The sequence below is a fragment of the Yeguia hominis genome, assembly GCF_014384705.1.
GTDB classification, from domain to species: domain Bacteria; phylum Bacillota; class Clostridia; order Oscillospirales; family Acutalibacteraceae; genus Yeguia; species Yeguia hominis.
Window position 1 is genome coordinate 1 of record NZ_JACRSN010000008.1, and the last position, 57,671, is coordinate 57,671.

The window sequence follows — 57,671 nt, forward strand, 5'->3', positions numbered from 1 at the left end:
AAATGCCCCTGTGCGCCCTTCTGCGCCGGTTTCTGTTCCATAGGGGTTGTTTCCCCGCTGTGCCGAAACGCCGCCGGTTTGCCCGTCCTGGACGGCAAAATTGCCTATTTCTCCGTAGCTTTGCGCTTCTCCTTCTGCTTCTGCTCCATAAACTTCGCGAATTCCAGACAAGATGTTTTGAGGCGCTTCTCTTCCTCCGGCGTCAATTCCGGTTCGTTGGTTGCCCCGTAATACGCCCGAATCTCCCGGTCTATCTTCTGCCGTATTTCCTCTGACAAGGGCCTGTTGGTTTTCTCCGCCATTTAAGTGCGCCGCCTTTCCATCTTCTAAAAATAAATTATGTAACGTGTTCCACGAATTGTTAATGGCGTCGGGCTCAAAAAACATGGCCGCAAAACTTTCGTCTAAGGTGCCGCCGTTTTCTTTAAGATTTCCGCTGACATAGCCGGCAAACTCTTCATAGAATTTCGCGTAATCAGTAGCAAAGTCAAAATTATCTTTAAAATAAAACTTTACAATTCTAGCATAAATATCCTGAAACGCTTCACTCTGAAAATTGATGTTTCCGCTCTCCGCAATGCTGTCATAGAACGCCTGGGACTCTGCTGCGTGGCGCTCTTTGCCGACATGGTACATTTCATGCCCGACAATCTGACCGGTCGAAAGCGTGCTGTCTGCGTCGTTCCGGACAAGGATGCTGCCGTCCTTCAGCGTCGAGGCCTGTCCTCTCTGCGTCACAACGCGTCCGTTCCGCTCGCTCTCTGCCGCGCCGTCCGTGATCGTGCTTGCAATCCCCAACTCGTCAAAGCCCGACTTGATCTCCTGCGACCGCGGCGTATATGCTTCCGGCGCCGTTTCCGTATACCGGTATGTAACGTCCCCGACCGTCCGCTCCTTCGGACCGGCCGCAGCGCGCCCTTCTGTCTCTATCATATTCCCGTTTCCGGGATTTGTAAAGGCCGTGTTTTCTGCCGGCGGAACGCTCGTGTCCGGCGTCACCTGTTCCATTATCTGTCTGGCACATCTTGACTTTAACCGCATTGAGAAACTGGTATCCTCCGGCGTATTCTCCTCCAAGGCGTATACGAACCGCAGCCTGATGCATTCATCGATGGCAGTCTACTGGCAGAAATACCTGTTATTCCGCAGTGCTTCGCCGCACAGACCGTTGTATGGCTCTTCTTTTGTATCGATCTTCACCTTTTCTCCCGGCACAAGGAGCTCCGGATATCTGTGGTCATTCTTCCTTGACGGCTTTTTTAATGTCTTTACGCTCTGTCTGCCCAGTCTTTTGACGGCATCCGTCATCCTCAAATCGCTGCGTTCGTATTCCTTTCGTTACAGATCGCGAAAAACACCATCCCTTCCATAGTGGGCGTCATGCTTCTTGAATGCGTTTTATTCTGCCGTTCCTCTTTCGCCGTATGCCCTGTGCTGTGCGGGCGGCAGAATCTTTCGAGCAACAACCTCCAGACATTCCCGTCCTCCTGCGCACACAATCGTTTTACGCTGAACAGGTCCCCCCTACCGCCTGCTTACCATACTTTTCCATGTCGCATTGCGTATGAAACGATTTTCCGCGCCTCTCGTGCACCATATTCATGGATAAGTTCCTTTTGTGGCATTTGTTTTATAGCAAAACGCTGTCGCGCTTTCGTTTGGAATTTTTTCTTTTTTAGAGTAAATTAAAATAATACATATTTTTTCAAATTTCTATTGAAATTTTGTGATATATTTGTTATTGTTATGATATAAAATCGGAGGGCAAAAATTGTTCTTTTTGCCCGTGAAAAATCAGAAGAAGGACTTGACAAAAGCCATACACGGACAGGTGACCTGCCAGTTGTCGGCAAAAATCGGGAGGTGGTAAAAAAACAGCATGGGAATCCATGTACAACAAAACATATAGAAGAATTGTTGAACTCGAAGATGACTAGGAAAGAAGTTGCAAAAGAGGCAAAGGCGTCTGTATTCGTCGTTTCAAGCGCGCGAAACAACGGCGAGGTTATTGATTGAAAAAATAGCAAATTTTAGAAATTGCTAAGAACCGCAGAAATGTACCGAATTGAGTGGCGACGTCACAACAGCGAAAAGTAGACCATTATTTACTGCATGAAGCTGACAAACATTTTCAACTTCAATACGGACTTCGAAATGTTGAAGTAGCGAAAGGCCGATTGAGCTTGGCGGCATCCGAAACCTTTTTGAAGCCACAGAACTTATTGTATCTTATCACTATGCCGCAGGGTCAAAAGGCAGCTGTCTGCCCTCTGTATAGCAAGAGTATGCTGTAAAAAATAAGCGCCTTCAGAAAGGCATCCTGCTCATATTTACGGGGCGTCTTGTTCTGTTGTAAAAGGTACAATAAAAGTCCGGCGAAGACAGATGTTCCCATTGAATCTGCATATCAAACTGACGGAATTGGCGGGACTTGTTTTCTTCAAGGTTCGCTGCCACGCTTTCGTAATCGTCAAACAGCGATGCCTGAGTATATTTATTTTGCATGACAACTTCCTCTCTTTCGGTAGTTTTTTGGATTTTCCGCCACAATTATACCGTGAAAATGGAGGAATGTCAGATTGTTTTATTGACAGAAAACCGCCTGATTGCAACATTTTGCGTTTTGCAATCGGCACCTCAACCAATAGTAAAGGAGGAAAAAGATGAAACCGAAACGAGTATGGGCTTTGGTAACGGCATTCCTAATGGTACTGTCTTTGTTTGCAGGCTGTAGTGGAGACTCTGGAATCATGAACACTTCTTCTATGGCTGAGAGCAGCAGTTCGTCTGAGAGCAGCAGTTCAGGAGCAGAAAGTTCTATGCAGGAATCATCTGGACTTGTAGAAATCGATTCCAGCCTTTCTGCGAATATCGTTGTCGGCGGCTGGCCGTCTGGTGATGATGCATTCGAAGCTGCTATGGCAGGCTTTAATGAAAAATATCCGAACATTAAGGTTGAACTTCAGTTTACAGATACGGCTGCCCATCATCAGAATCTGCAGACATCACTTGCGGCGGGCTCAGGCGCACAGGATGTACCAATGGTGGAGGGTGCATATGTTGCGCAGTATCGGAATTCTGCAGCGCTTTCAGATCTCAATCCATATGGCGCGCAATCGCTAGCCGATGATTTTGTAGCCTTCAAGTGGGATCAGTGCATTTCGGATGATGGGAAAGCCATGAGATTGCTCCCGTGGGATGTTGGTCCGACGACGCTTTTCTACCGGACGGATATTTTTGAACAGGCAGGACTTCCGACAGAGCCAAGTGAGGTGGATAAGCTGCTGAGCACATGGGACGGCGTGCTGGAGGCAGCAGAGGCAGTGCATGCGCTTGGAGCCAACAATTGGTTTATCGCAGATGGATCGTATCTGTACCAGCTCTTATTCCAGAACAGAGATTATTATAATGAAAAGCTGGAGCTTCAGATCGAGAGGGCGGGCGACATTGCGTGTCTAAACACGATTATCAAAATGCGCGAAAAAGGCCTCGACATGAATGTGGATATGTGGTCCACAGAAGCTTATGCAGCCTATGCGGATGGCGCGATTGCCTGTGTACCGGTCGGATGCTGGTTCGGCGGATTTCTGAAGAAGGACATCGATCCGGATGGCGCTGGACACTGGGGTGTTGCAAATCTTCCGGCAGGAACCATCGGAAAGAACTGGGGCGGATCGTTCCTAGTAATCCCAGAGCAGAGCCAGAATAAGGAGGCGGCCTGGGCATTCGTGTCTTATATGCTTGCAACGGTACAGGGACAGAACGCAATGTTTGAAGCAGTGGATTACTTCCCAGCATATCTTCCTGCATATGACGATCCATTATATGCCTATGAAGATCCTTATTTTGGAGGACAGAAAACACGTGAACTTTGGGCATCTCTTGCAGAAAATCTTGAGCCGGTATATACCACGCAGATGGATGTTACTGCGGAGGGGCAGATATTCACTTCTGTAAATCAGGGGCTTCAGGAAGGCAAGAGTGCAGAAGAAATCCGTGACCTGTTTGCACAGAACGTTGAAACTGCAACGAAGGAGTTGAAGGAACAACAGATTCAAACGCTGAAGGATGCAGGCGTCTGGGATGGGAATTAAAGCGTCCTACAGATTATTTTATGAAGAAGCAACGGTAGTCCTCTTGGAGGCTGGGCATACAGCCCGGCCTCCGTTTTAAATTAAGGGGGAAGAAATGATGCGCATAAAAAAAATCTGGAAAGAATATAAGGTGGCGTATGTATATATTGCACCTTTTTTTATTCTTTTTGCAATTTTTGGGCTGTTCCCAATTGTATACGGCTTCTATCTTAGCTTTTTTAGGTGGGATGGACTGTCTTCCATGCATTTTATTGGATTAGAGAATTATATCAATACATTTAAAGATGTCTTGTTCTGGAAAGCACTGAAAAACACGCTAGTGATCGGCATCATCGCACATATTCCAATCCTGCTTGGCGGATTGACACTCGCTTTTATCTTAAATTCCAAGCTGGTAAAAGGCGAGAATATTTTTAAAACCATCTATTTTATGCCTATGGTTACAAGTTCAGTCGCAATATCGATTGTATTCCAACAAATGTTTGGCAATAACTACGGCATCATTAACTGGCTCGTAACCTTGATCGGAGGAGAAAAAATAAATTGGTTGGGCGGAGACGGATCTTTCATTAAAGTGGCGGTTATTGTCATGTTTGCGTGGAAGTGGATTGGATGGAATATGGTGATTTATTTGGCTGGCATGCAGGGAATCAACAAGGACATCTATGAAGCTGCAGAAATTGATGGCGCGAATCAAAGACAAGTCTTATTTCGGATTTGCATTCCGCTTTTAAAACCGATCATTATTTTTACCATCATTCAATCTACGATCGGGATGTTTAATTTGTTTACAGAACCATTTATTTTAACCGGGCAGAACTGGCAAGGCGGCGTGAATAATGGCGGATTGACATTGATGACATATTTGCTGTCAAAAGCTCCGCAGGGAGGAAATCTTTATGGTTATGCATCTGCCGTGGCTTATTTGATCACAATTATGATTATCATCGTCTCTGTTTGCGTGACCAAGGGAACCGAAGACAAGAAAGATCCAGATCGGATTGCAGATAAGGCCGTACAACAGCAGAGAAAAGAAATGCGCAAGGCAGACCGGATGGCGAAGAAAGGAGAACGATTATGATGAACTTGCTCCTGATAATTGCTGCAATCACGATGGTACTGATCGTAATCGCAAAATTAGGTCTTAAGGGGAAAATGATCGTTCTTTATACCGTGTTGGTAATGGTTGCAATCATTATGCTCTTTCCGTTTTATGATATGTTTGTGATGTCAACGAGAACGACGCAGGAAATATTCTCCTTCCCTCCGTTCTTAATTTTTGGCAGTAATTTAAAAACAAATTTTATAAAAATGAATGATACTGTGAATTTCCTTTTGGCCTTCAGAAACAGTTGCATCATAACATTTTCATATGTGGCGCTTGTGCTGTTTTTCTGTTCCATTGCAGGATATGCATTTGCAGTGTACAACTTTCCTGGACGGTCCGTGCTGTTTGCAATTCTTCTTGGAACCATGATGATCCCGCCTACGGCAGGCATCATCCCCTGGTACATTATGATGAGCAGGTTTCGCTGGGTGGATACTATGCGGGCACTGATTATTCCAAATTGCGCCAATGCGTTTGGAATTTATTGGATGCGCCAGTATTGTAAAAATAATGTACCGACATCCCTGGTTGAGGCAGCAAGGATAGACGGATGCTCGGAATGGACCGTATTTTTTAGAATTGTGGCACCCATCCTTCTGCCTGCATATGCGTCGTTAGGGATCATGAACTTTGTAAATATTTGGAATGATTTTATGCAGCCCTTGATGATTCTAAAAAGCCCGAAGCTTCAGACCTTACCGTTGATGCTGCGGTCAATGGTAAGCGATCGAGGGACTGACTATGGCGCGATGATGCTGGCAAGCACGTGTGCCGTGCTGCCGCTGTTGGTGGCCTTTTTGTGTGCATCCAAGTATTTTATGTCGGGATTGACTGCGGGTGCGGTGAAAGAATAACAGGAGGCCGGAATAAGGAAGAAAGAGAACGTAAAGGAGGAATAACCGATGAGTTATCTGTTAAATGGCGATCGAATCCTGATGGGAACGGATTATTATCCGGAGCATTGGGACAAGATCATGTGGGCGGAGGATTTGGAACGCATGATAAAAATCGGGATCGAGGTCATTCGTGTTGCAGAATTTTCCTGGAACAAGTTTGAACCCAAAGAAGGAGAATATACATGGGGTTTCTTCGATGAGTTCTTGACGCTGTGCCAGGCGAAAGGCATGAAGGTTATTTTCTGCACTCCCACGGCAACCCCACCGGCATGGATGACGGATAAATATCCGGAAGTCTTGAACGCAAGGCAGGATGGCGTACTGTATCGGCATGGCGCGAGAAGGCATTATAATTATAATTCGCTTATCTATCAGCGATTCACAACAGAGCTTGTGGAGCGAATGGGGGCACACTATGCGGGACATCCTGCGATTATCGGTTGGCAGTTGGATAATGAGATTAACTGTGAGATCAATGAGTTCTATTCGGAGAGCGATGTCCTTGCCTTCCGTGAATTTCTGAAGAAGAAATACGGAAAAATTGAAAATCTTAATACGGCATGGGGAACTGCGTTTTGGAATCAGACTTATACGGCATGGGGGGAGGTTTATCTGCCGCGAACTACACTGAGCAATAGCACGAACCCGCACGAGGTGCTTGATTACAAACGGTTTGTTTCGGATAGTGCGTGCCGTTGGGCAAAGCTGCAGAGCGACATCCTGCGCAAATATTTGAAACCTGGCGATTTCATTACGACAAATGGATTGTTTGGGGACCTGGACAATCATCGCATGACGGAAGAGAGTTTGGATTTTATAACATATGATTCTTATCCGAATATGGCCTACGGCTTAAATTCGCATTTTGTGGAAATAAACGAACTCAAGGACCGTATGTGGAGTATGAATCTGGATGAAGTCCGCTCTTTACATGGAATCTATGGCATTATGGAACAACAGTCAGGGGCGAATGGCTGGAATACAGGGATGGAGTCCCCAACCCCAAGGCCGGGACAGATCACCCTGTGGACCATGCAGAGCATCGCACATGGCGCAGACTTTATCTGCTACTTCCGCTGGAGAACATGCACGATGGGGACGGAGATATATTGGCACGGAATTCTGGATTACAGCGGCCGTGACAATCGCCGAATCCGAGAAATTTCAGATATTCATAAGAAAATTAAGAAAATTTCAGAAGTTGCCGGTTCCCAATATGAGGCAAAGGTCGGTATTCTTGAGACGTACGACAACAAATTTGATGCAGAGCTTGATGTATGGCATGGAGCAGTAGAGAATGCTAGCAAAATAGGCTTGTACACGGCGTCTCAAATGACGCATACGCCGATTGCTTATGTGTATTTGCGAGAGAACACTACGGCGGAGGAACTGAGAAAGTATCAGGTTTTGTTCTATCCGCATGCTGTAATTCTGGATGACGAACAAGTGACCATTCTAAAAAGCTATGTTGAACAGGGCGGGACACTTGTGTTTGGATGCCGTGCAGGACTTAAAAATTTGAATGGCCGAGTGGTTCAGGACGCGCTTCCCGGAGCTGCTGCAAAGCTGGCAGGTGTAGAAGTTGCAGAATTCACAATGGTAGCGAATGAGGAGAGTCCGGTCTATGTGGATTGGGACGAAGACCGGATCGAAGCGGCAGTGTTCAACGATGAGCTGGTGCCTTTGGAAGGAACAAAAACACTCGGAACATATGCCAACAGCTATTACAAGGGCGTCCCTGCGCTGACAGCACATGCAGTCGGAAGCGGGCGCGTGCTGTATTTTGGAGGCGCCTTTACCAAAGAAACAGCCGAGATGTTTTTCCGAAAGCTGAAGGTCCTTTCACCATATTCAGATCAAGTGGAACTGCCGAAGGCGTGTGAGCTGTCAGTACGTACAAAGGGCGATGCACAGTATATGTTCATCTTGAATTACAGTAAGGAAGAGCAGAAGATTCAGCTCAAGAAGCCAATGAAGAATCTATATACCGGGGAAATGCTTCAGGGAGAAGTGCAATTGGCAAAATATGAAACAATGGTAGTAAAAGCATAAGACGCATCATTTATGCAGAGATAGGCAGTCTTCTTTGAGGACTACCTATTTCTGCTTGGTGCCTTTAGATAGTTATGGAAATAAGCCCTCGGTTCTATCGAGGGAAGAAAAAAGAGCGGAGCGAAAAACAGGGGGTCAATCCCAAATTCTGTGTAAACGCTGAATTGTGGTGAAAATAGAGCAAAATAATGTTAAGGCGGGAGCGGCGCAAGCTGCTGCCGCCTTGTCTATAAAATAACAGCGCTTCGAGGGTATGTCAAGGGCGGAGGCGTCAGCCTCCGTTCATCGGAGCGAGACCGTCCCCGAAGAACCCCTCTTCCTACCGCGATTTACAAATTCCGGCTCCGCTGCTGGCCGTTTTGGCCGAACACAAGAAGCGGCAACAAACCGATAAGCATTTTACAGATGATTATCGTGTGTGCGGCGGGATTGAATGCTTAATCGATACCATCATTGAAAACAAAAATACGCAGTTTGCACAGGCTGCAGGGCTTCCGCATATTCGCATCCACGATTTCAGGCATTCGCACGTTTCCCTGCTTGTAAACGAAGGGATCAATATTCAGGAAATTGCGCGCCGACCAGGCCACTCCGACATCAAAATAACGTGGAACACCTATTCCCACCTTTACCCGCGCGAAGAAGAACATGCGGTTGCCGTACTTGATAAAATCACAATTCCATAAAATTCGTGTAAAAATCGTGTAAGCATGAAAAAAAGCCGGTAAAAACCGGCTCTTTTTGCTATTTGGTGGAGATGAGGGGAGTCGAACCCCTGTCCGAAAATCACTTGCCAGGGCTTTCTACGAGCGTATCCGATGATTTATATTGTCCCGCACGCGCAGCGCCCATCGGCAGGCTCTGCGCATTGGCAGCCTTTACGTCATGACCGGGTCAAAGGCGTCGCCCGGTTCACGTTCACCGCTAATCTACGCCTTTATCCGAGCCGCGGTACTCCCGGTAAAGACGGCAGTCTAATTGTTAGGCTGCAACCGCCATTCTATAAGAATTTTGGTTGTAAGAAACATTTTTGTCGTTTAATTTTAAACGTGCGGGTGTTAAAGCGGTCCGCACCGCTGCTCGCTTACCAAGGCTCACAATCCCCGTCGAAACCATTACATCCCCTTATTTATCGGTTGTTTTTCATGGCGCGCTCAATGTCCCGTTTCGCAGCCCGCGCCGCCAGATCCTGCCGCTTGTCATAAAGCTTTTTGCCCTTGCACAGGCCGACCTGCACCTTGACCATCGAACCCTTGAAATACAGAGAAAGCGGAATCAGCGAATATCCGGCCTGTTTGACAAGGCCATACAGCCGAAGAATTTCCCGCCGGTGCATCAGCAGCCGCCGAACCCGCATAGGATCCCGGTTAAACACATTCCCGTGCTCATAGGGGCTGATGTGCATCCCGTTGATCAAAAGTTCTCCCTGCACAACCGAACACCAGGCATCCTTGAGGTTCACCTTTCCTGCGCGGAGCGATTTGACCTCTGTTCCGCAAAGTTCGATTCCGGCCTCCATGCTTTCCTCTACGAAATAGTCGTGGTAGGCTTTCTTATTTTGCGCAATCGTACGCATAGCCTGTTTTTCCAAAATAAAAAAGCCTCCTTCCGCATGATAGTTTCAGTATAGCATTCCCCACGCACGGCGTCAAGATTCCAGGGGCAGCCTATAATTCGCGCCGGCCTTCCATCGCGCGGGAAAGTGTGACTTCATCCGCATATTCCAGATCTCCGCCGACCGGAATTCCGTACGCCAGGCGCGTCACCTTGACGCCCATCGGCTTAATCAGGCGGGAAAGATACATCGCGGTAGCCTCCCCCTCAACTGTCGGGTTGGTCGCCATGATGATCTCCTTGACCGTATCGTCTTTCAGGCGCGCGAGCAGTTCATTCACGCAAAGCTGCTCCGGTCCGACTCCGCTTAAGGGAGAAATCACACCGTGCAGCACATGATAGGTTCCGTGATATTCATTGGTTCGTTCCAAAGCAAACACATCGCGCGGATCCTCCACCACACAAATCGTAGCGGCGTCGCGGGAAGGATTGCCGCATACCGGACAGAGCTCTTTATCGGTCAGGTTGCAGCAAACCGTACAGTAATGGATTTTTTCGTGTGCTTCCGTGATCGTCTGCGCAAAGGCTTCTGTCTCCTCTTTGGAAAGTCCCAGAATATAGTATGCCAGGCGCTGCGCACTTTTGTGTCCAACGCCGGGCATCCGTTCAAACTGTTCAATCAGACGCTCCAGAGGCGCCACATGATAAGCTCCCATCGCTTAGAACATCCCAGGAATATTCAGACCGCCCGAAAGCTTGCCCATCGTCTCGTCCCGGTCAGCCGCCGCCGCACGCAGCGCTTCGTTCACAGCCGCTGTTACCAGATCAGAGAGCATCTCAACATCCTCCGGATCGACAACCTCCGGCTCGATTTCGATGGATTTTACCTCCATCTTGCCGGTTACTGTCACGCGGACTGCGTTCCCGCCGGAAGCCGCAGTATATTCCTTTTGCTCCAGCTCCTCTTTTGCAGCATCCATGTTTTCCTGCAATTTCTGCGCCTGGCGCGCCAACTGCTGCAGATTGGAGGCGCCGCCTCCGCCGTATCCCTGCGGTAATCTTGCTTTCATAATTCTATTCCTCCTGCTTCTTGATGACCTCCACGCCGACTGCCTCCGCTTTCTTCAGCAACTCGTCGAGCGGGTCTTCCTCATTTTTTTCTTTGGATTCTCTTTTATACGGTCCGAGTTTATACACTCTGCCCGTTACCTGCCGGATTGCATCCCGCATTTTATCGCGCTGGGATGACTTCCGAAGCAATTCAAACGCAATGGACTGCGGTGCGTCAATCAAGACGTAATCGCCGCTGATATAGGCGGACGATCCATGAAACGCAGAAGCAATCGATTGCGAATATCCCTTTAGAATCTGCAAAATTTCCGGCCATTGTCCCAGCCGTTCCGCGCTGGCAATCAAATCGCCGGGCACTTTGGCAGGCGCCGGACGTGCCGGGCTCTTTTTCGGCGGCTCTATCGGAAACGGCTGCTCTTCCCGTACCGGCAGGCGCTCCGCGCCCGGTGTAGGCTGCACCGGTTCCGGCAGTGGATTTTGCGCCGGATTTTCCGCTTGCGGCGGTTTTGTTTTCGAAATCGGCGGGGCAACCGGTATTCCGCATTCCAACGCTTCAATTCGCCGGAGCAGCGCCTCGTTGGAGGTGTCGAGTTCCTTCGCACACAGCCGAATGAGCGACATTTCCAGTTCTACCCGCTTGTTTCCGCCGCGGTTCATCCGATCTACGGTCTCTTGCAAAACGTCCAGAGCATGCAAAATTCCAGCAAGCGTCGTCTGCGCCGCCTGCTCACGCAGTTTTTCCAGTTCGTCTTCGGTGACTGTCAGAATTTCTCCCGGCTTTTTCACCGTTTTCATGAGCATCAGCGCCCGAAAATGCGCACTGAGCTCTTCGCACAGCCGCGCCATATCCTTGGACGCATTGTGCAAATGATCCACGACCTCCATTGCAGCAGAGGCATCCTTCCGGAAAACACTATCCGCCAGCGCAAACAGGTGATCCCGGCCAACCAGCCCGACCGTTTTTCGTACGGTCTCTTCGGTCACGCAATCCGAAACACCGATGCACTGATCCAAAATGGAAAGCGCATCGCGCAGCGCGCCGTCCGCGAGCCGCGCAATCAGCATCGCCGCCGGCAGTTCCAGTTTCACGTGTTCCTGCTCAGCAATATACGTCAGACGATCCGCAATCTCTTTGGGCGGAATCCGCCGAAAGTCAAACCGCTGACAGCGCGAAAGAATGGTTGCCGGAAGTTTATGCACCTCGGTCGTCGCCAAAATAAAGATCACATGCGCAGGCGGTTCTTCGAGCGTCTTTAAAAGCGCATTGAATGCAGAGATCGAGAGCATATGCACTTCGTCAATGATATATACCCGGTATTTGGCATTTGCGGGTGTAAAATTCGCCTCTTCGCGCAGCATCCGGATATTATCCACGCCGTTGTTGCTCGCGGCATCGATCTCGACAATATCCAGAATGGATCCGCTGTCAATTCCGCGGCAAATTTCACACGCGCCGCACGGATCTCCATCCTGCGGAGAAAGGCAGTTGACTGCTTTGGAAAGAATTTTGGCGCAGGTTGTCTTGCCCGTTCCCCGCGATCCGGTGAACAGATAGGCATGAGAAATCCGGCCGGCTTTGAGTTCATTGCGGAGCGTCACTGTTACCTGCGGCTGTCCGACAACATCCTCAAATACGGTCGGTCTCCATTTTCTGTAAAGAACCTGATACACTTACGCCACCGCCCGATAAAAAAGCAAGGCCTACGCGCACCCTCGAATATACGGGCGGACAGGCGACCTGCATCGCGAAAAGCACTCCGCTTAATGCTGCTCGGTTCCCCGCCTGACATGGTTCACGGCGCTCTACCGTGCAGACCTGCCCGCCCGCATATCCCAAGGCACGCATCGGTGCCTTGCACGTCTGTCTTGCTAACGTTTTTTATTATAAACGATTTCCGAAAAAAAAACAAGCCAAAATTCACAGGAAGTCCATTCCTGCCGTTTTCGTTACACGCCGTCCGGATTTCGTTCCGGCGTTACATAAAGGGTCTTATAATGGACATAAATCACCATACCCGGCTTTGCACCGGAAGGCTTCGACACATTCCGCACCTGCGTATAGTCGACAGGCACCTGCGAAGAATCTTTCCCCCGGCTGTGCTGCGCGGCAATTTGCGCCGCCTCGCGGATTGCTGCATCAGAAGGCGTTTTTCCGCCGGTAACCAGAATGGTATGCGATCCCGGAATATTTTTGGTATGGAACCATATATCACAGCCGCGCGCAGTGCGCAGAGTCAGCTCATCATTTTCACGGTTGTTCCGTCCCACCAGAATCGGGAAGCCATCCGAAGAAGCATACTGGATCGGCTTTGCCTTTGCCGGTTTCTTTTCGCCGCCTCGTTTTTTCTCTTTCGGCGTGCGCAGATATCCTTCCCCGCGCAGCTCGTTTCGGATTTCATTCAAGTCTTCCTCTGTCGCCGCGCGGCTGAGTTCTTCAAAAACCGTGTCGATATACCGCAGCTCCTGTTCCGCCTGGGCGATCTGTTCCGTCAGCTTTTCTTCCGCTGTGCGCGCCTTGCGGTAATCCTTATAATACTTTTGCGCGTTCTGCGAAGCGGACAACGCCGGATTGAGCGGAATCCGCAAAATCGGCATACCCTCTTCGTAATAATTTTCCACCTCGGCAAATTGCGCACCTTTTTCAATCCGGTGCTGATTTGCGGTCAAAAGCTCTCCAAAAACGCGGGATTCTTCCCGATTGGCGCACTGCGCCAGTTCTGTCCGCTGATTCTGGATTTTCCGGTTGATCCGGTCGGAGGTATTGGACAGCAGCCGCAAAAGGTCCTGCGACCGCGCACGCATCCGGTCTATCCGGTCGCGTTCGCCAAAGAAGCGCTCCAAAAGCGCCGAAAAAGAGGGTTGCCGGCTCACGACCGCCGAAAGGCCGTATTGCTCTACATTGAGAAATGTAAAATCAAGCGGTTTCTGACCCGGAATTTCGATCAGATACGGAACGCCTTTTGTTTCCCGCACCGTTTCCGCAAGCCGACGCAAAAAGAAAAGCAGACGCCCCTGTTCTGTTTCTGTCATCTCCTGTGCCGTAAGAGATTTTCCGCGCCCTGCAAATTGCTCTGCCTCGCGGCAAACCACCGGAGACACGCCCTGCACAACCGAGAGCACCGCTTTGGAAACCGCCATATCCCGCGGAAGTGCACGCATCCGCTCGACCATCGCTTCCGGCTCTGTTTCCAGCAGACAAAGCTTTTCCTGTGCCGGCGGATACCGGTAAAGCAACCCCGGAAACACCAGGCGCTCCGAGGACATTTCCGCATCGACCCGCTTGAGCGCATCGATAATTTTTCCGTCCTCTCCGATTAAAATCAAATTGCTGTACCGGCCCATAATTTCTACGGCCATGGTCAGCTTCACGCGGTCTCCCAGCTCGTTGACCGCATCAAAATCGAGCAGCAGCACCCGCTCGAGTCCCGGCTGGCGAATGCCGCACAGCTTGGCGCCGCCGAGCCGTTTGCGCAGCAGCATACAGAGCATCGGCGGCTGTTTGGGGTTTTCAGGCGCCTGCTCAATCAAATTGATCCGCGGACTGTTCGCCCGAGTGGAAAGCAGCAGCTTCAAGCTGTCGCGAAAAGTGCGCATCACCAAAACCAGTTCTTCCCGGTTCGGCTGCTGCACTTTTTCCACCCGCGCGCCCAGCACGGTTTCTTCCAATTCTTTTTTTAAATGATGGAGAAACGCTCCGTCTAATGCCATAACTCCTCCAAGGTAAGCCGAAACACACATGCTGCCCGGCTTCTTCTATGAACATCCAATATTTATATCTTTCTTGCTATGAATAGGGATCTCGTTTTTAGCCAGTATACGCACCGTCTGTTCTGCAAAAGCGGAACAGCCCTCGATTTTTCCCGCACCAAACGATTTTGTTCGAATCAAAAGCACAAAAGCCAGCTTGAAACCCTTCTCTGCATATTTTCTGCCGTGCCGCACACACAGAACCACGCAAAAAATCGCCAGTTGGATCCGCACTTTCAATGCCAAAGTCAAAACAGCAAATAGCTTGCCGGATCCCGGTGTACTGTCGACTTTTGGAATGCGACCGAGGGAAATGCCGCCGCAAGCTTCTCGCAAAGCGGTTCTATCACGACATCCTCCGTCGCAAAATGTCCGGCATCCACAAGCGTGATTCCGGCCGCCTGTGCTTCCAGAAGCTGGTGGTGCCGGGTGTCCGCTGTCACAAACGCGTCGGCCCCGGCCGCCTGTGCGGCCGAAAGGAATTCCGCACCGCTGCCGCTGCACAATCCCACCGTACGAACCGGACGATGCCCCGGCACATAGCGCAGTCCGCCACAGCCAAGGCGCGTGCCAACCTGTTTGGCAAAATCCTGCGGCATGAGCGGTTCCGGCAATTCTCCCAAAAACCAGGGAGATGCGCCGCTTGCAGGATCCGAATCCATACCGTGAACATCCTGCAGTCCGATCCGGCCGGCAAGACAGGTGTTGACGCCCCACGCAGCCATATCCAGATTGGTGTGCGCACAAATGGCCGCAATTCCCGCGCCTGCAAGCCGATACACCGGAGATTCTGCCGAAAGCGTCCGCAGCGGCGTAAAAATCACCGGGTGGTGACTGACGACTAACTGCGCCCCGTCACGTGCAGCCTCTTCTGCTACTTCTGCTGTAATATCCAGTGCAAGCAGCACGCGCCGGACCGGAGCAGATCGGTCGCCGACCAGAAATCCGGCGTTGTCAAACCCCATCGCCGTCGAAAACGGTGCGATTTTGTCGATCCAGTCATAAATTGCACCTGCTGTCGTCATCCGTTTCTTCCCCTTTCATCCGCGCAGCAATCTGCGCTGCAAGTTTCTTTTGTTCTTCGGCCTCTGCATTTCGTCCGGCATGGGAAAGCCCTGCAATCCGTGCTTCCAATCGATGGAGACAGGTTTTCAGATATCCCCGATTCTCTGCAGCAGCGCCATCCAGCGCGCCGATATATGGATAAAGATCGCTCGTATCCACTGCAGCCGGATCATATTCCGCGCACAGTACCGTATAGTATTTCCCGCCTGCAGCAACCGCCTCTTCCCGGCGGACTGCAAACCCGTTCTCCCGCAGAAATCTGCGCAGCGCCTCCGGCGTGGTCATGGGCTGCAAAACCAGCCGTTTTCCGCCGGCTTTCAACCAAGGCGCTTTGGAAAGGATCTGCGCAATCAATTCGCCGCCCATTCCCGCAATGACAATATCTTCCGCTTCCTGCGGCTGTATGGCGGCAAGCCCGTCGGAAAGACGCGCTGTTACGATCGATTCCACGTGAAAGCGTGCAATCGTTCTTTTGGCCGATTCAAGCGGTCCTTCCCGCAGATCAGCGGCAATCGCGGCGGGAATTTCTCCCCGCACCGCCAAATAGACCGGAAGATATGCGTGATCCGTTCCGATATCTGCAAGCGGAACGCCACGCAGCATCGCCGCGCACTTTGCAAGCCGGCCATCCAGCTGAAACAGCCGCTTTTCGCTCGTGTTTTCCATACAAACTCCATCCAATCAGAAAAATCCCCCGCAACGCCTGCTGCGGGGGAACTTGTTTGCGCGCTTGCTTATTTATCCGCGATGTGGGCGTTGATCTTTTGAAGAAGTTCTTCTACATCAACCCCGTGTACCGCGCACGCCTGCTCCAGCGTTTCACCGCGCGACGCAGGGCATCCGAGGCAATGCATTCCCATATCCAGGAAAAACGGAGCCGTCGTCTCATCAATATTGAGAATCTCTCCAATGATGGTATCTTTGGTAATCTGTGCCACTTCGACATCCTCCTACATAATTTGAATTCTTGTCTCTATTATAATACCCCGTTTTCTGATTTGCAATACATTTTGCCAATACATTCACCGGCAGCAGCATGTTTTTTTCTCTTCAGCAACCGCCACTAGCTGCTGATTTTGCAGAGCGGCCGGGCTGATCAAAATTCGAAGCTTTCAAAATTGCCGCGCATGCACGTAAAGTTTACACCCTTTACGGTTTAATGCTGTATCCGGTAAACAATTCCTGCACCGGATCGTAATACAGCACGACCATGCCATTCGACCCGCTGACATTTTCTGAAACAGAAAACACCATCAGAATTTCTCCATCATAGGAAAAGCTGTAATAATCCTGGTAAATCAGGAATTCCGCAAGATAGTAGATCTCTATACCGTTTAGATCCGATATATCTGCTAAATATTGTGTCAGCAGATTCTCATTTGAGGTCTTTTCCAGATACAGTTTCCACGCAGTATTCGAGCCGCTGTAGCCGTCTTCATTTTCCATAGCCGCATCTTCTCCATCCGCATACTCCCAGGTGCTAAAGGTCTTGATGAACTCATCGTAAAGGGAAAGAGCTTCACGGTGCATGGCTTCCAATTTTTCACTGGCTTTCTGCATCTGCTCTTTGGAAACCGGGTCTCGGTTGACCGGAACCAGGTGAAGATAGCAAATCGGCAGATTTTCATTTCCCAAAAATATGGACGATGCGACATCGAGCCGGTATTCCGTACGGTTCCAAACTGCATTGCAGGTTTTGTCCTTCAAAAACACAAAATCGCCCGCCTGCGTCACTTCCATGGATTCAAACAGATCCTGCACACTTTCAAAAAAATGGAAACCCTCGATATTGGTTACAATCTGACCCGGCGATTCCGTTTCATTTCCGTCAGAAAAAATCTGGTACAAAAAGGTATCGAGTCTATAAGCATACTCCGTAAATCCCGGGCTGTCCGCTTCTATTCCGTATTCGATCCCATATTGCTTAAGTGTAAGCAAAGCATCCGGATCATAGTGATCCCACGGATAAATCGTCAGGGTTTCTCCTTCTTCCACATACAGAAGCTGGTTCGCCGCGCGTTTATCGCTGCGCACAATTTTGTCCTTTTCATTCGGAATCAGCATTTCCATTCCGTAGATACCGAAAAATCCGCCCGCAATAATAATAGCAGCCAGCAAAAACGGCAGTATCTGTTTCAAAAGTTTCATGCACAGTCCCCCAATCGAGCAGACGGCATCACAACTGCCACCGTTGTTCCCTTTCCCAGTTCACTGCGGATCATGAGTTCGGAATCGTGACGCTTTGTAATCTCTGCGCAAAGCGCAAGCCCCAGTCCGGCGCCGCCTGCCTTTCTGGAGCGCGATTTGTCTGCCATATAAAACGGTTCTGCCGCCTTTTTGACATCTTCCCCGCTCATACCGATTCCATCATCAGAAACCGTAATCCAAAGATGCTCCTGATACATGGCCGCTGCAAGCCGCACTTCCTGTCCGGGCGCAGAAGCCTTCGCCGCATTGTCAATTAAATTGTAAAGGAGAGATTTAAAAAGCTCCTTATCCACGAAGACCGTTTTCCGGCATGAATATACGGAGAAGCGGACCTGACGCCGCTCAAGCATCAGCGTCACAGAAGAACGGATTTCCGCGAACAGCTCTTCTATCGGAACCTTCTCAAATTCCAAATTGACACTGTCCGTTGTCGCAAGCTCCAATAGCTTCCCGGAAAGTCCGCGCAGACGTTTGGTTTCCTCCACGATAATCCCCGCATATTCCCGGCGTTCTTCGTCGCTGACCGTCCGCTTGACCCGCAAAAGGTCGGAAAAGCCCAGAATGGAAGTCAAAGGCGTCTTCATTTCGTGCGCAAGATTGTCAATAAACCGTTTGCGGCTGTCCGCAATTCCCTGGATACGAACCATATTTTCTTCGACGGCACAGGCCATCCGGTTGATATTGCCCGAAAGCTCCCGGAATTCCTGCCCGCCCTTTTCCGGCAGACGCAGACTGTAATCACCGCGTGCGATCTCGCGGATACCGCGGTTGATCCGGTTTAGCGGCGCAAGCAGCCGGAACACCACCAGAATCAGAATAAACCCGATCAGCGCGCCGAACAGGATTCCCGCGCGCTGCACAAATAGGAACTGATTGTCGCGCAGCGCAAAAATTTCCGTAATGTCTGAAATGGTGAACATATAGTACATCAGGCCCTCCATTTTCATCGAGGAACCTACCATAATGTATGAGCGGTCGTTTGCATCCGAAATCATCGAATAGCAACCGTCCCCATTTTTGACGGCTTCGATATAGTCTGTTTTTTCGGACAAAACCTGCGCGCGGTCGGACTGAATTTCCCCGCTGTCATCGTAAAATGCAAATCCCATTCGGGAATCAAGCGATTCTTCCACTGCGGCCGAGACAATTTTTCGCACCTCTTCCTCGTCCATCAAAAGCCGTCCCTGCCGCATACGTTCATATAAAACATTGTTGGCAATGCCCGCTGTCAGATATTCGTGCTCGGAAATCGCCTTATCCCGTTCCCGCTCTACCATCGTGCGGTAGCTCTGCGAAAGCACCGTAATCGCAGTGACATCGACCGCAATGATAATCAGCGCCAGAGAACACAAAAAGATTTTATGCCAAAGCTTCATAGCGGCCTCCCTGCCCGATTTCGTCAGACGCTTTCCAGACGGTATCCCAGTTTCGGAATCGTGATGAGCTTATTCTGAAGTCCCATTTTCCGGCGTACCTGCTGCACATGAATGTCTACCGTGCGGCTTTCGCCCTCAAACTCATATCCCCAGACCGATGCCAACAGGCGTTCCCGCGTCAGGGCAATGTCGACGTTCTGCATGAAGAACACCAAAACATCAAATTCCTTCGGCGTCAGTGAAATCTCCTGATTGCCTTTGCGCACGGTGTGCTGGTCAATATTAACGGTAATATCATTATAGGTCAGAACAGATCTGCCGCGGTTGGATCGCCGGAGCACAACTTCAATTCGCGCCAAAAGTTCTACCGCCTCAAACGGTTTTACGATATAATCCTCCGCACCGAGGCGCAATCCCTTGACCTTATCGGCAACATCCTGCAATGCCGTAAGAAAGATCACCGGGATTTCCCGATTGCGGATGTGCTGAATTACTTTAAACCCGTCCATTCCCGGCAGCATAACATCCAGAAGGATCAGGTCGTAATTCCGATCCCGCACCCGCTCGACCGCTTCCTTTCCGTCATCGCAAACTTCACAGGTATATCCGCCAATTGAAAGCGTCGCCTCAATCATTTTGGCAATGTTCGGATCGTCTTCCACAATCAAAATATTCGCCATGGTTCTCCCTCTCGCTTTTCCAAATTTATAAAAATTCCCGGTCGTTTGTCAGATCTCCGTTTCCGCTGATCGGAATCGTTTCACCCAAATAAGTCGGCTTCGGACGGAACAGGGCTTTTAAAAAATCTTTTGACTGTGCCAAAATCTCCCGCGCACTGTAGTAAGGCTGTCCGGAATACGCGCGCAAGTCAGAGGCCACGCCATACGCTTCCAGACCCATTCTCCGCGCAAGATACAGCGCCCGGTACAGATGATAGCGCTGCGTTACGATCACCACGCGCTTTGCGCCAAAAATCGCCTGCGCGCGGTAAATAGACTCATACGTAGAAAATCCGGCGTGATCCATAAATACGTCTTCTGAGCGGACGCCATGGTCCAGTGCAAATTGTTTCATCGCGTTTACTTCGTCATATTCCGCCGTCCCGTGATCACCGCTCATCAACAGCTTCGGCGCGGCGCCGTTTTGATAAAGTTCCACACCGCGGGAAAGACGGTCTTTCAGCATCGGGCTTAAAGAGCCGTCGGCATACACACCGGCTCCCAGGACCAGAATGCAGTCCGCGTCCAAGCCGGCCGCTTCTTCAGCGGATCGTATACGTCCGGACTCCACCGCATGCATGAAACCGCTGACTGCAAATGGAATTCCCGCCGAAAACAGCAACACACAACAGACCGCAAGCCAGCGTTTTTTTCGCCGGCATCTTCTGTTTGAGGATTTTTCTTGCATAAAAGACACCTGCCCTTTTTCTTTCCGCGGTGGCTGTCTCCATGATAGACAGAAATATTATAGCATATCCGGGCGCGTCTGTCTCATACCGGATTCTTAAAAATTCATGAATATGCAAGAAATTTCTCCTCCTCCCGTATAAATTCAAATTTTTTCTTGCAATTTTCAAGAATCCAGTATATAATAATACCATTCCACTTTTGCCGGTGTGATGGAATTGGCAGACGTAGTGGACTCAAAATCCACAACGCCGTTTCATACCACCTTGGCGTAAACCCTTGATTTTACAAGGCTTTTTGAAAACTGAAAATGGTTCTTGTTTTTAATGTCCCTCCACGATGTCCCTCCGATTTCTCGGGCAGGGCAACGGGAGATGACTTAAAATATGAGATGCCGGTGTGTTGGAATTGGCAGACGAGGCGGACTCAAAATCCGTTGGGCTAATAACCCGTGCGGGTTCGACCCCCGCCACCGGCACCACACCGAATGGCTCGCAAACCCTTGATATAGCTGGGTTTGCGGGCTTTTCTTTATGCTCTATATTCTTATGTATGTCCCTCGCTCATCAGCAAATTTGCCGTTTTCGGGCTGATTTTCGGAGGGACATTGGAGGGACATTGGAGGGGCATAGCACATTAAGCGGAGGGATATACGCCCAAAATCGCATTGGCAGACGCAACCTTTGAAGTGAAATTCAAGTGCGTGTAAATGTTTGAGGTGGTCGAAATGTCGCTGTGACCCAACCACTCCTGAATTTCTTTCAGGCTTACACCGTTTGCGTACAACAGGCTTGCACAGCTATGCCGCAGATCATGAAAGCGAATCTTCCGCATACCGTTCTTTTGCAGAATCAGCGGAAAATGCTGTGTGAGATATCCGGGCTTCACAAGTTCACCGATCTCGTTGACATAGATATAACCGGTGTATTTTTTGCAATAGGAACGCCCGCATAGTTTTTGATTCAACTCCTGCTGTGCTTTCAGACGGTGCAGCAATTCTTCAAACGGTGGGACAAGCGGCAGACTGCGGTAGCTGGATTTCGTCTTTGTCCGATCCTTTTGGATGATCTTGCTTTTGCCGTCTATGGTTGCCTGTGTAACCGTGTGACGAATGGTGATTGTTTTCTTTTTGAAATCAATCGCATCCCACTTTAAGCCGACTGCTTCACTTCGGCGCAGTCCGTAAAATGCACCGAGGATAACGCCAAGCTCTATGGGGTCGCCTTTGACGATTTCAAAAAGACGATTTAGCTCATCTTCTTCGTAAACGCTCCCGACGAACTTTTCTTTTTTCGGCCGTTCAATGCGATCCGCTGGGTTCGTATCAATCAAACCGAGTTTGAAAGCGTGCTGTAAGGCTTTACGGATATTGGCGTGGCGGTGTATGACCGTGTTTGCGGAAACCCCCCGCACCGTCAATTCGTAGGTGTAGTAATCTTGTATATGCTTTGGCGTGACCTCGCACAGAGCCAGACCGGGGTGGTGTTCCTCAAAGTACGGAATGATTTTGCTTTTTATCGTCATAGAATACGCTCCGTAAGTTGTTTCCTCCACATTCTTTTTTGTCATATCCAGCCAGTCGAGCAGAAATGCCGTAAAAAGAATTGTGCCTGCGGGGGCTTTGCCTGTGCTGCGTTCGATTGCTCTTGCCTCTAATTCGGCTTCTTTTGCGGCACGAGCTTCGGAAAGCATTTTTTCGGCACGCTTTTTGTTTCCCTTTACGGTTAGGCCCGTGGACTTCGACGGTGTGTGCCGTTTACCGTATTCGTCCACATAGTTCAGTACCATATGATAGTACCCGTTTTTTTCTCGCAGATGTCCTGCTACCATAATAAAACCTCCTTTGATTGGTACAGCGTAGATTCATCTGCCATTGACATTTATATTGTAGCAAAAAGAACCCCATAGGCCAAATGTGCAAACGAGGTTTTACGCAGTAGATTTATCTATCAATTCCAAGTATTCCAGAATGTTGAGCTTCGGGATTCGATAACGGCGGCCAACGATAAAACTCTTGATTTTGCCGGACTTCAAAAGCCGATAAGCGGTTTTGTCGCAGATACCGCCGAGCATTTCACACATTTGCTCGACATTGACTACATCGGGATAATCCGTGAATAACATTTTATAGGCTGTCTGTGATTCCATAGGTAGCCCCCTTAACGATTCTTCGGGATAATCTCGTAGTCATATCCTTTTCTCTGATTACAATAGGTGCAGGTGTCTTTCTCGGTCTGCTGCGGGTCAATCCTGCGTAAAGAATAAGCGCCCGTACCGTAGAAATTGTCGGCACAAGCGCTGCAAAGGCAAAGGATTAACTTTTTCGGCACACTCTCGATCAGACCGATACTGACTGCCAGAGCGTGATTGATACCGTGTATATGCTTTTCGGACAAGTGACCGATAAAGTTACCCAAGCGACGCTTATCCACGGTTCGCAGTTGTTCCAAAAGGACGATAGAGGGCAATTCCAAGCCGTTTTCGGCGTCGATGTAGTAATGGGTAGGTAGTTTCGGCTTTGCGTCCTTTTTGCTTGTAATAGAAGCGATAATTACCGTAGGACTGTGCTTGTTGCCGACATCGTTCTGAATGATAACGACGGGGCGATAACCCTCTTGTTCCGAGCCGATCCCGTGTCCTAAATCAGCGTAATACATATCGCCTCGTAAATATGTGTGATTCATAGTGTTATGACCTCCTTTGAAAATTTAGGCGGTTAGCCGCCTATGTAGAGGTCAAAGACAGAACAGAATTAAGGTCGGGAAGATATAAACATTCTCCGTTTCAATAGACCCGTCCTGCCGTTTGACCTTGTATAAAGAAACAATCCTATTTGTCCTCGACACCCCGGATTGCTGCGGGAAGTCATCAAACGGCTGTCGGCTTGTCAGCTCCACGGGAATCTCACCCCCGGCAGGTTCTCTGTCGGCTGCTCTCATTGCCTGCGACGGATCACGCACGAAAAACGCTTCAACGCTCGGACTGTGACTGAACAGGAGTATCATTGTCCCTATTGCTTGTCGTCGCCATATCGGGAGCCGCCCGATACTGATAGCCGACTGTTATTCGCTCTTTGCAGAAAATGAAAGCCAAAGACCTAAAAACATACAGGTGAAATCTCGTTGCTTTCTTTCCCGCAGATCGTGGCGCAGCCGCTAATGTGGCTTATGCTCATCACAATAGCAATAGGAATGTGTTTGATGAATGGGTATTCAGTTGTCAAAGGACACGCCCATTCACCGCATAAAAGAGGAAAACAGGCAGAGAGTTTTCGTACCTCTCCACCTGTTTCCTCACTTAATGATGATTGTTCAACCACCTATTCAAGAATTTTTTTCAATCTTTTTTCAGCCGCCGATATGGATTTCCCGATGGCCTGAAAGGTACAACCCTCCTTTTCAGCGATTTGTGCGTATGTAAGCCCCATAAAGTAATATAGTATGAGCCGCCGTCTCTGTACTTCGGGCAGTTGCTTAATAGCTCTGTGCAGGGCCTCATACCGTAAGTTCCGAAATACCGTTTCCTCCACCGATTCCGGGGGCATTGCCGCCCGACTGTATAGAGAAATCTCGGTAAGCTCTGAATGTTCATAATGCCTGTCCCATTCATTGAGAATAGAAAGGTCGTCCAATTCAAAGCGGTTTAGTACCTCGAATAACTCTTTTGTTATCTGTAATTCCCGTAACATACCTTGTCCGTCCTGAAAGGAAAGAAAATGCTTGTCCTCTTTTTCGGTAAGTGTGTAGGGATTATATTTGTCTTTTCTGCGTTTTGGACGCTTCTCGTCCATGGTCGTTTACCTCCGATCAATCTGAATTTTTTGAGATTCAGATTGATCGGGAGGGCTACGGCAACCGACACTATAAAAAGTCGAAATACCGCAAATTATAAAAACGCACCTACATAGCGACAAATTTCGCTGTGCAAGTGCGTTTGTTTCATTATATCCATGGCATATCAGTTCAGTACGTAAGCCGCAATGCCCCTTTGTAGGGCAAGTGCTTTTTTTGATGGAACACCTCTGATAATGCCTATGTCATAGACTCATATTCGCTGCTCATTACAAGCAGCGGAACGCCGAGTGTACTCCAGCGCATAAAAAAATCCCTCCAATCCAAAAAACTTGGATTTGGAGGGTATAGGCGTGTTGAATTGCCCCGACAAAACCTCGTTTTTTTATTTGGCGGGGTTGGTATTCTATATTGAGTTCAGTTAATTGCGAACTGTCCGTACATTTATAATTGAATTGCTGTGCCATTATAAAGATGGCATAAATCAGTATAATTATATATGGAGGTGGACTGTAAGTGCATAACCGACCTGAAATGTTGGGGTGTATCATCAAGGCTGCTCGTGAGAACGCCGGAATTACCATAGAAGCGTTGGCAAACAAAGTGGATATTACCGAGCGATACCTATACAGGATCGAGAACGAGGGCAAGAAACCAAGTTTTGATGTCCTACATAAGCTCGTCCGAGAATTGAACATTTCTGCGGATTCGATTTTCTACCCCGAAAAGCCGTCCAAAGATTCCGAGGTAGAAAATCTCCTCCGTATGCTTTCAGCTTGCGATGAACGGTCATTGGAAGTCGTCAAAGCAACTGCGAAAGCCTTAATCGATACTGCACCCGAAAAGTAGCCGCAAGGCTGCTTTTTTATGTGCAATACAATTCATATTGTGGTGTATAAAATCAAGCCAATTTATTGGCGTTTTATAATAACAGGTAATCTCTCACCCATTCGGCATAATAATTCATTGCTTATACTGTTGGAATTTTTGGCAACGACATCAGCAGAAAGATCGGTGCAGCCATCCGTATCTATCAAAGTTGCAATATCACCGACTGCTATTCCTTCTGCATCTGTTATATCAATGGCAAGCTGATCCATACAGATACGACCTATCACGGGAACAATGTACTGACCTATCAATGCTCTGCCATTGCCGTTCGATAAACTTCTCGGAAATCCATCGCCATATCCGATTGGCAGAATTGCAATTCGACTGTTACGCTCTGCGACAAAGCTCCTGCCATATCCAACAGAGTCTCCTTTTTCAATCTGCCGTATCAGCACAACTCGGCTTTTTAAGGATAAGACGGGACGCAGATCGAGTTGAAGTTCTATATTATCATCCGGCAAAGATTTAACCCCATACAAGGCTACGCCTGTTCTGACATAGCTACATTTAAGCTCTGGGTAATTCAAGAAACCGTAACTACTTTGAATATGCAATTTAGGAATATTTATACCAGATTTTTTCAGATGATCAATGAGATTATAAAAGCCATCAATTTGTCCTCTTGTAAATGCAATATCGTCAGGCATACTGCTATCCGAGCAGCATAAATGTGTAAAGATACCACATATATTTAAATTTTTCATTGTAAAAACCTTTTCCACATCCAAAAAGTCAGCACTCGGTATTCCCAGCCTGTGCATACCCGTATCTATTTTGATATGGGCGTTTACCATCACTCCCTGCCTGTTCAGCGCATTTGCATATTCAAAGCTAATCAGAGTTTGTATCAAATTATATTTTTTCAATTCAGAAGCACGATCAATGCTTGTATATCCAAGTATAAGTATTTCCCCACGAATACCATATTTTCTCAAGCTAATGCCCTCGTCTATTGTTGCAACAGCAAACGCCCGAACTCCGATTTTTTCAAGGTGGGTTGAAATTTCATAAGCTCCGTGTCCGTATGCCTGAGCTTTTACAACTGCCATCAATTCGCATTTCGGCGGCATAGCCTTTCTTAATGTTTTTACATTGTGTTCCAAATTGTTCAAATCAATTTCTATATATGCTCTATCTGTATCGTTATCATACCTTACCTTTTTTGGTCTGTATTTATTCCACAATACCGTTGTTGCTATACCAAACGCTACCGATGATAAGCAAACTATTAAATAATGAATAATGCTATTATCAACGAGCAAATTCTCTAAATGAAGCAACTTTGCAAACAACCGTATGATTACAATCATCATTGGATGTATAATATAAATAATCAGAGAGGATGTTCTAAGCCATATAATGCGTTTACCCTTAAAATGCAGGATAATATTGAAAAGGAAATACATACACGGCAACAAAAATATATACATACTATCATGCCGTTGCAGATTACAAAAGTGTAGTGTAAGAGCTTCTATAAACATCAAAACAAAACTAATACTAAATCCGCAAATACTTTTTCTAAATTCAATTTTGTGACGATTATCAGCTATAAGCCCTCCAAGTACAAAGAAAATAGGGGCGAAGAAAATACCGTTTCTTGTATGGTCTGAGATTTGAAAAATCAAATTATAAAATCCGTCTAAAATACCGATTTTTTCGGATAATCCATAATAGCTATCACCAAACAGACCGATAAAATAGAGAATCCCTGTCATGATCAAGGCTGCCCCATAGTCAAACTTTCTGACCAAATACCACGCAATCGTAGCGCCAATGATAGATGCAGGCAGATACCACAAATGATATAAAGTACCGTCGAAAACAATATCCTTGATAATGTTTGGCAAAAGGTTGTCCATTCTGAAATAACCGTTATATATGTTGATAGGTATGTATATCAGCATAGCTACTCCATAAATAAGAGCAGTCTTTTTCACGAACATCCATAATTTACTGTTGTTATAAGCATATCTTGAAATCAGAAAGAACCCGGATGTCATAAAAAAGAATGGAACAGCAACACGAGCTATAATTCGTGTCAACATAAAGTCGCCTGTTTCGCTGAAAGAACCAAGCGGGGAAGTGTGTATTGCAATTATCAATAGTGCGGCGATAAACCTGAAATAGTCAATGCCCGTATAGTTCTTGTTCATTGTTCTTCCTCCATACGGTGACAATAAAACCGTCTATGTTATTTCCTGATATTTGGTTAACATAGTTTTCTTCTATATTGATTGTAGTTTCATTGTTGTTTGCAGGAACATAATATATTTCAATCTCGGTTTCACAAACTGCGGTGAATATAAGCCTGCTATTATCCCGATAATTTTTTATAAATTCTGCATATTCTTCAAGGGAAAAAACTTGCTCTGTAATTATTTTTGAATGTGGATATCCTACATATCGAAAATGCCAAGGTTCATGTGAAATTCCTGTTATACTTTCTTTATCCTTGGCATAGCGCTCAATAAAACCGTAATCGGGTGCTGCCTGCCTAAATTCTTCACAAATACCGCCATACGGGAAATCAGGACGGATAAAATCTATGTCCGGCTTGTTCAGTCCTAAATCAATCGCAAGTCCTGTTTGATGTTCGCTGTGATTTGGCAAAGCAACATACTTTCGTGTAAACTCCTCTCCGTTATCTTTAAGAGAAGTATTATATATATTTACTTGTTCCTCTAAGGTTCGATATCCGCTTACAGGAACAATAGCGTTCCCTGATGAAATCTTTTGGAATATAAGCTGTAATGCGTTGGCAGCTTCACGGCTCAAAAGGGTTTCTTCATAGCGGCTGTTAAGAGAAACATAAAACTTTCTGCTGTTATCTCTGTACGGATGCCGAGCATTTACAAGCAGCAGATCACCTTGATATATTTGTTCTTTTCTTAGAGTTACTGTTTTCATCATTCCACATACAGACTTATCAGCTTGTCCAACATATCCGCAAAGGACAGACCGATACCTTTCATCATATTTGGATAGCGACTGTGGGAGGTAAGTCCCGGTATGGTATTCACTTCATTAAAAATGATCTCATTGGAAGGTGTATAAAACATATCTACCCTCGCAAAGCCGGAACAGCCCAAAGCCTTATATATCGCTACCGCTGTTTCCTGTACCCGTTTTTCTTCTTTTGGAGAAAGTCTTGCAGGCATATGGATTTTTGAAGTTTTTAAGGTATATTTTTCTGTATAGTCAAAGAAACCGTTTGACAGTTCAATTTCATCTATTCGTCCAACCGTTAGGTTGTCGATACCGAGTATGGCGCAGCCTACCTCAAATCCACCTATTGCTTCTTCAACGATGACTTCTGTATCGTGTTCAAAGGCTGATTCTATGGCGGTATTTATTTCTGCTTGCTCAGTTACTTTTGTAATACCAAAAGACGAGCCTGCACGAACCGGTTTTACGAAAAGCGGATAGGAAAGCTCTGTCTCGATTTTTTTCAAAGCCGTATTCTTTTCAGAGCGTTTGAAAGTTACCGATTTCGGAACTTTTACTCCGGCAAGGCTTACGAGCTTGTGCGCTCTATCCTTATCCATACAGAGAGCCGAAGCAAGCGTATTGCAGCCGATCACAGGAATACCCGAAAGTTCAAACATTCCTTGAAGTGTGCCATCCTCTCCGTTTTTGCCGTGTAAAATTGGGAAAACCAAATCTATATGAACAGCAGTGTATTGATCCTCGTCAAATTCCCAAATGCCCTTTTGAGAGTGACTTACAGATACGGTCACAGGATAGAGATTGTCCCGATCCCCGCTCCAAGTATTATTTGCTATGTTCTCATACCGACCTTTGTAGTGATACCAGTCCCCGTTTCGAGTGATTCCTATGGGGATAATGTCATACTTATCATGATTGATATTTTCAAACACGGAAAATGCCGATTGTAATGACACCTCGTACTCTGTTGAATTGCCTCCAAAAATAACTGCTATTTTTTTCTTTTGCATTTTACACACCTCTTTCTTCAATTTTTATATCATCGGGTAGCTTATAGGCTATTTCGCATTGATTGACATACAATTCTTTTTCCGTCTGCCTACCAGTCAGTTTGTCTTTTTCTGTACGACAAACAGAAGCTATTTGATATATTTTTTCCTCTCGCTTGAAATAGGAAACAGACGAATTAAAAACCGTATATTCAATATTTACGGAACTTTGCGACAAAATTCGACCATACATATATTTATCATCAAAGCTAATCTCAATCTGGAAAGTATTGTCCGTATCGTTGCGGATTTTTAAATCTAACCACCCTTCGTAGATTGTCGCATCAGTTCCGCAAGGTAAATCTTCTGTTGTGGATGGAAATGACTCAACAGCGTGTCCGTGTCGCTCAACAACTGTAAGAGGTGTGTGTAAAAAAAGCCAAAATAACATATTGCTTAATTGACACAAACCTCCACCATAAGAGCCGACAATCTTTCCGTCAACAAGGTTTAATCCGTCCTTATATTTCTCGTGGTGGTCTGCCCATCGTACAAGCTGCCAAAAAGAAAATGTTTCATTTGGCTCAATAATCACCTTATTGATTGTTCTTGCGGCAAGTTTAAGATTATGTACCTTGTTAATTTGATATTTCATATCAAATCCACTGTTTTCATTCAGCATAAGTGATGAAGTTTCAAATACCGTATTAGGCAATAGTGCCTCAGATTTACTTTTGGCGTATTTGTTTCCGTCTATCAGCATTTCTAAATAGAACAGTTTTTTCCTTTGCCATTTACGGATAGGAAGTAAAAAGGGAAACACCTGTGTCAGTCTTTTTCTTTTCATAAATTCACCCTCTTAGTTTGTTTCTCCCAGATATTCTTCAAGGCATATTCCTCGTTTGTATATTTCGGTAGCCGCATTAACACCGACATATCGGTAATGCCATGGCTCGTTGGCTATACCTGTGATTGCAACTTTATTCTCTGGATAGCGATATATAAACCCATAGCGATAGGCATTTTGAGCGAGCCAGTTATAAACCTCATAACCATATGAATTTATGCCATCAGCATTTATATCAACGCCAAGACCAAGTTGATGTTCACTTGTTCCCGGAATAGCAACCCAGCGTTCTGTTTCTGTTTTTGCGTCGGATTCAGAATATCCTTTTTCGATATACTCCGCCATTGATTCATCGTATATTTGCTGTTGCTCCTGCTCTGTTCTGTAGCCGGAGGCAACAACAGGATATACACCATCATCCCTCATATCATCAAACATTTTCTGAAGCTGAGGGTATATTCTGCTGTCCACGCATTGTCCGTTTGATAGTTCTGTTAAATCGATTTCACTGTCAGTTTCAAGGGGATGCCATTTATTCACCAGTATCAAGCACCATTCTCCATCTGCTTCATTTTCATTACCAAAATCAATGGAAGGCAATGATGCCTTGTTGTATATATCTGTCCCTGCAAAACGCTGAACAAAGATGCAGGCTAATGCTATCAGTAAAATCAGGATGCAGATAAATAAGTGGGGACGGCGTTTCTTGGTTTGTTGGGTATGAGTTGACATCGTTTTTCCTCCCTGATAAGCTAAAAAAGCACGCTTGCTTTTGGTACTATAAGTGTACCAAAAGCAAGCGTGCTTTTTTTTCGTTTCCCCACAAGAGTTTCCTATGTTTTCCTGCGGAATTTCTTACGATTTTCCTACAGGAGCGGAAGAGTGACTGTAAATTCTATTTGCTCATTTTCACTTTTTGCGGTAATTGTTCCGTTATGAAGCTCAACGATTTCTTTTGCAACTGCAAGACCCAATCCTGCACCTCCGCTTCTGGAACTTCGTGCAACATCAAGACGATAAAACTGTTCAAAAATGCGTACAAGCTTTTCTTTTGGAATGGTATTGCCGCAATTGGTAAACTGAATACACAAATTTTCACCGTTTTGTTTTACAGCAATATGAATCGTGCTGTCATCAAAGCTATAATTCACTGCATTTCTCAGCAGATTATCAAAAACGCGCTGCATCTTATTGACATCGCACTTTATCATAGTGTCTGGGGCTATTTCAAGCTCACATTTTAAATTCTTCTCTAAAAACATTGGTTTGAACTCGTATGTAAGTTGTTCAAGCATACGGGTCAAATTGACCCTGCTGTACTCAAGAGTGATATTAGAAAGATTAAACCGCGTGATTTCAAAAAATTCGTTAATTAAATCCTCAAGATGTTCTGCTTTTTCCAAAGAAATTGACAAATACTTTTCTCTTAATTCTTCGGAAATTTTGTTTTCGTCCCGCAGCAAAGTTAAATACCCAATTACTGAGGTGAGAGGGGTTTTCAAATCGTGGGCAAGATAAACAACAAGGTCATTTTTCCGCTGTTCTGAAAGCTCTGCTGCCAGTTTTCGTTGTTCAAGAGTATGCTTAATATGATTGATTTTCTTTTCGATTGCAGTTAATTCAGAAGGCAAAACAATATCTCCTGAATTTTCTTCTATCAGAGCATCTATACTACGGTTAATTTCTTTGAAATACTTGGAAAATTCATTTAGATAAAAGCGCAAAATAATTGCAAATAACAGTAAGGAAAGCACTACGAAGAAAAGACCCATATAATCTCTAATATATATTGAATATACATTATAAGCTCGGTCATAATCATGGTAGACAAAATTATCCAAAAAACCCACAAAAGTGTCTGCTATGTGCCCTTTTAAAAATAGAGAGTACAAGGCTGCTAAAAAAGCAAACGCAAAAAACAACATTCCAAAAGTTCTAATCAATAATTTGTTTTTAAGAAGACGATAATCATCTCTTTCGCTATTTCTTTTATTTTTCAATGGTATATCCAACTCCCCACACAGTTTTTATAAATTTCGGTTTTTTTGCAGGCTCATTAAGCTTTTCCCTCAATCTTCCGATATGAGCCATAACAGTATTATTGTTATCAAGGTACTGCTCGCCCCAAACATTTTCAAACAATTCTTCAGACGGTATAACTTTTCCTCTGTTCTCACATAAGTACCAGAGGATAGAAAACTCAATAGGTGTCAAAGTAACCTCTTTTCCATACAAAGTACATTTGTGAGTATTCTTGTTTATAATAAGTCCTCTTACATCATGTTCTGCAAGGGGAGCATCTATTTCCTTGGTATTAGCCGCATTATTATAACGAACATAACGGCGAAGTTGCGTTTTTACTCTTGCTACAACCTCCAAAGGATTGAAAGGTTTTGTAATGTAATCATCAGCTCCAATGGTAAGTCCCATAATTTTATCAGTATCCTCAACTTTTGCCGTCAGAATTATAATAGGATAAAAATACTGTTCTCTGATTTTCTGACAAATACGAAATCCATCAATATCTGGAAGCATTACATCTAAAATTGCCAAATCCATTTTTTGCGTTTCAATACATTCCAAAGCATCCAGACCATTATAAAATTTATGTACCGTGTAACCATCATTTTTAAGATATACCTCTATTAGATCGGCTATCTCCTTTTCATCGTCTACTATTAAAATTTGTTCACTCATTTTATTGCTCCTTAATTTCCGGCACAGCTTCCATAATATCGCCAAAGTCACAGTTTAGATATTCGCATATATCAAGCAAAACAGGAAGTGTGACATTTTCGTTTTTCCCAAGTTTAGCAAAAGTGCTTTTGCTTGCACCAACCGCCACTCTTAATTGACTTTTTTTCATCCCTTTATCTATAAGCAGTTTCCAAAGCTTATTATAACAAACTTTCATTTCGTTCCTCCGAATAGACTTATTAACTCTATCATAGCACTTAAATCGCTAAAACACAAGTGTTTGGTTTGCATTTGCAGACTTTTTTGAAAAGCGTATGTATTCGGCTGTTTAATACAAACAGCCGAAATGAATTTTAATACTGCGGCATACCATACCCCAATATCTCATAATACCCTATGGCATAGTGATTTTCTCGGCAGCTATCGCCGGAATTGCCCTCCACGGTGTAAACTGTGCCGTTCTCGACTTTTTCAACAATCCCCACATGATCGGATTCTCCGTCCTGCGGGCCTGACGAACCTTTATTATCCCAATCGAAAAAGATAATGTCACCGGGACGGGGTTCGTAGCTGTTGTCCTGCCATAGTCCGCGATCTCTGAACCATTCGACACCCCAGACGCAGCCTGCAAATTTCGGGATAACGCCTGCGTCGATATAGCCGCACTCGTTGGCACACCACGAAACGAAACAGGCGCACCATTCCACACGAGAGTTAAAGCCGTACCACGACCAATAAGGCGCACCGCCCACATTGCCGATCTGCGAGAGCGCAACAGTTACAATCTCGCCGTCGCCTGTGCCGATACCGTAAAGAACAGCGCTCCACATACTGCGGTTTTCGTCGGCAAGAAGTTCGGCAAGCTGTTTTCGCTGGTCTGCGCTGAAATTGTACTGATCTGCCATTTCCTCGGCGGTCTTATGGCTGACCGTAATATACAGATAGGTTCGTGTAACGGTAGAGGTGGATTCCACAATATTCCCGTGGCCGTCGTCGGTTTCGGTAATTACTTCCTCGGTCTTTGTTTCGGTGCGGGAAGATATTTCATTCATCTGCCAGAAAATATCTTTTAGAATCGCCTTTTTGGAATCGTCCATCGTGGCGACCTCTTGTGCATTGTCGGGGTCGGTGGTGGTTTTGACTGCATAAATAGCAAGCACTTCCGGCCACACGGCGCGGGAGCCGGACATTTCAAGCACATCATAGGAGATATTCGCCTTTGTCGTGTCAAGTTGCGTTTGATAGTCAGTATTGATTTCCTGAACAACCGCCTGCATAGTCTGACCTGATCCGCTGTCCTCATTAGAAAAGAAGATACCGAAGCACGAGCCGACAATTAAGCCGATCAGACAAATAACGATAATGACAACAACCGCAACCCAGCCCCCGGCGGCGATAGCGAAAATCAGCGCCTTTGTTGCGGCAATAATCGCCTTGACCGCCGCAATGGTTGCTTTGACCGCTACTTTTACAGCATGGGCGGTTGCCTTTGCAGTAGCTTTAGCCGCCTGTGCCGCTTTTTGTGCTGCTTTCGCCGTAGCCTGTGCGGTTTTCTGCGCTGTTTTCGCTGCTTGCTGGGTCGTCTTGATGGCAGCTTTGGAAGTATGCTCGGCGGTCTTAACAGTTTTCTGTGCGGTCTTGACCGTACCCTTTGCGGTCTTGACGGTTGCCTTGCCCGTAGATTTTGCCGTTTGCTTAATGGTCTTGCCGCTGTGTTCCACCGTCTTAATGGATTGTTTCGCAGGTTCAGCAGAACGGCGAACCCTCTGCATAGATTTTTGAGCCTGCTTTTTCGGGAAGTTGGCTTTCTTTTGCTGAAAATGGTCTTTTGCTTTGGAAATATTCTCTTTTGTGTCCTTTACACCCTTGCGCCCGAATTTATCAAGCTGGCGGACGGTTTCACGGGCGGCGGTTTCCGTCCCTCCCGAAACACGGTCGGCGGCGTATTCATCGGGCGAACCCTCTGCGGAATAAAGGCTGTGATCCGCTTTGTCTTTGGTGCGAATATAGGCAGATTTCATACGCTCGGCGGCAACCGCCGATTTGTCAATCGCCTTGACCGTTCCTTTGGCAATCTCCCTTGTCTTTATATCCGGCATAGCGTCACCTCCGATCCGAGCCGTGAAAGCTCCTGCCGCAGAGCAGAGTAAAACGCTCTGCTTCGGATATTGCCGCCTGCGGCCTGCCATCTGTCCTCAAAATCAAAACGGGCGGCAAGCTGACGGACGGAATAGTTTTTAAGAAATGTCCTCCAAGTGGATTCGTCCCATTCTTCAAGCTGCTGCCATAGGTCGGGAAAATGCCGATACAGCTTCCGCAGTTCCCCCAAACTTTGCAGAGGGCAGCACCAGCAGGAAACACGGCTGAAAATCTCATATAAACCGCCCCAATCAAAACCCCGCCTGTAACAATAGGAAAGACAGTCCTTTTCTGTCATTCCCCATTCTACAAGCGGGTAATTTTTATCCTTGATTCGCTTTGTTTCATCGGCGGCGATCCCCACATACTCAATGAGCGTGTAATCCTCCCGTAATTCTTTCAGATAGGCGTTGATAACACGGGTTTTGAGAATCCCCGTACACCAGCGGCCACGGGGACCGGGCCAGCTCATACCTCTGCACTGTGACAGCGCGGGATTCTTCCTTTTCGGGGTGTACTCGTAAAAGTAGTATTCAAAATCGTGCGCCGCTTTCAGCCGTATAATCGGTCTGCCGATATACGCCTCCAATCGGTCAAGGTGTTCATACATCTGCGGAAATTCAAGCCCCGTATCGCAGAACAAAATCAAATTAACAGGCAGCTTTTCCTCCAAGAGCCGTAAGAGCATAGCCGTTGAATCTTTCCCGCCCGAAAGAGAGAGGACATATTTTTCAGGCTTCATTTTCGCCCACCTCCAAAGAGGGCGAAACAATCTTTTTCGCTACAACGACCATGCGGCCGTTTTGCCTGCTGTATTCGCAGGTGGAAAGGGTTATCAGCCTGTCGCCGTATTCCGCAGTCACGCCCGTATCATATAGAGCAAGCTCCTTGCATTGGGAGATATATTCGTTAAAGGCATTTTCGTCCTCGGCATTGACAAAATGGTAATACTTGAAGCCCTGCTCGGAATAGGCAACGGTCTTGAATGCCGCCACAACCTCATATTCTCCAAAGCCGGATAGCGTATCAAAGCGGATTGTTTTGTGCTCCCTGTAAAAATCCTCGTCGGCATACTTGCAGAGGTCGGCAAACATACTGCCGTTATTCATATGATGACCGTAAATAACGCAGTTGTCGGAAAGTCCGAGGTCGCAGTTTTCCTGCACATAGGGAACGCCGTAATCGCTGTACTGCTTTTCAAAGCTGCGTTTCAGATAGTAGTTCGGATTGTCAACCGTCTGCATTACAGGATAGTCGATGTTTGTTCCCTCAATGGAAATCCAGCCCACAAAATCGCTGTTTTGCTCATAGACCGCAGCGTACTTTTCAAAGGCGGTTTGTTCGGGCTGCGGGGGTTCGGTTTCCTGCGGCTCATCGGCGGGCGGCGTTTCGTCCTGCACAAGTGCAGCGATATTGTCAAAGGCTTCGGCGCTCTGTTTCTCGTCCGCATACTGCCGATAAAGCATAACGCCGGAGAAAAGGAAAAGGGCGGCACATACGGCCGCCCCGATCATCAGATATTTGCTTTTCATAAGAATTGTCCTCCTGTTTTGAAATTAAGAAGCGTCCCCGCCGCCGAACACGCCCTCGCCGGGTTTTGTCGTCATAAGCTGATACAGTTTTGTATCTCTCGGAAAGCGGTTGATAAAGGGTACAAGGGCGCTGCCGTACTTGATAAGACCGCAGCCTGCGTCCGCATTGGTAACATAGCTCATCTGCTCATCGGAGATATTTAAGAGCTTCGAGAGCTTGGAACGGTCGGAAAACGCCTGATTGAGCATTACCACAAATTCAGAGTTGGAAAGCATTGTGCTTGCCTGTACGGAATCGAGCAGATATTCCACATTCTGCGTAATGGCGGTCGGGTAGCCGTTTCTCTTTCTGAACTGCCTCCAAGCAGAGTTAAAGAAAATGCCGCTTTGCTCGTTCTCAAACACAACATGAAACTCGTCGATAAAGACATGAGTACGCTTGCCCTTTTTCCAGTTGAGCGTAACACGGTTCAGAATGGTATCGGTGATAACCAGAAGTCCCGTAGGCTTTAACTGATCGCCCAAGCTGTGAATATCAAAGACGACAATTCGCTTGTCGAGGTCTACGGTGCTTTCGTGTCCGAAAATATCAAGCGATCCCGTAGTGAACAGTTCCAGAGACAGGGCGATTTCCTTTGCCTTTTCTTCGGGCTGTTCCAAAAGTTTATTGCGGAGATCGCAGAGGGTAGCGGTTTTGCCCGTCGCCTCGGCCTCCTGATACACAAGGGCCGTACAGCGATCAATAATGGATTTCTGTTGCGGGCCGACCCCGGTTCTGTCGATCTGCTCTACAAGGGACATAATGAACTGCGATTTCTCCACAATGGGATTGTTCTCGCCGTAGCCGTCAACCATATACATAGCGTTCAAGCGGTCTTTGCCGCCTGCGGCCATATGAATGACGGTCGCTGTTTCCTCGCCCAAAGCCGCCGCCAGAGCGCCGAACTCATTTTCAGGGTCGCAGATCAGCACATCGTCCTCGGTGTTGAGAATCAGAAAGGCAATCAATTCTTTTGCGGAAAAGGATTTACCCGAACCGGGAACGCCGAGCAGAAAAGCCGACTGATTCAAAAGATTCGCCTTGTTGCACATAATAAGATTATGAGAAATGGCGTTTTCCCCGAAATAGATACCGCCCTTGTCCTGAACTTCCTGTACCTTGAACGGCATAAATACTGCCAAAGATTCCGTTGTGAGTGTACGGAACGCATTGATTCTGCGTGTACCAATAGGAAGAACAGTATTCAAGCCGTCGAACTGCTGAAATTTTAAAACGGCAAGCTGGCACATATGCTTTCTTGCAACGGACAGCACCGTTTCGGTGTCGCTGTCAAGCTGCTTTTTGTCGTCGGCGGTGATTACCATAGTAATGACCGCAAACATCATGCGCTGATCCCTCGTTGTCAGGTCGTCCAAAAATTCCTTGCTTTCCTTACGCTGGAGCTCCATATCATACGGCACGACCGCAGAAAAATTGTTGTTGGCGTTTTGGCGTCGCTGCCAGTTTGTGATGTTTGTCTCGACCCCTAAAAGGCGGTTTTCCACCTCACGCACCGCTTCGTCGGTGGGAACGGGAACAACATCAATCGACAACATCATATTGCGGTTAAAGTCGGTGAGCTCCGTTACCATACTGTCCTTGATATATGAAGCATAGTCTTTCAAAAAAAGAACCCGGCAATATTTATCGCCGAGCTTCAAATAATCGCTGTTCTTTTCAATGGAATCGGGGCAGATATAGTCCTTGAAATCGTGTCCCTTTTTCATCATATCCTGCGGGTCGAAATGAAAGGCGGCTTCCTCGCCCTGACGGTAGAAGTCGTGAAGCACACGCAGCTTTTCGCCTGCGTGCATTTCCGTACACTTTGAGCCGAGGGCGGCAAAGTGGGAAATCAGGTCTGCGCCCACACGGGCAAAATAGGTGCGGGCTTCCTCAATATCCTTTTTGGCAACGGATATGGTGATATACTTTTCCTGTATAATGCCGTTCGCTCCCGTGGCTTTGTCAAGCAGCATTTGATTGTATTCCTTGCGGTACACATCACGGGAATCGCCGCGCATAGGCATTAAAATTGACTGTTCAAAATTTGCCTTGTTCAGTCTGCGGTTATTGATCGTGATTTTCGTGGTAGCACCGGAATCCAGAGAGTTGAGCAGTTCGGAGTAGGCAAGAAACATCGTTTCCTTGTCCTCGCGGCTTGCCACAAGGTAGTTTATATCGGTAAATTTATAGGTCTTGGAAAAGCGGTTTCCCACCTGAAAAATACCGTCTTTCCAGATACGCTGAATCGGGATAATATCCTGCACCTTGCGGGGAACAGAATATCGCTCTTTATCCTGTTTTAGCAGTTTTTTTAAGGCCTTAATCATCGTTTACCTCCTGTATCAATTTTGCCTTTGAGCGCTTCATAGTAGAAATTCGAGGATTCAAAACGAATTTCTTTCGGCTCTAAAAGCTCCGAGCGAATCCACGCCCAGATAAATTGCTCGGCTGTCATGCCGTGATAAGTGATGAATCCCAGCGCCGCAAAGGGGGCAGCGCCGAGAATACACATCCACGATACGGTTTCCGTTCCGACATAGGGCTTTAAGAGAAAGTACAGCCCCACGGCAACAGCGACCGCCAAAATGGAAAAGATGAATTGCCGCATACTCAAACCGAAAAACATAGATTCGGTATAGTTGCGGATTTCACGGTTAATTTTTACCTCCATAATCTGCATACCTCCTGTCAGCGTTCCTGTTCGCCTTTGGCTTTGGGCTTCGGTTGAAGCTCGCGCGGGGTTCTGCCGTCAAGGGGCTTGATAAAATCAATCTGCCCGGCGGCATAAATGGCGTTGCCGTTTAACTGCCTCTGCCACGCCTTATTGGAGGGCGACCAGCGAAAGCCCCAGCTTTTGAGTTTACTGCGCTGTTCCTCGCCGGGCTTTTCATCAAAAAGAAGCTGCAAGCGGTTTTCCTCCTGATTAGCAACAGCTTCGCCGCCCTCAAACTGCCAGCCGACAAAACCCGTTTCCTCACGGCGTTCAAGACTTTCAATTCGCTTTTTCAGACGGTTAATTTCCGCATTGTTGTTGGATAGCTCATAGGGAGCATAAGGGGCGGTAATCCACGAATAATCGTTTTTCACGCTCTCGTCGATCTCCGCCGCCTTTTCATCGGAAATGCCTTCAAAGCCTTTCATCGTACCGTTTTTGCGGTAATAGGCGTTGACTTTTTTCATATGGCTTTGCAAGTCTTGTCGCTGCTGCAATTTTTCTTTCAGCTTCGTAACGGCTTCGGGGTCGTCGCTGAAAATGGCGGTGTTCTTCTCGGCGGCCTCGGCCTTACTGCGGTAGTAGTCCGCTTTTTGTCCTGCCTCCACGGATTTCTCCATTTTGCCCCATGCGCGGTCACGGTAATTTTTATCGGATTTGTAGGAATAGTGATCGACCAAAAGCGGCTGCCCCAGAGGAATCGCCTCAACCATTTTGCTCGATTCGTGTGCAAGCTGGCTGCTTTGCTGTTCAAACTTCTCCGCTTTCTCGTTGTAGTAGTCGATTCTCCGTTGCTTTTTTTCTTCGTATGAGTTCATAGCATATCGCTCCTTTACTTACATAAAAATAGCCTCCTGCGAATATCCGCAGAAAGCAATTACAAGCCCATCATTTCACGCACAACACGGTCGGCCATTTTGACCGCGCCCACGAGGACGAGCATATTAAAAACAAGCTCCCCGATATAGCTCCATACCATAGAAACCGCCGCAGCGTTCGGGTCAACCACGGGCGGGGCCGAAGCAAACAGGGAGAAGATAATACAGGCAAGCACGATAATAGCCCCCTCCAAGCAGACGGCGGCATAGGATTTAATAAAGCTCTTGCCGACATTCTGCGAGGGTTCGCCTGCAAAAGCGGAGAGAGGTACGGGCGCAATCGCCGTGTAAAGGTACAACTTAAAGAACCTGCCGTAGACCGTCATTATCATAATGAAAGACAGTACCGTAATGAACAGCCCGCCGATCAAGGTCACTGCCCACAATGGGATGTTTTCAAAAAAACTGCAGTTCTCCACGGCGGTCACGATTTCGGCAGGCAGCACGGTTTCCTGCGCTGCACCGAAGCCTGCGGCGTTCATGATGGTAGAGATCAGCCCCTGCACGATGTTGAACAGGGCAATCATCAGCTCCAAGCCGTATGTGACGGCGGCCTTGGCGAGAGCGAAGCGGATAAACACTTTGAGGGCGTGTTCCGGCCGCTTCAGTTCCGCAAAGGAGCCGCAGGTTTTCATCACGCCCACAACAAAGAACAAAACAAGCAGCGCAAGGCCGATGGCCTGCACCGCACCGTGGATGCCGACGATCACATTCCAAATCGTGCCGCCCTTGAACTGCTCCGGCGACTGCGTAATGAGCTGCCAGATCTCCGCCAGCTTTTCATTCCAAGTTTCAAGTGCATTCTCCAAATTCTGCACGATCCAGTTATCCGACATTCGGCTCACCTCCCGTCAGCGCAATATCACAGGCGACCTCGTTGCCCCAAGCATCCCAGCCGTCCGCTTTCTGACGGGCGAACAGCTCAATGCGGGGCAGATCGCCCATCAGCTCGACGATTCGCCGTCTTGCTTCTTCCGGCTTTTTGCTGTGTTCCTCAATGTGGGAGAGGATGACTTGATGCACCCCGGCAGAGCGGCGTTTCGGGTGTCCTTTGGTGGCAAGCATACAGAACTCCGCATTGGCTCTCGTCCAGTGTCCCATGCCCCAAAACAGACTGTCGGACTTGCGGTTCTGCTTGATCCACACGAAAGCCACCGTCTTATATGAAAAGCCCCATGCACGCATGACCGAAAAGCAATCATGCAGCAGCGGGATCGTTGTCCATAGAAACAATACGCAGTCATCTGCGGCAAGTGTGCCGACCGGCAGCGCCCGTATATCTTCCAGCGCCATTGTCGGGTAGTGGGATTCGGCAGAGCGTCCAAGTCCCTTTTGGGAGTAGACTTTATACCGCCAAGGCGGGTCGGCGTAAATAATGCTGTATTTCTTCACAGCTTCCTCCTTTCCGGCAAATGGGGGCAGGCCGAAGTGACCTGCCCCGTGTGCCGTATCATTTTATCTGCTGTCCCGGTCGGGCGAACTGCGGATCACGCCGTACACATCGTCTACAAAGTAGCGCCCGGCAAAGGGATTGAATATGGCGTGGCACTTCACGCCGTTGTATTCGGCAAGGTAGTCGTTGTCCCCGATGCGTTTGAGGATCGTCGCCTCACCGAGCACATGGGTTTCTCCCTGTTTCAAAGAGTGGATATAGCACTCACACTTTTCCATCTGCTGCCTCCTTTCAGCCCGTGATCAGGTTGAGGATCTCTTTGGCAAAGGTGATGACGATGCCGCCCACAAGGGTGAGAAAGCCGTTGCTTCGCTGGCTGGGATCGTGGGACTGGAACGAAAGTCCCACCTGCACGATGCCCCAGCCGAGCAGGATCAGGCCGACCGCACGGATCAGTCCGAAAATGAAATCGCTCAGGTTGTTCACAACGGCGATCGGGTCATTGGCGGCAAAAGCCGTCACGGAGCAGCCGAGCACAAGGGCGACCGACAGCACGGCGGCGCAGTAGAAACGGAAGCCCTTTTTGACCTTGCCGGGCACAGACAGCTTGTTTGCGGTCTTTTTGGTGTTCTTCATGGGTTTATCCTCCTTGAATTGAATTAAAAAAGAGCCTCTATATCCTCGTTGGAAAGAAGCTCATAATCGGGTATGGGTTCACTTAGCTCAGACAGCGTTTCGGCGGCAGCGCCTGCAAACGAGAGCGTCGCAACAGCATTCTCCGTTCCGCCGTGTTCATAGGGTGCTGCGCCGCCGTCCTCGGTCAGCGCAATGTTCGGGTGTTTCAGAATGTCGTATTTCTCATCCATCACCGGCCGCTCGCCACGGATAAACAAAAGGGCGTAACGGTTGTCCAGCATACGCACCTCGTCCGGCGTCAGAAGCTCTCTGCCGCTGATCTGATAGTTCGTGCTGTAATTTCCGTTGCGCCCGGATGATTTGCCGTAGGTGTTGGTGTCGATGGTGGATTTGCCGAGATAGGATTCGGAAATCAGCTTGTGGGTCGAAGTTTCATTGCCGCCGAGATAAAGAAACTCGTCGCAGTTGCCTAAAATGGATTCCCATTCTTTTTCAAACAATGCTTTCAGCGCCGCTATATTTTGCAGGATAATCGAAACAAACACATTGCGGGAACGCATGACCGCAAGGATCTTGGAGAAGTCCTCCGGCAAGCTGACATTGCTGAACTCGTCCATCAAGAAGTGAACGGGAACGGGCAGACTGCCGCCGTATTTGTGGTCGGCCAGATAGAATAGCTGCTGAAAAAGCTGCGTGTACAGAATGCTGACCAAAAAGTTAAAGCTGGTGTCATTGTCGGGGATCAGGGCAAAAAGCGCCACCTTCTTTTCTCCGAGGGACGGCAGATCCAGTTCGTCCGTAGCGGTCAGCGCTGCCAGCGAGGACAGGTTGAATTTCTCTAACCTTGCCGCCAGCGTGATCTGAATGGATTTCAGCGTTTTTGCGCTGCCGGAATGATAGTCCTTGTAATACTTCACGGCGATATGGTCGGGTTCCCGCATTTCCAGCCGCTCAAACAGCTCGTCCAGCGGCGAAGTGTATTCGTCGCAGTCCTCCCGCACATCTGCCGCACGCAGCATCTCCATGACCATCGGAAAGTTCTGCTCGTCGGGCGGCGCTTCGTATTTCAGATAGAAGATCAGCGCCAGCAGAAGCATAGATGCAGCCGTATCCCAAAAGGGATCGTTGGACTGGCTGCCTTTCGGCGTGGTGCTTTTGAACAGATTGGTCACAAGCCGCTGCACATCGTTGTCGTCCCGCAGGTACACAAACGGGTTGTAGCAGTGGCTTTTCTCCATATTCAGAAGATCCAGCACCCGCACCTCATAGCCCTTTTGCCGCAGCAGATGTCCCGTACTGCGCAGCAGCTCGCCTTTCGGGTCGAGCACGGTAAAGCTCGTGTTGGCCTGACACAGATTCGGTTTGGCGTAAAATCTCGTTTTGCCTGCGCCACTGCCGCCGACAACGAGCGTGTTGAGGTTGCGGCGGTGCTTTCGTCCGTCCAGTCCCATACGGACATTCTGCGTGAAGATCTTGTTGTCCTCCGGCGCAGCCGCCCGGTATTTTCGGTTGACGGTTCGAGCAGAGCCCCACTTGGCCGAACCGTGTTCCTCGCCGCGGCGGTAATTGCGGCGGGACGATAGAATGACACCCACCGCAAGCCCGTAAGCGCAGAGCAGAATGAGAACAGTTTTCAGGCTGTCCTCGCAAAGCTCGATACGAAACGGGTCGTTCATCACCGCGGGAAACCGGGCGACGATCTCCGGCAGACCGCCGTGGGCGGCGGGGGAGATTAGCAGCCCCAACCACACAACGGGGAGAATCCCGAACAGGCAGAGGACAAGAGGGTTATTCCCGCGCTTCATCGTTCCTGCACCTCACTTTTTTAGTAGGTGCGTCGATTGCTTTCAAAAGAACCTCGTCAACAATATCGGTGGGGCGTTCTTCTTCCAGCAGGTCGTTTCGCATTTCATTCAGAGCATTGATAACAACGCCATGTTCGTAACGGTCGAGCGTCAGTACCCGTTTTTCTGTTTTCTCCATAATCAGCGCTCCTGTTCCGTATGGCGGGGCGCTTTGTTCTGTTCCAGCGACCTTGCCATTCTTGCGGAAATGTCGTAGGCGGTATCTCGGATTTCGGAAAGCTCGGCGCGGATTTCCTGCGGGTCGGCTTCGCTTAACTCTTTCGGAATGTCAAAATCGGCTGGAGAAAATGAAAGATTATCCGTTTCGATTCCAAATTCCTTGCAGAGAATATACGAAACACAATGTGCCTTAAAGTCAGCGGTGCTGTAGGAATAATTCTCGTTCGTCATGGCAAGTTCCGCATGAGCCAGAGCCTTTGATACTTCATAAAACAAATCAGACGCACCCATTCCTCGGCAAACAAAAATAGCTTTTTGTTCGTGGTCGTAAAGAGCGCCCATGTCATTGGGCAGTTCATTGACAGACTGAATCGGCACAGGCTTTTTGTAAATGAGAGCGCCGAGCAAAGCCCTTGCGTCGTGGGAAACAGGCGGCTGCGCTTTCATACGGGCGGTGGTCTGTGAAATGTCATATACGCGCTTGATGTTATACGACACGCCGATACTGCCGTCGTCACGGGTGTACTCGCCGTTAGATTCGATAATCTTAATCGGACGGTTAAATTCCTGCCGCTTGATATACACGCCCTGATCGCGCCAAAAATCCTTATCGCCAAGTTTGCTGGCATTTTTGTTGTCATGCAGAATTAAAAGGGCGTTAGTAGCGGAGTAGCGATGAAATTTTGCCTGCACATTCAGATAGTCACGGAACTTGCCGCCGTCTGTGCAGATTTCTTCAGCGGTGGCGTCGGCAGTAGCATACCTCTCGTCACGCTCTGCCTTTTTCTTTGCCGCCCAAGCCTCTTTGTCAAAATCTTCGGCTTGCGGGGCGGGTTCAAAAATATCATCAAAATTGCTCATGGGTTATCTCTCCTTTGATTTGGGTTTCTTTTTTCGGGACGGTTGTTTGTGGGTGGTCGTCTGCTGTTTGGTCGGCTTTTTTGAAACGATGGGTTCTTCTTTGGCGGGAGCCGCCGCCTCTTGCTGTTTCGCCTTGATTTCCCGCAGTTCTTCACGAACAGAGGGGCGTTCTTCGGGCGGCTTAACAGTACCCTCGGCGGTTCTGTTTTGCTTCTTTGAGATAGGCGCGGACGGATGGGATTTCTCCGCCGCTTTCCCAAAAGAATCATTTTTGCTGACTTCGGGATTCTGCGGCGTTCGTTCCTCCTTTTTCACAGGCACGCCCATTAAATCGTCAAGCAAACGGTCGTCTGCCTCTTTATCGGGCTTTTCCTGCTCAGGAGCAAAGGGGGCGGCGGTTTTCTCGGCTTTGGATTTTTCAATATCACGCTTAATAGAAACGGTATCGACCGCAGCCAGCTTGAAGCGTTCCACAATGCGGTTGATTTTTGAAGCGTCCTCGGCACGCACCATAATGTCTACCATACCGTCGGCGGATTTTTCTTTCCCGCGCAGAGCGCAGTAAACAACGCCGTACCGCTTGGCTTCGGCGGCAAACTGTTTCAAATGTTCCTCGCTGACGGTGAACACTTTGAGTTCCTTGCCGCTTTTGAGCATAGCGGTTAAACGCTGCCTGCCTTTGGTCTTGTTCTTGTCTCTGTTTTTCAGAACAGTATAAATCATAGCGGCGATATTTTTCGCCGCAGAGCCGGTCAGCTTTAAGGCAACTTCCGTACCCTCTAAACTGATCCTTACAATCTGTTCTGCTGCGTCACCGGAATTGTACATGGTCGGTTTTCTCCTTTCCTTTGATATGCTCATCCTCTCGGACGGCTTTGATTTTCTCTTTGATAACGCCGGAGCGTTCGGCTATATCGTCACATAAAGACACCTCCTTTCGCAGAGTGGCAAGCTCTTTTGACAATGCGGATATTCGGTCTTTGATTTCCGCTGACTTTTCGGGATCGGCTTTGACTGCCGCCGTCCGCTGCAATTTGTAAAGCTGTTTTCGCTCAGCAGTCAGAGCGGCAATTTTGTCTTGCGCCTCGTCACGGTATGAAAAAAGCTGTTCGGCGGTATCAATACGATTTCGCACAAGCAGCCTTGTTTCGGCGGTGATGTCGTCCAGCTTTCGCAAATCCTCACGCAAGAGAAAATGAAGTCGCCGCCTATTTTGTTTCGGTTTGTTTTTCGGGAAGATCCCCAGCAGGTAGCAGTAGTGAAAATACAGCGCCCGAAACCCTGTGATTTTGCGGGTCTTTTTCAAGCTGCCGAACAAGCGAATCCGTATGACTTGACGGGTCGGTTCGGACGGTTTCTTTTCAGCTCGTGTCTGCGACAGAATCCGTCTGCGGATTTGTTCAATGGAATAGTCCTCACCGAAGTTGCGCATCAGGCGCACAAATCGTTCCTTTCCCGGCGGTCTGACCGAAATATCTTTGCCGATCTTGACCTCATAGCCTTTCTTCCGCAGATTATCGAAAAACTGCCGTTCAGTCATAGACTGCCGTATGGCTTCGTCAACATCGGCGCGTATTAGTCCCCGCCAAGTGGGGCGCTGTTCCTGCTCGGCGCGCCATTCGCCGTATTGCTTGGCTTTCCCGTACTGTGGGTTTTCAATCACCGATAAACGGTACTCACGGCAAAGCTCATCGGAAACAGTCTGCATATCGTGATAATCCTTTTTGGTGCGGTGGTATTTGATTCCGTCCACAAAGGACACCGTATTCAGCACAAAATGATTATGCAGGTGATTTTCTTTGTCAAGGTGGGTCGCCACAATCACCTGATAACGGTCGCCCCACAAACGGGCGGCGAGCTTCATCCCGATTTCGTGCGCCATTTCGGGGGTAGCCTCGCCGGGAGCAAAGGATTGATACCCGTGGTAGGCAACCGTCCCGTTTTCTTTGCCGAACCGTTTTTTCACGGCAAGCATTTCATCACGGGCGGTCGAGGGGAAGCAGTTGATACCCGACACAAAACGGTGAACCACGGCGCAGTCCTCGTTATCCGCTTTCTGCGTTTTTCGGGAATTGACCGCATAGCGGATGACATCGGAAAGCTCCTGCCCGTCCTGTTCGGTCATATCCTCGTCCGTGTAAAATTTCGGGTTCGTTGTTTTATCGGGGTTCTCCACATAGACGACCACCTTGCCGAGCCAGCCTTTCACACGCCAGATTGAAGTTGTCGCCATACCGTTATTTCATCGGGCGCGGCAGGATAACCGCCTCGGTGATTTTCTTGACAGCAGTATCAATCTTGCGGCAGGCCTCGTCGTATCTTTGCACATCGAGAACATTCAGGGTGTGCGCTTTGACGGCAATCTGATTGAGATTGTTGCCGATCCCGTGAAGCTCCCTCATCATGGCGTAGTAGTCGGGCGGCGGGGCGTCCTGCGGTTCAAGCCCATTTACCAAGTGCCGCAAATACGCCTCACGGGAAAGACCGCTGCGCTTCACTTTCTTTTGAAACGCCTCGGCTTCCTTTTTGTCGAGCCAGAATTGAATGTGAACATTGCGTTTTCTCATATTTTCACCTCCGAATTGAGTTCGTTTTGAATTTCAACAATACGCTTGCCTACCGCATACACAACGGGAATCGTCACGCCGTTTCCGGCCTGCTTGTAAAGCTGGGCGTCGGAATTGACGGCGGCCGCTTTATCAAACATTTCATCGGAAAAGCCTTGCAGCCTCCAGCACTCACGGGGCGTCAGCTTGCGGATTCGTCCGCAGCCAAGCGGAATTTCAGTCCTGTTTTCGGATTTGTCTTTATTAAAGTTCGCCGCCTGTTTAACGGGTAAAGCGTGTTCGCAGGAATCGCAGGCACAGAGATAAACGCCGTGTTTGTCCTGCGTATTCAGGCAAAAGGCGGGTTCTCCGCACTCCTTGAAACGGCGGCCGTTCTGCCTCTTATTCTCACGGTCGGGGGTCAGCACAGCGCGGCAGCCATAAAAAACGCCGGAGCTTTCGCCCCGGTTGCTTACCCCGATTTTGTTGTAGCCTGCGATCAGACATTTGGTGTGCTCCTGCTCCAAGATTTTCGGCGTACCCCGTTTTAGTTGAATGAGCGCCGTTTCTTCGGTGCAGTCCGGGCACTCGCCGCTCATGCAAAGAACGCCGCTTTTGTCGCCGCTGTGGTTGGTGATGCCGCTGTCATACCTTGCCTTGATACAGCGGGCGTGCTCGGTCAGCCTCGGTTCACCTTTGCACAGGTCGATGAAGTACATGCCCGTGCGCCCGCCAAAGCCGCCGCCCTCGCTCATCAGCGTACAGCTCACGCCTGCGGGATCATAGACCCGCTTGCCCTGCGTGCCGCCGATCAACTGTATAAGAGCCTTGCCGTCGCCTGCGGTGACAGGAAATACTTTTCGTCCACCCTCGGCTCTAAAATGTCGATAAGCGACAAGGTAGATGCGTTCCCGGTTTTGCGGAACGCCGTGGAAGCGTGAATTAAGCAGTCCGTATTCGATATGATAGCCGATTTCGGCCAACGAATGGAGAACGGTCGCAAAGTCCCATCCTCGATTAACGGAGAGCAAATTTTTAACATTTTCAAGGACAAGCCATTCGGGTCGATCTTCGGCAGGCGTGCCTTTGAGGAGTCTAACGATTTCAAAAAAGAGAGAGCTTCGCTTGCCTGCAAGCCCTCGTTGCCGGCCAGATACAGAAATGTCCTGACACGGGAATCCGCCTGCCCAGAGGCTGACTCTCGGCAAGTCGGCGGGTTCGGTTTTGGTGATGTCCTCGCCATACCACTCATCCTCCTTTACATCGTGGATCGCGCGGTAGCTGCGGTCAGCGAATTTATCGATCTCGCAGTGGCCTTTGCAGACCATGCCGCAAAGTTCAAAGCCCTTGCGGAAACCGCCGACACCGCTGAAAAAGTCCAAAAAGGTCATGGGTTCGTTCACCGGCTTTCCTCCTTCCGGGTATAAAAATATCGCCCTCCGCATGGGCGGGGACGAAAAGGGTTTCAGGGATTTCCCTGACAAGTGCCGCTGTGGTATCACAACGGCGATGCTTGCTGGTACAGTGCATAGCGTTCGTCCCATAGGCCGAACATCGTGCCACCAACCGAAAATATATCAGCGTTCTTGCTCCGGCTGCGGGCGGTATGGGATACCGAACAGCGTGTCGTTCATCCTCGCAAGGTGTTCAGGATAGCGGAACATCTTGCCATAGCGGTCGATCTGCTCGTCGGAAAGGCTGTCCAGATTTTCGCCGCGGCAGTCGCAGATAAAGGCGGGGCCGAAGATGAAGTCCACCATCACGTCGTCGTCGTTCTTCACGCTGCGGTTCGGGCGCATCCCGTTGATCTTGCTTTCCTCATTGCAGACGATGCAGACCTGTTCCTCAAAGGGGTAGAACGGCTCGATCAGACCGCCCACCACTTTCTGCATCCCGGCAAGGGACGCATCGATCTCGACCGCACGGGCGAGCTTGCCCGGTTCCAGCAGTACCACCTTGATTTTCTTCTCATTTTCCATTGCAAATTTTCCTTTCGTTGTTTTCCGTAATCATAATCGTGACCGTCAGCCCGTATTCATCCTCCAGCGCAAGCAGCAGTTGGTTCAGCGCCGCACGGCTCTTGATACGGGGAATGTCCAGCGCCGAGGGGAGAACACCCAACGCCTCTGCCAGCATACAGAGCAGAGCGTGTTTCGGCGTCCTTGCGCCGGATTCGTACTGTGCGATGCGGATGTCGGCGGTTTCGGGCGAAAAGCCTGCGGCGATGCCCAGCGCCTTTTGTGTCATGCCCCGCAGCATACGATAGTGCCGGATGCGCTGCCCCGGACTCATAAAGTCGCTCACCGTTCTTTGCTCCTTTCTCCGCGCTTGGTGATAGGCAGACCCAGCCGCATACAAAGGCAGTCGTTGTAGTCCTTGCCCTGCAGGGGCGGCTGGATGTCCACCGTGACCGCATATTTTCTCGGCAGCAGCGCCTTGATGGTTTCTGCGGCGATCCGTCCCGTGGCGTCGTTATCAAGCCGGAGCACCACACGGCGGATATGGGAATGCTCGGCAAGATACCGCACCAGCGCGGCGGGCAGGCTGCTTTCCTCGATTTTCGCCCTTGGCTTGTAGACCCCGGCGAGGGAGAGCAGGTTTTCGCTGCGCCAGTCCTTGTCGTCCAGCTTTTGCAGCGTCCCGTAGGACAGCAGATCCACCGCCGATTCAAACAAATGGAGCGTATCACTTGCCGCCGCCGCTGGAATCCCAAAGGAATAGTGCTTGTCGCTGCCGTTGGCGTCCCCGATGAAGTCCGAGCCGATCCCTCGCTGGTTGGCGTAACGGAGCTTGCCGTCTGCGTCCATTCCTACGAACACCACATTGTGATAGGGGTAGCTCTCATAAAGGCGGCTGGTCTGGATGCAGAAATCGATCAGCTCATCGTCAATGCCTCTGCGGTGCAGGTATTCGACGGCGTGGGTGGCGCTGCGATTGACCTGCGGCAAAAGCAGCACCTTTTCTTTCTGCGTTTTCGGAGCCGGGGCAAAGGCGGGCGGTGCCGCTGACAGATTTCCTATGATGGTTTCGACCGCCTGCGTAAAGGGCATCTCTTTGACCTTGATAAGATAGTCCAGCGCCGAATAGCCGCCGATCCCACGGGAAAACCAGCACCATTTGCCGTTGGAGATTTTTAAGCTGTCGTGCTCACGGGTGCAGTAGGTGCCGCCCCCGAAATGCACCAGCTCCTGCGGTTCATAAGTTCGCAGATAGGTCAGCAGATCCATCTTACGGGCCTGCGCTACCACCTCCGGCGGGATATATGGCATATGTTTCACCTCCATTCTGACATAAAAATAGCCGAGGGGCTTTCAGAATGAAAACCTCTCGGCTATGTATGAGATGTGAATGCAAAATTGGCTTATTCTTTTTCGTACCTATTTCCGATATTTCTGATTTTTATCATTAAATTCTCATATAGATCCAAAGCAAGTTCCTTGATTTCATCCAAAAGCATTTCCTTTTCTTGTACTTTAACATTTTTATTATAGATGGTGAAGAAATCGAAATCATAAGCAATGTACTCTGCAGGCGTTTTCTTCTTTTGTGCAAGAGCCTCATCAATTAGCTGGATGCCTTGATATGTTTTTTCTCCGTGCGGCAACACTGAGGCACATATTCTTGCGAAATATTCTTCTAATGGACTTACATAATTTTCTTGACGGCAATATTCTTCATAACCAACATCGTTTTTCATAAGGTTGTCAATATTGCTTTTTATTCTTATTGTTTCATAAAATGCAATTATCTCTGGGTCTTCGACTTCAAAATCATCCTCATAATCAGGTTGGCATATGTGCTCAATATGCGTTATTGAGCCATATAGCTGAGCATATTTTTCCTTGAATCTATCAGATAGAATGTCGGCAACTACATTGTACATATTTATACTTTTATAACGAGCAATAACATCGGAAAGTTTTTGACATTTTTTATATAGCTCTTCGCTGACTACAAGTTCATCATTTTTTGCAAGTATATTATCGGTTTCAGGAATATTAATATCTCTCCAAATATCATTCATTTCCATTAGTGTCTTCATTTCATATTTAAGAGGAATATATATTTCTTGCTTCCTGCGCGATGCAATTTGTGATTTTTCCTTTCCTCGAATACCGAGTATGTATGCCAACCACGCTGATATGCCACCAAATATGACCACAAAAATGCCACTAATTGTACTTTCCCAAATATTGTTCCAATTCAAAACCAACCATCTCCGACCAAAAAGTATATTTCATATAATCAATAAACCAATTAAAATTAATACTGCAAATAAGATCGAACCTATTGAAGCAAGAAACAATCCCAACTTGTAGTATTTGAATTTTTTATCGCAAATTATCGAGCAGATATATATTTGAGATATTAAATCTTCGTCCATCTGTTTTGTTCCGCATTTCTCTAAATCCCGCTTATATGATGATAATGATTTGTGTTTTGCAATTGATGAAAAGAAGATAAGTGAATCTGATTTAATGCCTCTATTATAGAACTTATCAGGATTTACTCTTGCGAATAACACAGTAAGCCAACATACACAACCAGTAAGTATAAGACTTATTGACAAAATGCAGAAAATGACATATACGACCGTCCAAAAACTGACACGGCTTGCCATATGGCATAATATGCTCTTAAATTTTGAAACATAGTCGGTGGCAAGAAAAATTCCCGCTATAACACCAAAGCTCCCCAAAATGATAGATGTTTTAGAATCACAGTTTTCTATCCATGCCGTATTCCTATCAAGAATTTCTTTCAACTCATCGTGCGTCCTTTTGCTTTCCACGATACCCCTCCTAATATCCCATTGATTTTAATTTATCTAAACATTCTCGGTAATCTTTACCCTCGTAAACTCGTTTTTCAAGAATACCTTTTAATTTAAACCAGTGTCCAGACTGTTTTACAACATCCTCAAGGATATATTGGTTTAACCAACTTGAGTGTTCAGCTTGAACACATAAAATTTCATATGCTTCTTCATACATGCCGAAGCAACGATATATTCCTATAAGATAACAATCTAAATCGATTTTAACTTCAAGCTGTGACTTGCCAATTTCTTTTCCTAATTCATACATTTTGCCGATAAATTCAAGCCAATGATCTTTTCCGAATTCCTTTATAAGGTCACTTTTGCAAAATGTTTCTGAAAAAATGCTTTTATGTATAGAATAAGCCTGCTCTTTATTCTTTTGTTCCTGACGGTCAACATCTGCTTGTTTGGAATTTAATTTGTTTTGCCATTGTTGAAGCCTAATATTTTCCTTACGCGACTCATTATCACGAGCGATTGCTTGACCTTCTCGTTTTTTGGCTTTCTCTAATGCAATCGCTAACTCTGCGGATTTTTTGCTGATTTCATCAACAAGCAAAAGAGCCTTTTCCTGCGTTTCAGCGAAAATGTTTTGTATGAACGAAGCCTCAGAATCATTCTCTGTATCTGCCTTAACTGCTTCTGCTGTGATTTCTTCCGGCAGTGACAGGTAATGTTCGCTGACTGCATATCCTTCAAAAACTTTATTACCCTTTGTTCGGCTTGTTTTAGTCCATATTTCTGAATCTTCAATTTCTGAATATGTGTTTTCATCTATGAATATTTCGCAAGGGTGAGCCAAACTACAATACCGATTGGCGTAATTTGTTGTTGAGCCGACCCAAACGATACCCGTTTCATTTTCGGCCGTTTTATTACTCTCTTTTCCGCGCATTCCGACCTTTGTAATCATAATTGTCCCTGTACAAATACCAACTCCACAGCCAATACAAATATTCATAGATTTTTTTAGAGCGGGGTTTAAGCAGAAATCAATCAGAGTATGGATATATCGTGCCGCTTTTATTGCTTTACAAGATGAAGAAATATTTTGGTCGTCCACATTGCTATTCTGAAAGATGCCCATAATTCCGTCACCGGCAAATTGTCGTGTATATCCGCCCGAATACCGAATTGCTTGGATAACGATACGAATAAATGAGCGATAAACTTTCACCATTTTTTTAGATTTCAATTCATCTGTCAAATCGGTGGATTTCCTCATATCTACAAACAGAACCGAAAGTTTTCCCTTAAATACTTTGTTCGAATCAGCTATATCATTAAGCGGTGGCAATATGTCAGTAATTTTTATTTCCTCAACAGGCTGTCCTAAAATATTACTGACGGCGTTACTTGCTGTTTCAAATTCCGATGCAGGAATAAATGATTCGCTCATAAACATAGCCTCCTTTAGCTTCTGAAATCCTTTAACATTTGCTGCAAAAGCTGAGATTGTAAGTAGTCTTTTTTGAATGCGTCCATATTATAACCCTCTAAATCAGGGAAATGGGGTAGGCGATCACTAAATGCGTCAATATTGTATCTTTCATAATTGCCTATGACAAAAGCATTGAATTTTGTCCTTTCAAATTCAGTTTCAAAAATAAGTACGCATTCCAAAAATCTTTGCCGAGCAGTTAATTCCTCGTCCATATTATCTGTAATATAAAACTGGTGAATAGTGTATTCTATAGAATCTTTTATAAAATACTTGTATGAAACATCCCAGTGATGATAACTGTCCTTATATAGGGAAAGTCCGTCTGTCCGAGGGGTCGAAGTGAAACATCTACCGCCGTCCAAAGCCACGCCACCCAAAGAATATAATAAAGTCTGATGATGGTAAATATTTATGTCATACCACCGAGGACGAGAATCACACTGATTGAACAGATAAAATTCATAACCATCTCTACCATCCTCAGCTTGAATATCTTCGAGTGTAAATTCAGGAGCATACTTATAAAACTTTTTGCCGTTATTAGAATCCACCCAATCGTAAGGCTTTTGCAAAAAAAGCAAGGCGCGATCCAGAGCCGTCGCATCAATTCCGAACCGTTTTTTCCATAGTTTCTCTATGATATTTATATCTGCTGATGCATTTTTCGGAGTATTTGTATCCATTATCCGAGCGTAAATATTATTAGCAAATACACCTTGGTATTGTTCTGTTAAATAGTAAGGGGTATTGCGATCATTACGAATAACAATAATATCGATTGTCTTTTTCCACAAAGTGACTGGTTGGACATATGCTGTTGGACGGATACCTCCAGCAAATTTTTTCTCTCGCAAAAATGAAACAATATCTTGTGTTTTTCTTCTGTTTGGGTCGTTTATGACATCACAAATAGAATAATCATTTTCTTCATCAACGCCAATAATAATAAGCCCGTCTTGATTAGAAAGATTATTCGCCATACATATAATATCGTGTAGTAAATCTGCCTTATTTTGATGCCACTCTTTTTTGAAATCCCAATATTCCCCTTCTTGCTGCAATCCTATCAGTTGTCTTACCTCGGTCTCAAAAGATAATACATCCATTATATTCACCCTGTATTATGCCTTAATATACCGTGTCGTTCGTCCTGCACCGATCCGCTTTACGGAGCCGGTCTTGACCATTGCGCCGAGGACGGCTTCAACGGTTGTGGGGCTGACATCGGGGAGGATTTTGCAAATCTCGGCTTTGGATAGCGGCGTCAGGCTGTTCAGGACGGTTGCCTCCACACGGGCCTTCTTCGTGATCTTCTTGCCGTGTACCACCGCAAACCGCTTGTCCAGCTCCTTATAGCACATATAGAGGGTGGAGAGGAAATTCTCGATAAAGGGGAAATAGGAGTTTTCATTCGTTTCCCACCCGGCCGAGGACTGCCGCAGGGCTTCGTAATAATACGCCTTGTAGTTGTTGATCTGCTCCTCAAAGGACACATATTTTCCTGCGTCAAAGCCGTTTTTGTATAACAGCAGCAGTGAGAGCAAGCGGGACATTCTGCCGTTGCCGTCCCGAAACGGGTGGATGCAGAGAAAGTCCAGTATCACACAGGGAATCAAAAGAAGCTGATTGATATTCGCATCGCTTCGGGCATCCAGATAGGCAAGCTCCAACTGCTCCATTGCTTTCGGTGTTTCGCTCGCAGGCGTAGGACGGAAGCGGACACGGCGGTTTCCGTCCGCATCGATCTCCAAAATCACATTGTCGTCCGTCTTGTACTGCCCGCCGTACTCATAGCCCGCAAAGCTCATCATCATTTCGTGCAGCCGCAGAATATCGCTCTGCCGGAAGTCAATGTGTTCGTAGCCCAAGTGGATCTCATTCAGCGCATCACGGTATCCGGCGATCTCCGCCTCGTTGTGGTTCAGTGGGGCACTGTTCTGATTGACAATGGCGGCGATACGCTCGTCGCTGGTCACAATGCCCTCGATGGCGTTGGAACTTTTGATGGACTGTACCTTTGCGACGGCTTCCAGTTCCGTGAAGATCTGCGTGTATTCGTCCTTGCGCACGCCCGCCATGGTTTTGAGCGCCGCAATATTGGAAGTGAGGTTCACAAGGTTTGCAGGCAGCAAACCGTTATTCAAAAAGGAGTAATCGAATTTTCTCATACAGCACCAGCCTTTCTGCACATAATTATAGCATATTATGTGCAGAAAAACAAGCCGTCATCCGAATTATCTGCATATACTCCTTTGAAATATATGCAGATAGAGTGCCTGAATAGGCAGTAATATGAGAAAACGGCACGGGGGTTCCGTGCCGTCTGTATCAGATCGCTTTGATTTTTTTGAGGTAGGCCACGGCATCGGCATGTCCGCGGAAGTAAATGTGCTGTCGCTCCATGTCCTCCATTTGACGGACAAGGCTCAGATAATCCACATACGCCCGATGCTCCTCTGAGGTCATGCGGATCTCGCCGCTGCCCTCGTTCATTTTGTCGATGACGGGGTACTGCGTTTTCAGCTTGTCCATACGGTCGGAAAGCGCGGCGTAGTCCTCGTCGGTATTCAGCAGATCCATCACAATATCGCTGTCGATCTCCGCAAAGGCGTCCTCTATGCGGGATGGCAGGTCAAAATAGTTGTCGCTCACGGTGCTCACTTCCTTATCGTTTTTATTATACTATACCCAAACCGCAAGGCAATATCAAAGGTGCAAATTTTATCGTTCGGGCTGCTCCGTCTGCCGTGGGGCTGCGGAGCGGACGGGAACGGCGGGTGAACTGATCCGATATTCTTCGGGGATGTTCTCGATGTCGCCGTCGTAGATGTCCACAAAGCGGCCGCCGTTTGACCGCACATAGCCGTTATCCCCGAACACGCCGCCTTCTTCATAGCGAATGTCCCGTCCGAAGCCCTCATAGTCGATATAATTTGCCAATGCGCCGAGATTACTTGTATCGTAGCAGCCGCTTTCCTCGATCCAGTAATAGCCGAGGTCGTAGTCATTCCGCACACCGGGCAGGTAATCAAAGCAGTCCAAGTTTTCGGTCAGGTTGATCAGTTCCTGCACACTGCCGGTATTCTCGCCCAAGTCCAAAACCGCCTGCCAGAAATCGTCGCTTTCCCGCAGCTCCATGATCTGTCCGGCGAGATAGTTCAGCTCGCTCAGGCTCTCATATTCTCCGAGCACCTTGCCGATGGCCGCATCCGGGCAGTCATAGTCAGTGATGAACCATTCCTCATAGCGCCGTCCGATGCCGATGCGCCGGAAAACTGCCTGCATTTCTTCATTGGTCACAGGAAACTTCACCCATTCGCCCACCAAAAAGCCCTCGTTGTATTTGCCGAGGTTGGTAATAAAGGCTTCAAAGGCGCAGTCCCTTGTATCTGATACATTCATTATAGCCGCCTCCGTTATCGCTCCTGCACCGGGGCCTGCCTGCGGGGGATGGGAAAGCCGTAAACATGGGCAATCTCGTCGCCCAGCCTGCGGGTCACTCTGGTAATGTCCGCACGGGTGGCAATGCCCCGGTAGAGTTTTTCTTTCAGGCTCTCGATCTGTGTGTCGCTCACGCCGTCCTTATAGGTACGGTAGAGATAATGGTTCGTGCCGTCGTGATGGATGGCATCGCAGCGGAAGTCGCCGTTTTTATCCACATACCATGTGCTGTAATCCATGTCCCGTTCGCTGTAAAGGCAGTCCCGGATGTTGCCGCTCGGAATCTCCTTATATCCCATGCGGCGGCCATGCCAAAGCCCCAGATCACCGACAACGAGAATGGGGCGGGAGAGCTGAATGTCCAGATTGGAGCGCTCATCGTCCAAGTAGTCGCCGTTCAGTTCATACATCAGCTCCATACGCTCGGCTTCGGTGAGGTCGGGGTACTGCTCCTCCAA

The 57,671-nt window shown here is 47.8% G+C and carries 59 protein-coding genes, 1 tRNA gene and 2 other RNA genes (1 of these 62 running past the window's edge); 7 read left to right on the forward strand and 55 right to left on the reverse strand.

The annotated features are described in order from the left end of the window. Positions 1–933: hypothetical protein (locus IAG03_RS06395; RefSeq protein WP_249319213.1), on the reverse strand; the 933-nt coding region annotated here is incomplete at its 3' end. 1,730 nt (positions 934–2,663) lie between these two features. Between IAG03_RS06395 and IAG03_RS06400 the strand changes: the two genes are divergently transcribed. The 5 genes from IAG03_RS06400 (at position 2,664) to IAG03_RS06420 (ending at position 8,836) form a co-directional block, all read left to right on the forward strand. After that, on the forward strand, positions 2,664–4,094 hold the full coding sequence (locus IAG03_RS06400; protein ID WP_249319215.1) for an extracellular solute-binding protein: 1,431 nt from the start codon (positions 2,664–2,666) through the stop codon (positions 4,092–4,094). A 94-nt stretch (positions 4,095–4,188) separates the two neighbouring features. Beyond that, positions 4,189–5,175 carry a carbohydrate ABC transporter permease gene (locus IAG03_RS06405; RefSeq protein ID WP_249319217.1) on the forward strand — a complete coding sequence of 329 codons (987 nt, stop codon included), beginning with the start codon at positions 4,189–4,191 and terminating at the stop codon, positions 5,173–5,175. Then, positions 5,172–6,056, forward strand: coding sequence for a carbohydrate ABC transporter permease (locus IAG03_RS06410; RefSeq protein ID WP_249319219.1), 885 nt, complete (start codon positions 5,172–5,174; stop codon positions 6,054–6,056). The genes IAG03_RS06405 and IAG03_RS06410 overlap by 4 nt, the downstream gene beginning before the upstream one ends. 48 nt (positions 6,057–6,104) lie before the next feature. Next, positions 6,105–8,150, forward strand: a complete 2,046-nt coding sequence (locus tag IAG03_RS06415; RefSeq protein ID WP_249319221.1) for a beta-galactosidase — start codon at positions 6,105–6,107, stop codon at positions 8,148–8,150. A gap of 359 nt (positions 8,151–8,509) precedes the next feature. After that, the gene (locus IAG03_RS06420; RefSeq protein ID WP_249319223.1) at positions 8,510–8,836 is read left to right on the forward strand and encodes a tyrosine-type recombinase/integrase; all 327 of its coding nucleotides are present in this window, start codon (positions 8,510–8,512) and stop codon (positions 8,834–8,836) included. A gap of 63 nt (positions 8,837–8,899) precedes the next feature. Here the strand turns inward: IAG03_RS06420 and ssrA are convergent. The 14 genes from ssrA to IAG03_RS06490 form a co-directional block, all read right to left on the reverse strand. Next, positions 8,900–9,275, reverse strand: a transfer-messenger RNA (tmRNA) gene (ssrA, locus tag IAG03_RS06425). Between the two features lie 4 nt (positions 9,276–9,279). Next, the gene (gene smpB, locus IAG03_RS06430) at positions 9,280–9,726 is read right to left on the reverse strand and encodes an SsrA-binding protein SmpB (protein WP_283243051.1); all 447 of its coding nucleotides are present in this window, start codon (positions 9,724–9,726) and stop codon (positions 9,280–9,282) included. Positions 9,727–9,817: 91 nt separating this feature from the next. Continuing rightward, entirely contained in the window at positions 9,818–10,420 is a 603-nt protein-coding gene (gene recR / locus IAG03_RS06435; RefSeq protein ID WP_249319227.1) for a recombination mediator RecR, read from the reverse strand. Positions 10,421–10,423: 3 nt separating this feature from the next. Continuing rightward, a complete protein-coding gene (locus IAG03_RS06440) occupies positions 10,424–10,774 on the reverse strand; it encodes a YbaB/EbfC family nucleoid-associated protein (RefSeq protein WP_249319229.1) in 351 nt (116 codons plus the stop codon). A gap of 4 nt (positions 10,775–10,778) precedes the next feature. Then, on the reverse strand, positions 10,779–12,446 hold the full coding sequence (gene dnaX, locus IAG03_RS06445) for a DNA polymerase III subunit gamma/tau (protein WP_249319231.1): 1,668 nt from the start codon (positions 12,444–12,446) through the stop codon (positions 10,779–10,781). 53 nt (positions 12,447–12,499) lie between these two features. Next, positions 12,500–12,597: signal recognition particle sRNA small type (gene ffs / locus IAG03_RS06450), an RNA gene on the reverse strand. Between the two features lie 125 nt (positions 12,598–12,722). After that, positions 12,723–14,483, reverse strand: a complete 1,761-nt coding sequence (locus IAG03_RS06455; protein WP_249319233.1) for an Rqc2 family fibronectin-binding protein — start codon at positions 14,481–14,483, stop codon at positions 12,723–12,725. A gap of 287 nt (positions 14,484–14,770) precedes the next feature. After that, on the reverse strand, positions 14,771–15,547 hold the full coding sequence (locus IAG03_RS06460; RefSeq protein WP_249319235.1) for a Nif3-like dinuclear metal center hexameric protein: 777 nt from the start codon (positions 15,545–15,547) through the stop codon (positions 14,771–14,773). Next, positions 15,522–16,253: a class I SAM-dependent methyltransferase gene (locus IAG03_RS06465; protein WP_249319237.1), complete on the reverse strand. Its 732-nt coding sequence runs from the start codon at positions 16,251–16,253 to the stop codon at positions 15,522–15,524. Before IAG03_RS06465 ends, IAG03_RS06460 begins: the two co-directional genes overlap by 26 nt. Before the next feature lie 68 nt (positions 16,254–16,321). Next, entirely contained in the window at positions 16,322–16,525 is a 204-nt protein-coding gene (locus IAG03_RS06470; protein WP_249319239.1) for a DUF1858 domain-containing protein, read from the reverse strand. 211 nt (positions 16,526–16,736) lie between these two features. Continuing rightward, complete coding sequence (locus tag IAG03_RS06475) at positions 16,737–17,735, reverse strand: hypothetical protein (RefSeq protein ID WP_249319241.1); 999 nt, start codon at positions 17,733–17,735, stop codon at positions 16,737–16,739. Further along, positions 17,732–19,171, reverse strand: a complete 1,440-nt coding sequence (locus tag IAG03_RS06480; protein WP_249319243.1) for a sensor histidine kinase — start codon at positions 19,169–19,171, stop codon at positions 17,732–17,734. Before IAG03_RS06480 ends, IAG03_RS06475 begins: the two co-directional genes overlap by 4 nt. Before the next feature lie 23 nt (positions 19,172–19,194). After that, positions 19,195–19,851: a response regulator transcription factor gene (locus IAG03_RS06485; protein ID WP_249319245.1), complete on the reverse strand. Its 657-nt coding sequence runs from the start codon at positions 19,849–19,851 to the stop codon at positions 19,195–19,197. 25 nt (positions 19,852–19,876) lie between these two features. Beyond that, positions 19,877–20,419 (reverse strand): SanA/YdcF family protein, encoded by a 543-nt coding sequence (locus IAG03_RS06490; protein WP_346726110.1) that lies wholly within the window; start codon positions 20,417–20,419, stop codon positions 19,877–19,879. Positions 20,420–20,970: 551 nt separating this feature from the next. Here IAG03_RS06490 and IAG03_RS06495 point away from each other — a divergent pair. Continuing rightward, positions 20,971–21,058 (forward strand) — tRNA-Leu (locus IAG03_RS06495). A gap of 155 nt (positions 21,059–21,213) precedes the next feature. On the opposite strand, the gene IAG03_RS06500 is transcribed toward IAG03_RS06495, so the two are convergent. The 4 genes from IAG03_RS06500 to IAG03_RS06515 form a co-directional block, all read right to left on the reverse strand. Continuing rightward, a complete protein-coding gene (locus tag IAG03_RS06500; protein WP_249319249.1) occupies positions 21,214–22,407 on the reverse strand; it encodes a tyrosine-type recombinase/integrase in 1,194 nt (397 codons plus the stop codon). A 99-nt stretch (positions 22,408–22,506) separates the two neighbouring features. Beyond that, positions 22,507–22,725 (reverse strand): helix-turn-helix domain-containing protein, encoded by a 219-nt coding sequence (locus IAG03_RS06505; RefSeq protein ID WP_015523979.1) that lies wholly within the window; start codon positions 22,723–22,725, stop codon positions 22,507–22,509. An 11-nt stretch (positions 22,726–22,736) separates the two neighbouring features. Next, positions 22,737–23,261, reverse strand: a complete 525-nt coding sequence (locus tag IAG03_RS06510; RefSeq protein ID WP_015523978.1) for a type II toxin-antitoxin system PemK/MazF family toxin — start codon at positions 23,259–23,261, stop codon at positions 22,737–22,739. A 635-nt stretch (positions 23,262–23,896) separates the two neighbouring features. Further along, positions 23,897–24,367 (reverse strand): sigma factor-like helix-turn-helix DNA-binding protein, encoded by a 471-nt coding sequence (locus IAG03_RS06515; protein WP_015523977.1) that lies wholly within the window; start codon positions 24,365–24,367, stop codon positions 23,897–23,899. Between the two features lie 517 nt (positions 24,368–24,884). Between IAG03_RS06515 and IAG03_RS06520 the strand changes: the two genes are divergently transcribed. Beyond that, positions 24,885–25,217: a helix-turn-helix transcriptional regulator gene (locus IAG03_RS06520; RefSeq protein ID WP_249319251.1), complete on the forward strand. Its 333-nt coding sequence runs from the start codon at positions 24,885–24,887 to the stop codon at positions 25,215–25,217. Positions 25,218–25,279: 62 nt separating this feature from the next. Here IAG03_RS06520 and vanT read toward each other — a convergent pair whose 3' ends face one another. From vanT to IAG03_RS06700, 36 genes are all read right to left on the reverse strand, one after another. Continuing rightward, positions 25,280–27,415 carry a serine racemase VanT catalytic subunit gene (vanT, locus tag IAG03_RS06525; RefSeq protein WP_249319253.1) on the reverse strand — a complete coding sequence of 712 codons (2,136 nt, stop codon included), beginning with the start codon at positions 27,413–27,415 and terminating at the stop codon, positions 25,280–25,282. Next, positions 27,390–28,169 carry a M15 family metallopeptidase gene (locus tag IAG03_RS06530; protein ID WP_249319255.1) on the reverse strand — a complete coding sequence of 260 codons (780 nt, stop codon included), beginning with the start codon at positions 28,167–28,169 and terminating at the stop codon, positions 27,390–27,392. The genes vanT and IAG03_RS06530 overlap by 26 nt, the downstream gene beginning before the upstream one ends. After that, positions 28,169–29,218, reverse strand: a complete 1,050-nt coding sequence (gene vanG, locus IAG03_RS06535) for a D-alanine--D-serine ligase VanG (protein WP_249319258.1) — start codon at positions 29,216–29,218, stop codon at positions 28,169–28,171. Before vanG ends, IAG03_RS06530 begins: the two co-directional genes overlap by 1 nt. A gap of 1 nt (position 29,219) precedes the next feature. Next, entirely contained in the window at positions 29,220–30,044 is an 825-nt protein-coding gene (gene vanW-G, locus IAG03_RS06540; protein WP_249319260.1) for a glycopeptide resistance accessory protein VanW-G, read from the reverse strand. A gap of 12 nt (positions 30,045–30,056) precedes the next feature. Then, positions 30,057–30,776, reverse strand: a complete 720-nt coding sequence (locus tag IAG03_RS06545) for a M15 family metallopeptidase (protein WP_249319262.1) — start codon at positions 30,774–30,776, stop codon at positions 30,057–30,059. A gap of 134 nt (positions 30,777–30,910) precedes the next feature. Further along, positions 30,911–32,044 (reverse strand): vancomycin resistance histidine kinase VanS, encoded by a 1,134-nt coding sequence (vanS, locus tag IAG03_RS06550; RefSeq protein WP_249319268.1) that lies wholly within the window; start codon positions 32,042–32,044, stop codon positions 30,911–30,913. Next, complete coding sequence (vanR, locus tag IAG03_RS06555; protein WP_249319270.1) at positions 32,034–32,741, reverse strand: VanR-ABDEGLN family response regulator transcription factor; 708 nt, start codon at positions 32,739–32,741, stop codon at positions 32,034–32,036. The genes vanS and vanR overlap by 11 nt, the downstream gene beginning before the upstream one ends. A 1-nt stretch (position 32,742) precedes the next feature. Continuing rightward, positions 32,743–32,958 carry a helix-turn-helix domain-containing protein gene (locus IAG03_RS06560; protein ID WP_015523970.1) on the reverse strand — a complete coding sequence of 72 codons (216 nt, stop codon included), beginning with the start codon at positions 32,956–32,958 and terminating at the stop codon, positions 32,743–32,745. 136 nt (positions 32,959–33,094) lie between these two features. Further along, positions 33,095–34,840 (reverse strand): CHAP domain-containing protein, encoded by a 1,746-nt coding sequence (locus IAG03_RS06565; protein ID WP_249319272.1) that lies wholly within the window; start codon positions 34,838–34,840, stop codon positions 33,095–33,097. Then, complete coding sequence (locus IAG03_RS06570; RefSeq protein ID WP_249319274.1) at positions 34,828–35,622, reverse strand: phosphoadenosine phosphosulfate reductase domain-containing protein; 795 nt, start codon at positions 35,620–35,622, stop codon at positions 34,828–34,830. The genes IAG03_RS06565 and IAG03_RS06570 overlap by 13 nt, the downstream gene beginning before the upstream one ends. Further along, positions 35,612–36,412, reverse strand: a complete 801-nt coding sequence (srtB, locus tag IAG03_RS06575; RefSeq protein WP_249319276.1) for a class B sortase — start codon at positions 36,410–36,412, stop codon at positions 35,612–35,614. Before srtB ends, IAG03_RS06570 begins: the two co-directional genes overlap by 11 nt. A gap of 24 nt (positions 36,413–36,436) precedes the next feature. Then, on the reverse strand, positions 36,437–38,782 hold the full coding sequence (locus IAG03_RS06580) for a VirB4-like conjugal transfer ATPase, CD1110 family (protein ID WP_249319278.1): 2,346 nt from the start codon (positions 38,780–38,782) through the stop codon (positions 36,437–36,439). Next, the gene (locus tag IAG03_RS06585) at positions 38,779–39,126 is read right to left on the reverse strand and encodes a PrgI family protein (protein ID WP_176836418.1); all 348 of its coding nucleotides are present in this window, start codon (positions 39,124–39,126) and stop codon (positions 38,779–38,781) included. Before IAG03_RS06585 ends, IAG03_RS06580 begins: the two co-directional genes overlap by 4 nt. Positions 39,127–39,143: 17 nt before the next feature. Beyond that, complete coding sequence (locus tag IAG03_RS06590) at positions 39,144–39,986, reverse strand: DUF3560 domain-containing protein (protein ID WP_249319280.1); 843 nt, start codon at positions 39,984–39,986, stop codon at positions 39,144–39,146. 59 nt (positions 39,987–40,045) lie between these two features. Continuing rightward, complete coding sequence (locus IAG03_RS06595) at positions 40,046–40,882, reverse strand: VirB6/TrbL-like conjugal transfer protein, CD1112 family (RefSeq protein WP_249319282.1); 837 nt, start codon at positions 40,880–40,882, stop codon at positions 40,046–40,048. Beyond that, entirely contained in the window at positions 40,872–41,438 is a 567-nt protein-coding gene (locus tag IAG03_RS06600) for an MT-A70 family methyltransferase (RefSeq protein ID WP_249319284.1), read from the reverse strand. Before IAG03_RS06600 ends, IAG03_RS06595 begins: the two co-directional genes overlap by 11 nt. A gap of 63 nt (positions 41,439–41,501) precedes the next feature. Then, the gene (locus IAG03_RS06605) at positions 41,502–41,717 is read right to left on the reverse strand and encodes a hypothetical protein (RefSeq protein ID WP_249319286.1); all 216 of its coding nucleotides are present in this window, start codon (positions 41,715–41,717) and stop codon (positions 41,502–41,504) included. A 13-nt stretch (positions 41,718–41,730) separates the two neighbouring features. Continuing rightward, positions 41,731–42,075, reverse strand: a complete 345-nt coding sequence (locus IAG03_RS06610) for a glutamyl-tRNA amidotransferase (protein ID WP_249319288.1) — start codon at positions 42,073–42,075, stop codon at positions 41,731–41,733. Positions 42,076–42,098: 23 nt separating this feature from the next. Continuing rightward, entirely contained in the window at positions 42,099–43,880 is a 1,782-nt protein-coding gene (locus IAG03_RS06615; protein ID WP_249319290.1) for a VirD4-like conjugal transfer protein, CD1115 family, read from the reverse strand. Beyond that, a complete protein-coding gene (locus tag IAG03_RS06620) occupies positions 43,864–44,058 on the reverse strand; it encodes a hypothetical protein (protein WP_015523962.1) in 195 nt (64 codons plus the stop codon). Before IAG03_RS06620 ends, IAG03_RS06615 begins: the two co-directional genes overlap by 17 nt. A gap of 2 nt (positions 44,059–44,060) precedes the next feature. Next, positions 44,061–44,960, reverse strand: a complete 900-nt coding sequence (locus tag IAG03_RS06625; RefSeq protein ID WP_249319292.1) for a hypothetical protein — start codon at positions 44,958–44,960, stop codon at positions 44,061–44,063. 3 nt (positions 44,961–44,963) lie between these two features. Next, on the reverse strand, positions 44,964–45,788 hold the full coding sequence (locus IAG03_RS06630; protein WP_015523960.1) for a PcfB family protein: 825 nt from the start codon (positions 45,786–45,788) through the stop codon (positions 44,964–44,966). Beyond that, positions 45,772–47,193: a relaxase/mobilization nuclease domain-containing protein gene (locus tag IAG03_RS06635; protein ID WP_249319294.1), complete on the reverse strand. Its 1,422-nt coding sequence runs from the start codon at positions 47,191–47,193 to the stop codon at positions 45,772–45,774. Before IAG03_RS06635 ends, IAG03_RS06630 begins: the two co-directional genes overlap by 17 nt. A gap of 4 nt (positions 47,194–47,197) precedes the next feature. Further along, positions 47,198–47,527, reverse strand: a complete 330-nt coding sequence (locus IAG03_RS06640; protein ID WP_249319297.1) for a MobC family plasmid mobilization relaxosome protein — start codon at positions 47,525–47,527, stop codon at positions 47,198–47,200. Beyond that, positions 47,524–48,909, reverse strand: a complete 1,386-nt coding sequence (dcm, locus tag IAG03_RS06645; protein WP_346726111.1) for a DNA (cytosine-5-)-methyltransferase — start codon at positions 48,907–48,909, stop codon at positions 47,524–47,526. Before dcm ends, IAG03_RS06640 begins: the two co-directional genes overlap by 4 nt. Positions 48,910–49,083: 174 nt before the next feature. Next, positions 49,084–49,485, reverse strand: a complete 402-nt coding sequence (locus tag IAG03_RS06650; protein ID WP_249319299.1) for a DUF3846 domain-containing protein — start codon at positions 49,483–49,485, stop codon at positions 49,084–49,086. Continuing rightward, the gene (locus IAG03_RS06655) at positions 49,475–49,810 is read right to left on the reverse strand and encodes a helix-turn-helix domain-containing protein (RefSeq protein ID WP_249319301.1); all 336 of its coding nucleotides are present in this window, start codon (positions 49,808–49,810) and stop codon (positions 49,475–49,477) included. Before IAG03_RS06655 ends, IAG03_RS06650 begins: the two co-directional genes overlap by 11 nt. Continuing rightward, a complete protein-coding gene (locus IAG03_RS06660) occupies positions 49,807–50,775 on the reverse strand; it encodes a DUF3991 and TOPRIM domain-containing protein (protein WP_249319303.1) in 969 nt (322 codons plus the stop codon). Before IAG03_RS06660 ends, IAG03_RS06655 begins: the two co-directional genes overlap by 4 nt. Positions 50,776–50,867: 92 nt before the next feature. Beyond that, positions 50,868–51,713 carry a hypothetical protein gene (locus tag IAG03_RS06665; protein ID WP_213540392.1) on the reverse strand — a complete coding sequence of 282 codons (846 nt, stop codon included), beginning with the start codon at positions 51,711–51,713 and terminating at the stop codon, positions 50,868–50,870. A 30-nt stretch (positions 51,714–51,743) separates the two neighbouring features. Next, a complete protein-coding gene (locus IAG03_RS06670; RefSeq protein ID WP_249319305.1) occupies positions 51,744–52,298 on the reverse strand; it encodes a Pycsar system effector family protein in 555 nt (184 codons plus the stop codon). A 10-nt stretch (positions 52,299–52,308) separates the two neighbouring features. Beyond that, the gene (locus IAG03_RS06675; protein WP_249319307.1) at positions 52,309–53,727 is read right to left on the reverse strand and encodes an adenylate/guanylate cyclase domain-containing protein; all 1,419 of its coding nucleotides are present in this window, start codon (positions 53,725–53,727) and stop codon (positions 52,309–52,311) included. Positions 53,728–53,741: 14 nt separating this feature from the next. Next, on the reverse strand, positions 53,742–54,878 hold the full coding sequence (locus tag IAG03_RS06680) for an AlbA family DNA-binding domain-containing protein (protein ID WP_249319309.1): 1,137 nt from the start codon (positions 54,876–54,878) through the stop codon (positions 53,742–53,744). A 15-nt stretch (positions 54,879–54,893) separates the two neighbouring features. Next, the gene (locus tag IAG03_RS06685) at positions 54,894–55,940 is read right to left on the reverse strand and encodes a Fic family protein (RefSeq protein WP_249319311.1); all 1,047 of its coding nucleotides are present in this window, start codon (positions 55,938–55,940) and stop codon (positions 54,894–54,896) included. 160 nt (positions 55,941–56,100) lie between these two features. Further along, positions 56,101–56,424, reverse strand: a complete 324-nt coding sequence (locus IAG03_RS06690) for a DUF6664 family protein (RefSeq protein ID WP_249319313.1) — start codon at positions 56,422–56,424, stop codon at positions 56,101–56,103. Between the two features lie 69 nt (positions 56,425–56,493). Further along, positions 56,494–57,174, reverse strand: a complete 681-nt coding sequence (locus IAG03_RS06695; protein ID WP_249319314.1) for an antirestriction protein ArdA — start codon at positions 57,172–57,174, stop codon at positions 56,494–56,496. A 14-nt stretch (positions 57,175–57,188) separates the two neighbouring features. After that, positions 57,189–57,671, reverse strand: the 3' portion of a protein-coding gene (locus tag IAG03_RS06700) for a hypothetical protein (protein ID WP_249319316.1). It continues 63 nt past the right edge of the window; the window shows 483 of its 546 coding nt (coding positions 64–546); its start codon lies beyond the right edge, outside the window; it ends in the stop codon at positions 57,189–57,191.

Excerpts from the sequence above, each read along its gene's own strand:
- IAG03_RS06400 (WP_249319215.1), top strand. The coding sequence starts at position 2,664 with ATGAAACCGAAACGAGTATGGGCTTTGGTAACGGCATTCCTAATGGTA.
- IAG03_RS06405 (WP_249319217.1), top strand. The coding sequence starts at position 4,189 with ATGATGCGCATAAAAAAAATCTGGAAAGAATATAAGGTGGCGTATGTA.
- IAG03_RS06410 (WP_249319219.1), top strand. The coding sequence starts at position 5,172 with ATGATGAACTTGCTCCTGATAATTGCTGCAATCACGATGGTACTGATC.
- IAG03_RS06415 (WP_249319221.1), top strand. The coding sequence starts at position 6,105 with ATGAGTTATCTGTTAAATGGCGATCGAATCCTGATGGGAACGGATTAT.
- smpB (WP_283243051.1), bottom strand. The coding sequence starts at position 9,726 with ATGCGTACGATTGCGCAAAATAAGAAAGCCTACCACGACTATTTCGTA.
- recR (WP_249319227.1), bottom strand. The coding sequence starts at position 10,420 with ATGGGAGCTTATCATGTGGCGCCTCTGGAGCGTCTGATTGAACAGTTT.
- IAG03_RS06440 (WP_249319229.1), bottom strand. The coding sequence starts at position 10,774 with ATGAAAGCAAGATTACCGCAGGGATACGGCGGAGGCGGCGCCTCCAAT.
- IAG03_RS06455 (WP_249319233.1), bottom strand. The coding sequence starts at position 14,483 with ATGGCATTAGACGGAGCGTTTCTCCATCATTTAAAAAAAGAATTGGAA.
- IAG03_RS06460 (WP_249319235.1), bottom strand. The coding sequence starts at position 15,547 with ATGACGACAGCAGGTGCAATTTATGACTGGATCGACAAAATCGCACCG.
- IAG03_RS06465 (WP_249319237.1), bottom strand. The coding sequence starts at position 16,253 with ATGGAAAACACGAGCGAAAAGCGGCTGTTTCAGCTGGATGGCCGGCTT.
- IAG03_RS06475 (WP_249319241.1), bottom strand. The coding sequence starts at position 17,735 with ATGAAACTTTTGAAACAGATACTGCCGTTTTTGCTGGCTGCTATTATT.
- IAG03_RS06480 (WP_249319243.1), bottom strand. The coding sequence starts at position 19,171 with ATGAAGCTTTGGCATAAAATCTTTTTGTGTTCTCTGGCGCTGATTATC.
- IAG03_RS06485 (WP_249319245.1), bottom strand. The coding sequence starts at position 19,851 with ATGGCGAATATTTTGATTGTGGAAGACGATCCGAACATTGCCAAAATG.
- IAG03_RS06500 (WP_249319249.1), bottom strand. The coding sequence starts at position 22,407 with ATGGTAGCAGGACATCTGCGAGAAAAAAACGGGTACTATCATATGGTA.
- IAG03_RS06505 (WP_015523979.1), bottom strand. The coding sequence starts at position 22,725 with ATGGAATCACAGACAGCCTATAAAATGTTATTCACGGATTATCCCGAT.
- IAG03_RS06510 (WP_015523978.1), bottom strand. The coding sequence starts at position 23,261 with ATGAATCACACATATTTACGAGGCGATATGTATTACGCTGATTTAGGA.
- IAG03_RS06515 (WP_015523977.1), bottom strand. The coding sequence starts at position 24,367 with ATGGACGAGAAGCGTCCAAAACGCAGAAAAGACAAATATAATCCCTAC.
- vanT (WP_249319253.1), bottom strand. The coding sequence starts at position 27,415 with ATGAACAAGAACTATACGGGCATTGACTATTTCAGGTTTATCGCCGCA.
- IAG03_RS06530 (WP_249319255.1), bottom strand. The coding sequence starts at position 28,169 with ATGAAAACAGTAACTCTAAGAAAAGAACAAATATATCAAGGTGATCTG.
- vanG (WP_249319258.1), bottom strand. The coding sequence starts at position 29,218 with ATGCAAAAGAAAAAAATAGCAGTTATTTTTGGAGGCAATTCAACAGAG.
- vanW-G (WP_249319260.1), bottom strand. The coding sequence starts at position 30,044 with ATGAAAAGAAAAAGACTGACACAGGTGTTTCCCTTTTTACTTCCTATC.
- IAG03_RS06545 (WP_249319262.1), bottom strand. The coding sequence starts at position 30,776 with ATGTCAACTCATACCCAACAAACCAAGAAACGCCGTCCCCACTTATTT.
- vanR (WP_249319270.1), bottom strand. The coding sequence starts at position 32,741 with ATGAGTGAACAAATTTTAATAGTAGACGATGAAAAGGAGATAGCCGAT.
- IAG03_RS06560 (WP_015523970.1), bottom strand. The coding sequence starts at position 32,958 with ATGAAAGTTTGTTATAATAAGCTTTGGAAACTGCTTATAGATAAAGGG.
- IAG03_RS06565 (WP_249319272.1), bottom strand. The coding sequence starts at position 34,840 with ATGCCGGATATAAAGACAAGGGAGATTGCCAAAGGAACGGTCAAGGCG.
- IAG03_RS06570 (WP_249319274.1), bottom strand. The coding sequence starts at position 35,622 with ATGAAGCCTGAAAAATATGTCCTCTCTCTTTCGGGCGGGAAAGATTCA.
- srtB (WP_249319276.1), bottom strand. The coding sequence starts at position 36,412 with ATGAAAAGCAAATATCTGATGATCGGGGCGGCCGTATGTGCCGCCCTT.
- IAG03_RS06580 (WP_249319278.1), bottom strand. The coding sequence starts at position 38,782 with ATGATTAAGGCCTTAAAAAAACTGCTAAAACAGGATAAAGAGCGATAT.
- IAG03_RS06585 (WP_176836418.1), bottom strand. The coding sequence starts at position 39,126 with ATGGAGGTAAAAATTAACCGTGAAATCCGCAACTATACCGAATCTATG.
- IAG03_RS06590 (WP_249319280.1), bottom strand. The coding sequence starts at position 39,986 with ATGAACTCATACGAAGAAAAAAAGCAACGGAGAATCGACTACTACAAC.
- IAG03_RS06595 (WP_249319282.1), bottom strand. The coding sequence starts at position 40,882 with ATGTCGGATAACTGGATCGTGCAGAATTTGGAGAATGCACTTGAAACT.
- IAG03_RS06605 (WP_249319286.1), bottom strand. The coding sequence starts at position 41,717 with ATGGAAAAGTGTGAGTGCTATATCCACTCTTTGAAACAGGGAGAAACC.
- IAG03_RS06610 (WP_249319288.1), bottom strand. The coding sequence starts at position 42,075 with ATGAAGAACACCAAAAAGACCGCAAACAAGCTGTCTGTGCCCGGCAAG.
- IAG03_RS06615 (WP_249319290.1), bottom strand. The coding sequence starts at position 43,880 with ATGAAGCGCGGGAATAACCCTCTTGTCCTCTGCCTGTTCGGGATTCTC.
- IAG03_RS06620 (WP_015523962.1), bottom strand. The coding sequence starts at position 44,058 with ATGGAGAAAACAGAAAAACGGGTACTGACGCTCGACCGTTACGAACAT.
- IAG03_RS06625 (WP_249319292.1), bottom strand. The coding sequence starts at position 44,960 with ATGAGCAATTTTGATGATATTTTTGAACCCGCCCCGCAAGCCGAAGAT.
- IAG03_RS06630 (WP_015523960.1), bottom strand. The coding sequence starts at position 45,788 with ATGTACAATTCCGGTGACGCAGCAGAACAGATTGTAAGGATCAGTTTA.
- IAG03_RS06635 (WP_249319294.1), bottom strand. The coding sequence starts at position 47,193 with ATGGCGACAACTTCAATCTGGCGTGTGAAAGGCTGGCTCGGCAAGGTG.
- IAG03_RS06640 (WP_249319297.1), bottom strand. The coding sequence starts at position 47,527 with ATGAGAAAACGCAATGTTCACATTCAATTCTGGCTCGACAAAAAGGAA.
- IAG03_RS06650 (WP_249319299.1), bottom strand. The coding sequence starts at position 49,485 with ATGGAAAATGAGAAGAAAATCAAGGTGGTACTGCTGGAACCGGGCAAG.
- IAG03_RS06660 (WP_249319303.1), bottom strand. The coding sequence starts at position 50,775 with ATGCCATATATCCCGCCGGAGGTGGTAGCGCAGGCCCGTAAGATGGAT.
- IAG03_RS06675 (WP_249319307.1), bottom strand. The coding sequence starts at position 53,727 with ATGAGCGAATCATTTATTCCTGCATCGGAATTTGAAACAGCAAGTAAC.
- IAG03_RS06680 (WP_249319309.1), bottom strand. The coding sequence starts at position 54,878 with ATGGATGTATTATCTTTTGAGACCGAGGTAAGACAACTGATAGGATTG.
- IAG03_RS06685 (WP_249319311.1), bottom strand. The coding sequence starts at position 55,940 with ATGAGAAAATTCGATTACTCCTTTTTGAATAACGGTTTGCTGCCTGCA.
- IAG03_RS06695 (WP_249319314.1), bottom strand. The coding sequence starts at position 57,174 with ATGAATGTATCAGATACAAGGGACTGCGCCTTTGAAGCCTTTATTACC.